Source organism: Salinibacterium amurskyense (genome assembly GCF_002797685.1).
Lineage (GTDB): Bacteria > Actinomycetota > Actinomycetes > Actinomycetales > Microbacteriaceae > Rhodoglobus > Rhodoglobus amurskyensis.
In genome coordinates, this window is the sequence record NZ_PGFH01000001.1 from 1,491,476 (window position 1) to 1,549,146 (window position 57,671).

The following is a 57,671-nucleotide window of genomic DNA, read 5'->3' on the forward strand; positions in this document are numbered from 1 at the left end:
CTGCTCGTCGTTCTCGCTGCGGGGGAGACGCTTTCTCCACTCTCGTAGATCGGTCTATCCCTCATATTTGTTTCGATAACTGCGCTAACAACGGCTAGTCATACCCGCAAAACATTGGTATCGCCTTAGGATTTGTGCATGGCATTCCACGACGACGTTGACGACGCGAACGATGCGAACGACGAAACGTCTTCAAAGCATGAGTTCGAACTACCTTTCCCGCACGCTGCGGCCGCGAAAAAACCCGGCTCAGATTCGGCTGAATCCCTGAGCGATGACGGTCGTATCGACCTCAGCGAAGCGTCGGCCGACGGCATTATCGATCTCGATGCCGCCCTTAACGGCGAAGCACCCGAACCTGTTTCAGCACGGGATGATTCTCTCGCGCCTCCCGTGGATTCTGCGATCCCCGCACCCTTCGACTTGAACGAAGAATTTCAGCGCTCCGATATTGCGGATGCCCTCAATCAAGGAATGCCGCCCTGGGCCATGGCCCCGGCGCCCGATCCGACTCAAGCCGTTCCGCAGCTTGACGCCCCCGAGTCCGCTTCAATTTCGGATGCTCCGGTGAGCGCCGAAGAGCCGACCCCCTCTGTCTCGGACCCTGCGACTGCCTCCGCAGATGACGACGATGACGACCCGTACCAAATCCCTGCTGACTACACGACGCCCGATTTCTTCGCGTCACGAATTTCTCGTCGGCGGACTCCGGCCGAAGCAGAGGCAGAGAATGCTGCCGCTGCGGCTGCCGAACTTGCGGCGCTGGAGGAAGAAGCGAACGCGACTGTCAGTGGCGCCGATGGGGTAGTTGCAACCGGTGACGCTTTCGATGTGAGCGCGGACTCTGCAGACGAAAAAGAGTTCAGCTTCGAATCCCTTTTCGCTACTGAGGAACCCGCCGCCGCGCCGAAGCCCCCAGCATCCGCTGACGACTTTGACGACACGATGTGGGCTGACGTTTCGCCTGCGATCGCTGAAGGCGAGCCCGCTGCCGAGGCGGCCGAATCAGACGCGCCAGCGAACCACATCTGGAAGCTTGGGCCGCTTGAGCCCGAGGTCGCCGGAACGTCGGTGCCCGCTAGTTCTTCCGTGCCAACCGATGGCACTGAGCTTCCGACGGACACCGCCGCCGCTCTTCCCATTGAAGAGGTAGTTGAAGGCGCCCCGATGTGGAACCTCGACGGCAAGGACGCTCCCGCGACGGCCGCAGAGGTTCCGAGCCTTGGCCTCGACGGGTTCCTGTCGCTCGATAACGACCAACCCGTTGCGGATGCGGCTGCTGGCGCTGAGCAGTCGGCCACAGACGCGATTGACGCCTCTGACGCCACTCATGTTTCATCGGATGCCGCTGCGGAAGCTGAAAACGTCGCTGCCGAGCTCCCGCCGGTCGAAAGCGTTTCGGCCTTCGACCTTGACGCTGCGTTCGAGGAAGCCGCTTCAGCCGTACCCACGGGTGTCTCGAGCGCCGATGTTGAGGGAAACGTTGCGGACAGCGTCGAGGAGCCAGACGTCAACGATGTTGACGAGCCAGGTGCCAACGCCGTCGAAGAGTTGCGTGTCGACAGTGTTGACGAGGTCACAGACGACGCCTCGATCGATCCCGTGGTCAAGTTCTTCGCCGCTCCCGCCCCTGCGCCCGCGACCCCTGCGCCTTCAGGCGAAATGCACGACGATGCCAGCTCTGCGGCGGAGTCCGGTCTATCTGCGGTTGCAGAACCCGAAGCAACTGATGCGGATACCGCTGATGGTGCTGAGGCGCCAACGGCTGCTGACGAGGATGCCGCTCGTGATGCCGAGGCTGCACCGCCCCTGGCACCATGGTCTTTGAGCGCTGAGAATGCAATCGACCTAGATGACGAAATCGCGCCCGAAGTGAATGCGCACGACGAGTCGACCCAGCTCGACCAGTCTGAGCCGCAGGCTGTTGAGCCGGTTGCGGACGAATCAACTGACGCTGACGCAGACGACTTTAGCGCTTTCCTTTCGCTTCCACAGGAAGAGGAAATCGCGGCAACGACGGACGTCGAAGAGCCATCCGCTGCGGTGGCTGATGCCGCGCCATTTACTGTTGCGCCCGCCCAGCCCGCCGTCGAGAGTGACACGGGTGATGCCGCATCCGAGTTCGACTCTGCACTGCCACCTTTCCCGGTGCCGAATGTCACCGCTGCATCCGTGGACGAGCCGGCTCAGGTGCCGTCTGAGAGTGAAACCGACGTCGTTGCTGACCCCACAGCCAACACCGACTCTCACTCCGACTCCGACTTCGAATCGCCATTCGCCCCGCGGCAGTCATTCGTCGCCCCGTCGGCTGATGAGCCAGCTCCTCGCGTAGAGGATCTCTTCGGTGCAGCAGAGGATGTCGCACCGGTTGACGAGTCGTCGCCGGCCGCACCCTTCATCTCCAGCTTTGCTCCGCAGGCGCCGATTGTGCCCGCGAGTCCGCTAACCGAAGCCACTACAGAGGCACCCGCCGCCGATGACTCGTCCACTCCGGATGATGCTTCGTCCGCTCCGGATAGTGCCTCGCCCGTCGCCGGCGCGCCCGTCGAAGAAGCTGCGGCTTCGACAGCGGACGAGCCCGCCGAGGCTTCGGTTGAATCCGATGCGAGTGCTACTGGCGACGGTGATGACGCGCCGACGCCACCGACCCGCCGCTCGATGGCGGATGAAGAGTTGCTGACCTGGGCGGACAACCCTGCGAATCAATCGACGGGAACGCTCAGCGTCATCGAGGTCCTTGAAGCTCAATTGCGCTTGCGTGAAGAAGAAGCGCGCGAATATCGCGAGTGGGAGACCACGTTCCGTTCGCGTGGCGGCCCCGTAGCTGATCAGGTTATTGATCAAGTCCGATCGGAGTTCGCCGACGTCGTTGACGACGAAACGTCCACTCCCACCGATGCTGCGACGGATGCCCCCGAAGCCGAAGCAGCGCCAGCAGCCTTCGCTCCCGCCCCCGAAGCCATCGGAACCCCTGAGGCTGCACAAGCACCTGAGGTTGCCGAAGCGCCTGAGGTTGCCGAAGCGCCTGATGTTGCCGAAGCGCCTGATGTTGCCGAAGCGCCTGATGTTGCAGAAGCACCTGGCGTTGCAGCAGCCCCGGAGGTTACGGAGGCGCCCGCCGCTGCTCCGGCTGCCCAATTGCCGGCCTGGGACGTGCCGCCGCCCAGTGAATCGTGGTCGCCTCCCGCTGACTTCGAGGACGAGATCCCGTTCGCAGCGCATGCGGACCCGACCGGCTCCATCACGCTTCCCGTGGTCGGCGAAATCTCGGATGACAGCGCAGCGACTGCCGACACCGATGGTTTCGCATCCGCCTCTTCTCCGACGCCTGCTGCCGACGACACGGCCGTTACTGAGAGCGAACCAGCTCCTGATACTGCGGCGGAAGCGACGAGTCACGTTGCTGAGGATGCCGCCGCCGAGCCGGAAGCCGAAGTGCAGACCGAGGAGCAGCAGCCCGTAGCTGCGCCGCTGTTCGACCCCGCATCCGGTCTCCTGAGCTTCAGCAACGCAGCTCCTGAGCCTGCGGTCACGCCTGACACAACCGAGGCGCCTGACGCAACCGATGCACCTGACGTACCGCAGGAGCCCGCAGCCCCTGCCGCTGAGGATCTCTTCGCAGCGCCCGCACCATCAGCGCCAGCTGCGCCTTCCGCTGCTGACGCTCCGGCCGCTTTTGCCGGACAGGCCGCACCGGAGTTCCCCGCCGACGAAGATGGCGATTACGACGAACTGCCCTTCGCCCCACCGGCACTCGTTGAGCCCGATACTGCTCCGAGCATTCCGCGAGCGAATCTCGATGAGCATGTCTCCTTCGGCGATTTCGGCTTCGCGCCACCACCGGCTGATGCTCCGCCTGTCGAGATGCCCGAAGCTGTAGCTGAAGAAGACGCTTCCGAAGAGCCGTTTGCGTTCGGCCTGAGCGCTGACACGCACGCTTCCGACACTTCAACGCCCACTGTCGATGACGCAGTTTCTGTCGACTCAGCGATCGCGTCGGCCGAAGCACAGGGTGCAGCCGCCCCAATTGCGCCATCTGAAACGCCTGAGGACGAAGCTAAATCTGAAGCTGAAGTCGAGCCGACTTCTGATGTCACGACTGCTGCAGCCCCGGCGTTCAACTTCGCTTCGACGGAAAACCCGCACTACGTTGCGTCCGACCCGATCGATTTCGATGATCTTCTGAAGACTGACGACATCGACGATACCGACGTCGACACCGATGAGCCTGAGGTTGACCCTCTCGTGGCATTGCTGGCGAACGCCGCCCCGCCGATGCAGGGTGACCCGCTCTCCGAGGTGCAGACTGGTTCGATCGCGGTCAACCAGGCCGATTTCGAAGCAGAATCTGACGACGCTGTGGATGACAGCGATCGCCTTACTTATTCCACGGATCTTTCCGCAGGCGTTGGCGACGTTCCTTCCGCGACCACTGCTACGACGGACGATGAGATTCCGTTCGCCGCGCGTGCCGCAGGCGCCGCCGCGATCGGGGGAGCCGCTACAGCAGCATCGTCACTCGCATCGCAGCCGGCACCGATCGATGCCGCAGTGCCGCTTCCGGCGCCCGCTGCCGTTCCCGTCGTTCCCGAGGCATCGGCCGCACCGTCGGTACCTCAGCCGGTAGCGCACTCCACCGCGGTAGTTGCCCAGCAGCCCCTCGGTCTCGAGGAAGTTGCACCGACCGCTCAGAAGGTCTTCAGCCTTGAAGAAAGCGGCCTTGAGCCCACCCCTGTTGACCGTCGAATCGGCCATGCGGCTCGTTTGTTCTGGCTGTGGTTCGCGGCTAACTCGTCGATCGTAAGCCTCGGTCTCGGTGCCGCAGTCTTCGCTGTCGGAATGAGCTTGCGCCAGTCGATCGTCGCGATCTTGGCTGGTGTCGCTCTGTCGTTCATCCCTCTGGGGCTCACGACTCTCGCGGGCAAGCGCAGCGGTCAGCCGACGATGGTCGTCTCGCGAGCATCCTTCGGTGTTCTCGGTAACATCGCACCGTCGGTCGTCGCCCTTATCGCTCGCCTCTTCTGGGGAGCGGTACTGCTGTGGGTCTTGGCATCGTCGGTGGCAATCGTGCTGGTCGGTTCCGACCTCAACGGTGGTCTCGGTGATCGTCAACTGCTGTTGATCGCTCTGGCCCTGTCGTTCCTGATTGCGCTAGTGATTGCCTTCGCCGGCTACCCTCTGTTTGCGCGCATCCAGCTCATCCTGAGCATCATTTCGGGTGTTCTCGTCGTCGGTCTTATTGGCTTCACGGCGCAGTACATCGACATCTCTCAGGCCCTCACCACACCGGATGGCTCGTGGTTGCTCACGATCACCGGCGCTGTGCTCGTCTTCAGCTTCCTCGGTCTGGTCTGGGCCTACAGCGGTGCAGATATCGCTCGCTACCAGCGTCCGTCGTCGAGCGGCGGGGCATCCATGCTCTCGGCTACCTTCGGTGCGGCGCTGCCCGCCTTCGCGTTGATCGCTTACGGTGCGCTTCTCGCCGCATCCGACCCGGCCATCGCCCGTGGATTCTTGGCATCGCCTCTCGATACCTTGATGCTCCTGCTGCCGAGTTGGTACCCGATCCCGCTGTTGCTCGCTGCCACGTTGAGCCTGCTCTCCGGCATCACCCTGAGCCTCTACTCCGGCGGTTTCGCCCTCCAAGCAATTGGTGTGCGCGTTCCCCGTCAGTGGTCGATTGTGATCGTTGCCGTATTGCTCGGTGCTCTCTCGATCCTCTTCGCGTTCGGCGTCAACGGTGGCATCAACGAACTGTTCCGGGATGTCGCGACAACTCTCGCGGTGCCCACTGCAGCCTGGGCCGGTATCTTTGCTTCGGAAACGATGATCCGCACCCGCAAGCTGGACAGTGCAGCGTTGCTATCCCGTGGTGGTGTCTACGGCGACGTGCGCTGGGTCAACCTCAGTGCCTTCGTCGTGATCTCCGCAATCGGCTTCGCTCTCACCAGCGCAACAATCAGCTGGCTTTCATGGCAGGGCTACGGCTTCACCGCTCTCGGTGTAGACCTCACCTCGGAACTCGCCGGAACCGACCTGGGTGTACTCGTTGCTCTCGGCCTCGGACTCCTGACGCCGCTCGTCGCGGGCATCCCCGCCATCCGTCGTCAAGAGGCTGAGCAAGCTGAGCGCGCTCCGCGTCCCGCCTAGACTGAAAGCGTGTCTACTACTGTCGCTCACGTAATCGCCGCGGCTGAACAGCTCTGGCCCGTTTCTGGTGCCGAAGCGTGGGATGCCGTGGGCCTCGTCTCTGGCGACCTCGATGCTCCGGTGTCGACGATTTCGCTCGCTGTTGATGCCGTTCTCGACACCGTCGACGAGGCGATCGCCGACGGCGCCGACATGCTCATCACGCATCACCCTCTCTTGCTGCGAGGCGTAACGTCGGTCGCCAGCGACCGCTACAAGGGCGCGGTGCTCACCAAGCTGATCCGAGCCGAGTGCGCGTTGCTCGCTGCCCACACCAATGCGGATGTCGTAGAAACCGGAACATCGGGTCGCTTCGCTACAAAGCTGGGCTTGTCGTCGATCGCACCCATCGTTGAAGGCGAAACTCCGGATCGTGGCATCGGCCGCACGGGGCAACTGCCGGAGGCGATGACGCTCGGTCGCCTCGCTCGCCTCATCGGTGAGATTCTGCCGCCGACGGCCACGGGCATCCGTGTCGCGGGTGATTTTGATCAACTGGTTCAGTCGGTGGCATTGTGCGGGGGAGCGGGTGACGCATACTTGAACGACCCGGCCGTATTGGCGTCGGATGTATACATCACGAGTGACCTTCGGCATCATCCGGCCTCTGAGGCTCGGGAGAACGCTCGGCTGCAGAATGGTCCGGCACTGATCGATGTGTCGCACTGGGCGAGCGAGTGGTTGTGGCTCGACGCCGCAGCCGACGAATTGCGTGCGCTGCTGCCAGACGTAACGATTACGGTGAGCGAACTGCGCACTGACCCTTGGGATTTTGCGGTTGTGCAGTAAGCGCACCGTTAGACAGAAAGAAGCATGACTATGGCGTTGACCGCTAGCCCAGCTGACCAAGCTTTACTCCTCGACCTGCAGGCCTTCGACACGAAGATTGCCCAGTTGGAGCACCGCGCTAAGAAGCTTCCCGAGCACGAGCAGTTGTCGGAGCTCAAGAAGCACCGCGACAAGCTTCAGCTGACGATTCTCGAAGAGCGTGGCATCAAGGAAGACATCGAGCTCGAAATGAGCCGCATCGAGTCTGACGTCAAGGTTGTCGAAGCGCGCATTGCTCGTGACACGTCACGCCTCGATGCTAGTTCGTCGCCCAAAGACGTTGCTGCCCTTGAGCAGGAGCTCACCGCTTTGCGCACGCGACTCAGCAACCTTGAAGACATTGAGCTCGCCGTTATGGAGAAGCTTGAAGCGCAGCAGAAGGTCGTAGACAACCTCCTGGAGCAGGGCGGAAACCTTACCTCTCAGTTCGCCGAACTCGAAGCCAGCCGCGACGAGGCTCTCTCCGTGATCGAAGCTGAGCTGGGAACGACTCGCACCGGTCGCACCGCGTTGCAGGCCACCATTCCGGAAGACCTTCTCGCTCTCTACGAACGTCAGCGCGAGCGTTACGGCGTTGGCGCTTCGTTGTTGCGCGGCGGAGTATCGCTGGCATCCGGAGTCAAATTGCTCGAGAACGAGATGCAGGAGATTCGTGCCGCTGCTCCCGACGCCGTGATTATGTGTGCCAGCAGCGAGGGCATCCTTGTCCGAACGAACGAGTCGGGACTCTAAGCGCTCTCCGAACGCTAAGCTAGACCGTTGAATGGGTCGGCAAGACGGTCGCGTTATCCGTTATGGATACCGAGGAACGTCCGGGCTCCGCAGAGCAGGATGGTGGGTAACACCCACCCGGGGTAACCCGCGAGAACAGTGCAACAGAAAGTAGACCGCCACAGACTTCGGTCTGGGGTAAGGGTGAAACGGTGGTGTAAGAGACCACCAGCGGCCGGGGTGACTCGGTCGGCTAGGTAAACCTCGTCCGGAGCAAGATCAGACAGAAGACGCTAAGGCTGCTCGCCAAGTCTTCGGGTAGATCGCTAGAGGTGTGCGGCAACGTACATCGTAGATAGATGACCGTCCAGCACGAGATTTCGGTTTCGTGTGAACAGAACCCGGCGTACTAGCCGGCCCATTCCTTCATCGCAGTCCAGCCGCGCACTCACCCGCGTAGCGCCGGCTCTAGTGCAGCGCGCCCACCAGCGAGGCCCGCGTCTAAACGACGCCGCTTGTGCCGAGCAGGGTCCCGATCAGGAATGTGGTGATGAGCGCGAGTGCGCCGCCAATCACGATGCGAAGCGTTGGTCGCACCCAACTGTTGCCGCCGACGCGGGCCGAGAGCGCACCCGTGATCACGAGCGCCGTAAGCACCGCGATAAACGTCGCAAGAACTCGAATGGGTTCGGGAGCGATAAGAATTGCAGCCAGCGGTAGAACACCGCCGACGGTGAAGGCCAACGCGGATGCTCCGGCCGCTTGCCAGGCGCTCACGACGTCGTGCTCAGTGATGCCGAGTTCGGCTTCGAGATGTGCCGCCAACGCATCATGCTGCGTGAGCTCTTCAGCTACCTGCTGAGCGGTGGCAGCGCTAATGCCCTTGGCCTCGTAGATAGCGGCCAGTTCGGCCAGCTCTTCCTCGGGCATCTCCGCGAGCTCGCGGCGCTCCTTCTCAATGAGCGCACGCTGGCTATCGCTCTGGCTGCTTACGCTCACATACTCGCCGAGGGCCATCGAGATCGCCCCGCCGACGAGCCCCGCAACGCCGGCGGTGATGAGCGGTGCAATGGCGGATGTCGCACCCGCGACACCCACGACGATTGCCGCGACAGAAACGATGCCGTCATTCGCGCCCAAAACTCCGGCGCGCAACCAGTTCAGACGACCCGCGAGGTCTCCGGAGTGGGGCTCGTTCGAATGGAAGCTCATCGTTATTCCTTCACGGCTAACGCTGCGGCGCCCATGATCCCGGCGTTGTTCCGCAGTTTTGCCGGAATGATCGGAGCGTTCAACTTCAGCAGCGGCAAGAACTTCTCGTGACTCTTAGAAACACCGCCGCCCACCAGAATGAGGTCGGGGGAGAAGAGCAGTTCAAGGTGGGTGTAATAGCGCTGCAGTCGCTTTGCCCAAGATTTCCAGCTCAGACGGCGGCGTTCTTTCGCTGCGAACGAGGCGCCTTTTTCTGCGTCGCGGCCACCGATCAGCAGGTGCCCGAGTTCGGAGTTGGGAACGAGCGTTCCGTTGTAAATCAGTGCACTGCCGATTCCAGTGCCCAGCGTAGTGAGTAAGACGAGCCCCGAAACACCCTGGGCGGCGCCGTAACGCACTTCGGCAACGCCAGCGGCATCCGCATCGTTGACGAAGTGGATGTCGCGACCGAGGGCTTTCTCGAATAGCTTCTCGGCATCCAGCCCGATCCACTCTTTGGAGATGTTGGCGGCAGACATGGTCTTGCCGTTGCGAACGATCGCGGGAAAGCACACGCCAACGGGCATGCCTTCAGGGAGGCCGCCGAGCTTCTCGATCAGCTCGACAACGACGGCGATGATCTCTTTAGGCTTGCCCGACTTGGGTGTTGCGATCTTCATCCGCTCGCTCACGAGCTTGCCGGTATCGGTATCAACGATGGCACCTTTGATGCCGGTGCCGCCGATGTCGATTCCTAGTGCCTGAGTCATAGTGTCTACTTTCGCGTGCGTAGGGATGCGTCAGATCGTGTGCGAGCTATGTCGTTAGGGGAGTGTCAGAATTTCAGTGCCCCGTTCAGTCACAACCATTGTGTGTTCGAACTGGGCAGTCAAGCTCTTGTCGCGGGTGGTGACCGTCCAGTCATCAGCCCACAGATCCCACTCGTGGGTGCCGAGCGTCAACATAGGTTCGATCGTGAAGACCATGCCGACCTCGATCACATCGTTGAACTGCGGCGCGGAGTCATAGTGCGGAATGATGAGGCCGGAGTGGAAAGCTGAGCCAACCCCGTGCCCCGTGAAGTCTCGAACCACGCCATAGCCAAAACGCTTCGCGTACGACTCAATCGCGCGGCCGATCACGTTGACCTGGCGACCGGGTGCCACGGCCTTGATGCCGCGGTTGAGAGCTTCCTGAGTGCGCTCTACAAGGTTGCGGGCATCCTCTGACACCTCTCCGACAAAGAATGTCTTGTTGAGGTCGCCGTGCATGCTGTCTTTGTAGGCGGTGATATCGATGTTGATGATGTCTCCATCCTCAAGCACGGTGTCATCGGGGATGCCGTGACAGATCACTTCATTGATACTCGTGCAGCATGACTTAGGGAACCCGCGGTACCCCAGCGTCGACGGGTAGGCGTCGCGCTCGAGCATGTACTCGTGAGCGATGACATCGAGCTCTGCCGTCGTGATGCCGGGGCGAATAGCGGCACCCACCGCTTCGACTGCACCGGCGGCAATCTTTCCCGCGGCGCGGATGCGGTCAACTTCTTCGGCGCTGTAGACGTCTGACCCGGTGAAGGGGCGCGGCGCCGTCTTGCCAACGTACTCGGGCCGAGTTATCGACTTCGGCACAGCGAGTTGAGGTGGGATTACTCCCGGAACGAGGTGACCAGAATTATCCCGAGGCATTGGTCTAGTCTACCGGCGTAGGCTTACCGCGAGCGAAAGGACGAACCACATGGAGCAATGGTGGTACAACCACAAGACCGGTGAAGTCGAAGAGGGGCCGCAATCACTTGCGGTTGATCGCGACGGACCATTCGAAACGCGAGCAGAAGCCGAGCGAGCTCCGCAGATCATCGCCGAGCGTGCCCGCAAATGGGCAGCGGAGGAATCCGGCGCCTAGAGCTCGCCTCAGCGGGCTCCGGCGCCGGCCCCTCGACAGGCCACACGTCGTGGCGCCTAGATGACTCCTTGCGCGAGCATGGCGTCAGCGACGCGCTTGAAACCGGCAGCGTTCGCGCCGACAACGTAGTCTCCGGGATGACCGTAGAATTCCGCAGCCTCCCACGCAGAAGCGTGAACGCCGCGCATGATCTCGTGAAGCTTGTCTTCGCTTGACGTGAAGTCCCAGCGTTGGCGCGCCGCGTTCTGGCTCATCTCGAGCGCTGACGTGGCGACTCCGCCTGCATTGGCGGCCTTGCCTGGTGCAAACAGCACGTCTGCCGCCTGGAAAGTCTCAACCGCATCCGGAGTGCAGGGCATGTTCGCGCCTTCTGCGACGAGCGTGAGGCCGTTATTCAGCAGGGTACGGGCATCGCTCAGGGTGAGCTCGTTTTGGGTAGCGCAGGGGAAAGCTAACTCTCCCGGTACATCCCACACGGAACCTCCGGCGACATATCGCGCCGATGGGCGCCGCTCCGCGTACTCCGAAATGCGAGCGCGTTCGACCTCTTTCAACTGCTTGAGCAGTTCTAGATCGAGCCCGTTCTCGTCGACGATGTACCCGCTGGAGTCCGACGCGGTGATGGGTTTCGCGCCGAGCTGCTGAAGCTTTTCGATCGCGTAAATCGCAACGTTTCCCGAGCCCGAGACAATCGCGCGCTTTCCTTCGACGCTGTCTTGGCGCGTCGCCAGCATCTCTTGTGCAAAGAAAACCGTGCCGTACCCGGTGGCTTCAGTGCGAACTTCGGCGCCGCCCCATTGAACGCCCTTGCCCGTGAACATCCCTGATTCGTGGCGGTTCGTGAGCCGGCGATATTGGCCAAAGAGGAATCCGATCTCTCGAGCGCCCACTCCCATGTCGCCAGCGGGAACGTCGGTGTGTTCGCCGAGATGGCGATAGAGCTCGCTCATGAAGCTCTGGCAGAAGCGCATGACTTCGGCATCCGATTTTCCGTGAGGATCAAAATCTGAGCCACCCTTTGCTCCGCCGATGCCTTGCCCGGTCAGTGCGTTCTTGAAGATCTGCTCGAAACCGAGAAACTTGACGATGCCTAAGTTGACACTGGGATGAAAGCGCAGCCCGCCCTTGTACGGGCCGAGCGCCGAGTTGAACTGCACCCGAAAACCTCGGTTGACGCGAACGTTGCCCGCGTCGTCGTGCCAGGGCACCCGGAACATGATCTGGCGCTCAGGCTCAATCAGTCGTTCGACAATGCCAGCCTCGACGAATTCGGGGTGGTTGCTCAGTACCGGCGAGATGGATTCAAGCACTTCGTGAAGCGCTTGGTGGAACACCGGTTCATGAGCATTGCGGTGAGTGGCTTCGTCGTAGATAGCGCGGAGGGCAGGGGAAAGTGCAGAAGTCATTCATCGCTTTCGCAAGCAGTGGTGGATCTAAGAAAAGGGTTGTGCCCTAGTAAGAGTGGTCCTCGGTCGGATAAGAGCCTGAGGCCACATCGGCGCGGTATTCGTCTACCGCGCCCGCGAGCGTCGCACGCAAGTCGGCGTACTGTTTGACAAATTTGGGGATGCGTCCCTTAGTGAGGCCAGCCCAGTCCGTCCAGACCAGGAGCTGCCCATCAACGTGGGGGCCGGCGCCGACACCGATCGTCGGAATCGTGAGCGCTTCGGTGATCTTAGCTGCGGCATCTGCGGGAACCATTTCGAGCACGACCGCAAACGCGCCAGCCTCTTGAACGGCGAGGGCGTCGGCGAGAAGCTGCTCGAAGCCGTCTCCACGTCCCTGAATAACATGGCCACCGAGGCCGTGCTCGCTCTGCGGGGTGAAGCCGATGTGAGCCATCAGCGGGATACCGGCATCCACGATGCGTCGGATCTGCTCGGCGCTGCGCACGCCACCTTCGAGTTTCACGGCGTGGGCGCCGGTTTCTTTCATGAACCGGAACGCCGTGTGGAGCGCTTCGTCCGGACCTGTTTCGTACGAGCCGAACGGCAAATCCGCCACAACAAATGCGCGCGTCACGGCGCCAGCAACAGCGCGCGTGAGGGGGATGAGGTCGTCGATGCTCACCGGAAGGGTGGTGTCGTAGCCATAGACGTTGTTGCCAGCAGAGTCGCCCACCAGCAGGAAATCGATTCCCGACTCGTCGAAGATTCCGGCGGTCAACTGGTCGTAACTGGTGAGACCAACAATCTTGATGCCGTTCTCTTTCGCCGTCTGAAAGTGGCGAGTGCGAACTCGTTTGAGCTTGGCTTGGGCCTCAGCGGCGGCAGAGTCAGTCATAGCCGCCAGTCTATCGACACCGGCGCAGGGTTCAATTGGGCTAACGCGGCGGCGAGTGCGCTGCATAGATGCCTCAGAGCAAGTAGCCTTAGATCGGCAGAATCGATGTCGCAATTTCGCGGCAGGGCACGGATCGAGGGACTCAATGTCAATGGATAAGCAGCGCGACTTCGTTCTTCGCACTATTGAAGAACGCGGCATCAAATTCGTACGCCTCTGGTTTACGGATGTCGTGGGCACGCTCAAGAGCGTCGCTGTTGCTCCGGCAGAGATCGAGGGCGCCTTCGCAGAGGGCCTCGGCTTCGACGGTTCGGCCATTGAGGGCTTCACTCGGGCGTACGAGGCAGACATGCTCGCGCATCCCGACCCCACCACTTTCCAGATTCTCCCGTGGCGTGGAGAGATTGATCCCACTGCACGTATGTTCTGCGACATCACGACGCCCGACGGCCAGCCCGCAGCATCCGACCCTCGTAACGTGCTCAAGCGCACTCTCGAGAAGGCGGCCGAGCGCGGCTTCACGTTCTACACCCACCCTGAGATTGAGTTCTACCTGCTCAAGTCGAGCAAGCTCAAGAAGGGTCGCCCCGAGCCCGTTGACTCGGCAGGGTTCTTCGATAACGTTCCCGGGGGAACAGCTCACGACTTCCGTCGCCGTTCGGTGCGGATGCTCGAAGACCTCGGTATCTCGGTGGAGTTCAGCCACCACGAGTCGGGCCCCGGCCAGAACGAGATCGACCTTCGCTACGCCGACGCCCTCACGACCGCCGACAACATCATGACGTTCCGCACCGTGATCAAAGAGGTCGCTATCGAGCAGGGTGTCTACGCGACGTTCATGCCGAAGCCGATGTCGGGTCAGCCTGGTTCGGGAATGCACACCCACATGTCACTCTTTGAGGGCGACCAGAACGCGTTCTATGACGCGAGCGGTCACTACCAGCTGTCGAAGGTCGGTCGTCAGTTCATGGCCGGCGTTCTCAAGCACGCTCCGGAAATCACCGCCGTTACGAACCAGTTTGTGAACTCGTACAAGCGACTCTGGGGCGGCGACGAAGCGCCGAGCTTCGTTACGTGGGGCCACAACAACCGTTCCGCTCTCGTGCGCGTGCCGTTGTACAAGCCTGGCAAGGGGCAGAGCGCTCGTATCGAGTACCGCGCTCTCGACTCGGCTGCCAACCCGTACCTTGCTTACTCGTTGCTGCTTGCTGCCGGGCTCAAGGGCATCGAAGAGGGCTACGAACTTCCCCTCGAGGCTGAGGATGCCGTCGGCGATCTCTCGGAGCACGAGCGCCGCGCGCTGGGTTACGAGCAGTTGCCGTCGAACCTCAACCACGCGCTGAGCATCATGGAGAACTCCGAGCTCGTTGCCGAAACGCTGGGGGAGCAAGTTTTCAACTTCGTTCTTCTCAACAAGCGTCGCGAGTGGAAGGAATACCGCGCTCAGGTAACGCCCTACGAGCTCGAGAGCAGCCTAGAGATCCTCTAGACGCCGCGGTCACGTTATGTCGACGCCTACCTACACTCTGACCGAACTCGCCAAACTGGGCTTTCTCGAGCTCAGTGAGGCACGAGAGCGCCTTGTGGCGCTCGATCGGCCAGAAGTGCCGGCCGCGTTGTTCTCTCGTGCAGCGGACCCTGACCAAGCGCTTCGGCTGCTTCTTGAGCTCTCAGAATCGGCACCTCAGCAGTTGGTGCCGCTGCTCCAGAACGATGAAGCCGCTGTGCGCCTTGTTCAGGTGCTTGGAGCGTCCTCCGGGCTCGGTGACTTTCTCGTTCGTCATCCCTCTGAACTGGATGCGATGTGCACGCCGATCGCAGCTCCATCCTCGCCGGAGGAATACGTCGAGTCGCTCACTGAGGTCACACGTGAACTTGACGAGGAGGATGCCTGGGTCGCGCTGCGCGTTCGGTACCGTCGTGAGCTGGCCAAGATCACGGCGTGGGATCTTGCTCAAGACGATCCGCTTGCGGCCGTCGACCGCGTCGCGATGGCCCTCGCCGACCTTGCGGGAGCAGCCCTCGAAGCTTCTCTCTCGGTGGCCCGTCGTTCCGTTAACTTTCCCGAAGCGGATGTTGCTGCCACCCGCATCGCCATCATTGGCATGGGTAAAGCCGGCGCGCGTGAACTGAATTACGTGTCGGATGTCGACGTAATTTTCGTCACGGAGCCCGACGGCATCAGCGCCGACCGTGCTGTCACGATCGCAACGCCACTCGCAGTGCAGACAATTCGCGGCATCCAAGACCTCACGATCGAACCTGCTCTGTGGGAGGTCGACACCAACCTTCGCCCCGAGGGCAAAGACGGTGCTCTCGTTCGCACGCTCGAGTCTCATCTGGCGTATTACGATCGCTGGGCAGAGAGCTGGGAGTTTCAGGCCCTGCTCAAGGCGCGCCCCCTCGCCGGCGACCGCGAGCTCGGTGGCCGCTATATCGACGGCGTCTCGCCGCTTGTCTGGTCCAGCGCCTCTCGTGAGAACTTCGTCGCGTCAGTGCAGCGGATGCGAGAACGCGTCACCGAGAACATCCCTCCCCAAGAGCGCGATGTGCAGCTCAAACTTGGCCCCGGCGGTCTGCGTGATATCGAGTTCACGGTGCAGCTACTGCAGCTTGTGCACGGGCAGAACGATGAGACCGTTCGCCAAACCTCGAGCCTTCAGGCTCTCATTGCTCTGGCCGAGAGCGGCTACATCGGGCGCACCGAAGCGGGCGAGTTCGCGCGCGACTATCGGTTCTTGCGACTCTTAGAGCACCGCATCCAGTTGTCCCGCCTGCGTCGAACGCACCTCATGCCGCGCGACCCGGATGACCTCCGGGTGCTCGCACGCGCCACCGGGATCGCCAAGAACGCCGCTGACCTCACCGAACAGTGGCAGCGCACCAAGATCGCCGTGCGCCGCCTGCACGAGCGTCTCTTCTATCGCCCCTTGCTCTCCGCGGTGGCAGCACTGCCCGAAGAAGGCTTGGCGCTGTCGAGCGAGCAAGCGGCTGCGCGTCTCGCGGCCATCGGCTTTCTCGACCCCAAGGGTGCGCTCGCGCATATTGCAGCGCTCACCGGGGGTGTCTCTCGACGCGCGACGATTCAACGCGCGTTGCTGCCCGTTATGCTGCAGTGGTTCTCCGAAGGCGCTGACCCCGACTATGGGCTGCTCGCGTTCCGTCGTCTCAGCGAAGCGCTGGGGGAGGCCTACTGGTTCTTGAGAATGCTGCGAGACTCCTCCGGGGCCGCTGAGCGACTGACGCACGTGCTCTCGGCATCCAAATATGTGGGTGGATTGTTCGAGCGTATTCCGGAGGCGGCTGCGTGGCTCGAGCATGAGAAAGAGCTTCGCCCCCGACCACTCGCGGTCCTTCGTGATGAGGCACGCGCGATCGTCTCCCGCCACAAGGGACATGAGGATGCAGCGGCGGTGGCCTTGCGCACCGCACGTCGTCGTGAAGTGCTTCGACTCGCTATCGGCTCCATCGTTGGAGTGATCTCGATTCAGGAGCTCGGCCGTGGGTTGAGCGACATCACGACCACCATTCTCGAGGGAACCCTCGCGGTCTTGCGTCCTGAACCCGACGGAATCGAGTTTGGCATCATCGCAATGGGGCGCTACGGGGGAGCCGAATCCGGCTTCGGCTCCGATACTGACGTGATGTATGTCTATCGGGCGACGGACGCGTCCGCCGAAGACGCCGCGAAGCGCGCTACTGCTCTCGCAAAGGGCCTCACTCGAATAACCGAAGACGTCAAACTTCCTCTCGACCTCGACCTTGATCTTCGTCCCGAAGGAAAGAACGGCGCCATTGTGCGGTCTCTCGAGTCGTACGAGGCCTACTACGAACGCTGGTCACTCACCTGGGAAGCGCAGGCCCTGTTGCGTGCGCGCGGTGTTGCTGGCGATGAAGCGTTGCTCAACGATTTCACCGAGCTTGCCAATCGCGTGCGCTACCCGAAAGCGATTTCGCCGCAGGATGTTCGCGAGGTCAAGCGCATTAAGGCTCGCGTCGAGTCAGAGCGGCTTCCACAGGCTGCAGACCCGTCACGTCATCTCAAGCTCGGCCGAGGATCGCTGAGTGACGTCGAATGGTTCGTGCAGCTTCTTCAGCTTCAATACGGTGCCGCCGTGGAGGGTCTACGCACAACGTCGACGTTGGACGCTCTGGATGCCGCTGTCGCGGAGAAACTGGTCACGGCATCCGATGCGGAGCGGCTGCGTGAAGCATGGATCCTGGCCTCTCGGGCTCGGTCTGCCATCACGCTGTGGACGTCTAAAACGTCGGATGTTCTCCCCAACGATCGCCTTCAACTCGAGGGAATTTCGCGCATGTTGGAGTATCCGCCGGGCTCCGCCAGCGAACTAGAAGAGGACTATCTTCGCGCCACACGTCGTGCGCGCCGAGTGTTCGAACGGCGTTTCTACGGCGTCGCAAACGTTCCTCGTTCCTAAAAAGCTGCTCGGGTCTGCGCCGCGTAGTTCATGCCGTCTGGCGTGTGCCTTGAGGGGCTCCTTTTGTTTCGGCGGTGTAAAACCTGAAACCAATTGGGGCACGTTCAGGAGCCGCTTTAGCGCCCTCCATTCTTGTACCCCATTGTGGGGAGGGGTGGCGGCGAATTCGCGCCTAGGATTCGAAGCCGGCGCCACCGTAGACGATCAGTTCTACCCGCCCACGCCGAGTTCTCCTCGCCTGAAAAGCGCCCCGGACGGGCACTTTTTTGAATCCGACTCTGCCTCGGTGACCCAGCGTAGAAGCGGGTAACGAGCCTTCGCTCAACTTCGCAGAGGGACGAGTAAGAGTCGACCGAAAACGTCAGCCGAAAGGCCCACATCGCGACCGCGCGGCGTCTGCGACCGAGACCACTTTGCGTCGCAACCAGCCGAAACAGGAGCCTTGCGGTCGGCAAAACTAGCGGGCAATAATCAAGCAACTCAGCGCTGAGAAGCATCCTCAGCGTCGCGGATGATCACCTTTCACAATGACAAAGTCGGGGGCATTCGTGTTTATTTTCATTCTGCAGCTTCGCCACATGATCGAGGGTCACCCCGAGATCTATATGTTCGCTATCTACTCATCGCTTATCTGGGCGCTCTGGCTGCTCAAAGTCATTTTGTCGTCACGGTATCGACCGTTTACGGGCACTTTTACGGGCACGACAAGTGTCGTCGTGCCAGTGCTGGACGAGCCAGAGGACCTCTTTCGTGATGTTCTCGCTCGCATGGTCGAACAGCGGCCCTCCGAGATCATCGTTGTCATTAACGGTGCGCCGAACCCCACACTCGAGCGGATCAGCGAAGAGTTTGCACCGTTGGTGCGATGGGTGCACACCCCCATCCCGGGCAAGCGCAATGCCGTAATGATCGGCACGGAGCTGTCAACCGGTGACATCACGGTGCTCGTCGATTCCGACACGGTGTGGACAGACAACACGCTGTCAGAGCTCGTTCGTCCGTTCGCCGACACCAAAGTGGGCGGGGTCACGACGAGGCAGCGCATCCTGGAGCCAGAACGAAGCTGGATTACCCGCTGGGCGGACTGGCTGGAGAACTCGCGGGCGCTGTACTCAATGCCGGCTCAGAGCGTACTTGGCCAAGTGGGGTGCTTGCCCGGACGCACGATCGCGTTCCGCCGGTCGATCATGATGCGCGTGATGGACCGCTTCATGAATGAGCGCTTCATGGGCGTGTTTCTGGAGGTCAGTGATGATCGAACCCTCACTAACCTCGCGCTTCAGGAAGGTCATCGCACCGTGTACCAGCACACCTCGTTGGTCTACACCGATGCTCCGCTTGAGGTGAAGAAGCTGTACAAGCAGCAATTGCGGTGGGCACGGGGCAGTCAATACAACACGCTTCGGATGCTCCCATGGATGCTGGGCCACGCTCCCGTGCTCGCCATCTTCTTCATCATGGACATTATTTTGCCTTTCCTACTGGCGGGAGTAATAGCAGGCTGGATTTACCGCGCCATGAGCGGGCAGGGGTACAACTTCTACGAAGGCTTCCTCTCAGAATATGGAGTGCAGAGCGGGGTGCTTCTGGTGCTCGGCCTCATGGTCGTCTCCTCGGTCGTGAGCATGGCGATTCGGCAAGTGCGCCATCTCTCTGAGAAGCCCATGGACTTCTTCCGACTTCCGGCCTTCATCATCGTTTCGACGGCGTTTCTGATGCCCATCCGGCTCATTGGTTTCTTCAAGATGGGCCACGCCAGCGGCTGGGGCACTAGGGCAGGGGCGTATGCGGGTGGCAACTCCAATGATCTTCTCGTCGAACAGCTCGATGCTGACCGCGAGGCTATCGCTGATCTCGATTTCCAGCCAGCGAGCCCTGACGGGGCGGTGGCTGTACTTGAAGCGCCGCCACGACGCGCAACCCGCGTGGCAGCGAAGGCAGCTCCTGCGCGTCGGCTCAACCCCAAGGCCGCGTGGCCTTACGTCATCGGCATTTCGATCTTCGCAGTAGAGGCGGTATCCATTGTTTTCTTCTCGTAACTCCGCAATCGGTAGTAGCGCCGCAGCCTGGTGGGCAGTCAGTAGCGCGAGAACACGCTGGACGGGCGTCGGAAGCGCCGCACTAGTTCTCACGCTCGGCGCGACTAGTGCCTTCGTCTGGATCTCACCAACTAGTCCCGTCAATCAAACCCTCAGCAACGCCGCGAAGAGCGTGCTCGAAGCAGAGACGTTGGCGGCTGAACGAGCCGCATGGGAAGAAGAGCGAGACGACCTACTTTCTGAGATCGATGGGCTCGAAGAATCCATTGACGTCGCGAAGGAGAATCTGACGGAGACCAACGCCCAGTCTGCGGCGCTGCAGCAGGAACTGTGGTCGGTCGAGGGCACGCTCAAGGCCTTGCAAGCGAGTAGGTCGGCAAACTCCACTGCGCCAGTACCGTCAACCCCCAGCAAACCGCAGACTCCGTCGATCACGGCCGGCATAACGGCGCCGTCCAAAGCCGAGATTGTGAATCCTGCCTCGTCCTATCTGGGGCTATATACGGAGCAAGCGCCGTTCAACTGGGCAACGTATGACTCGGTCTCAGTGAAGTTGGGCAGCACCCCCAACACGGTGGGCTATTTCGGCGGCTGGGATGAAGACTTTAGGGCAAATGCGGTCACGCGATCGTGGTCACGAGACACGCTTCCCATTCTGACCTGGGAGTCACGTCCGATCGGTGCGGCAAACGATCAAGTCATCGAGCCTGATTACACCTTGCCGGCGATCATCGGTGACCCCGAGGCGGGCGTTGCTGGTGCGTTTGATGACTACCTTCACCAGTACGCACGTGACATCGTCGCTACAGGGCTACCCCTCGGCATTCGCCTGAATCACGAGATGAACGGTGTCTGGTACCCGTGGTCTGAGACGGATGGGCAAGGTAACTCCATCAACTCGAATCGCGTCGGGGACTTCGTCACCATGTGGCAGCACGTGCACGACATCTTCGCCGAAGAAGGCGCCAATGACCTTGTGATTTGGATCTGGGCGCCAAATATCATCAACAATCTCCCCGCGACTCACCAACCGTCGGAGTTCCTCGATGGGCTCTATCCCGGTGATGACTATGTGGATTGGGTCGGGCTCTCCGGTTACCTCCGGCCGGCCTACAAGCCCGAGAACGATTTCACTTTCAGCTACACGTTCGACGCGAGTCTCGCTGAGCTGCGACGCCTCACGAAGAAGCCAATCTTTCTCGCCGAAATCGGTGCGTCGGAAACGGGAGGCCACAAAGCCGCGTGGGTGACAAGCCTCTTTGAGTCCTTGGCGAAGCCCGAGAACGACGACATCGTCGGTATTTCATGGTTCAACATGGCGATCACGACCTACGTCGAAGGGGAGCGCGCCACTAACGATTGGCGAATCGAATCTCGTCCGGATTCGCTCGCGGCCTTTATTGAAGGTCTGGCGAGACCCGATAGCGACTTCACCCTAACGACACGCTGAACCGATGAATAAGGAGAACGATATGAACAGCACAGCAGCATCCGCAGCAGGGCAGATCATCGGTCAGTGGGGCGGCGCTGAGCGTCCTCGCTTGAGCGTCGTCGGCACCGGCTATCTCGGAGCAACCCATGCCGCAGCGATGGCCGAAATGGGCTTCGACGTCATTGGCGTCGACACCGATCCCGCCAAGGTGAAGCAACTCAGCGAGGGAAAAGTTCCCTTCTTCGAGCCGGGATTACCTGAGCTCATCCGCACGCACGTCGCGAGCGGGAGGCTTCGCTTCACGACCGACCTGGCAGAGGCCACAGCGAACTCCGACATCCACTTCATCTGCGTCGGTACCCCGCAGCAGCGGGGGAGTAACGCGGCGAACCTCGATTATGTTGAAGAGGCGACGCGACAGGTGGCGCGCTATCTCACGCACGACGGGCTCATCGTCGGCAAGTCGACGGTGCCGGTGGGTACGGGGGCACGTCTGCGCTCCATCATTGCGGATGCGGCCCCTCTGGATGTCGCGGTCGAGCTGGTATGGAACCCCGAGTTTCTCCGTGAGGGCAAGGCTGTCGAGGACACGCTGCGCCCGGATCGCATCGTGCTGGGCGGAGTCTCTCCCCGCTCGGAAGCGGCGCTTCGCCAGGTGTACGCGATCCCTATCGAATCGGGCACACCCGTAATTGTGTGTGACCTTCCGACAGCAGAACTCGTCAAGGTGAGTGCGAACGCATTCTTAGCCACCAAGATCTCCTTCATCAACGCGATCGCGGAGGTGTGCGACTCTGCCGGCGCCGACGTGGCGGTCCTGGCGGATGCACTCGGTCACGATGTGCGCATCGGCCGGCAGTTCCTTAACGCGGGCCTCGGATTCGGCGGGGGCTGCCTGCCGAAGGACATTCGCGCTCTCATTCACCGCTCGAGTGAGCTCGGCGCGACGAAGGCTGCGGCGCTGCTTCAACAGGTCGATGAGATCAACATGTCGCAGCGGCTCCAGGTAATCGGTCTGGCCATCGACGCCTGCGGTGGCTCAGTGCTCAACCGGCGCATTGGAATTCTTGGCGCTGCTTTCAAGCCGCTTACCGACGACGTGAGAGATTCGCCAGCGCTCAACGTGGCGGCAGCGCTGCACCTGCGCGGGGCTCAAGTGGTGGTCTATGACCCGGAAGCTACTGAAACGGCGCAGCGGATGTTCCCCACGCTCACCTATGTGGATTCGGTCGACGAGGCGGCAACGGGTTCCGATGCGTTGCTTGTGCTCACGGAGTGGGACGAGTTCACGGCGAGCGATCCAGTTGCTCTGGGTGCTCTCGTTGGCCGCCGGGTCATGATCGATGCCCGAAACTGCTTGCCCGCGGCCACGTGGCGTGCTGCTGGCTGGTCATTCAGCGGACTCGGGGCGGCATCCTCGAAGGCTCCTGCTATCGACGGCAGCGGTGTCGACCTCACGCGTCGCGCTCCGCAGCTGGCAACAGCCGGCTAGTCCGCTTTCGTTAACGAAGTGGGGCCGCATCCCGAAGGATGCGGCCCCACTCTCTGCTGTGTGAGCGCTTAGACGCCGAAGTACAGTTCGTACTCGTACGGGTGCGGGCGCTGTGCGAACGGAAGCAGTTCGTTCGTACGCTTGTAGTCGATCCACGTCTCGATGAGGTCCTTGGTGAAGACGTTGCCTTCCATGAGGAACTCGTGGTCAGCTTCAAGGGCTACAAGTGCCTCTTCGAGCGAAGCGGGAACCTGAGGGATCAGGCGGGCTTCCTCGGGAGGCAATTCGTAGAGGTCCTTGTCAACGGGCTCGTGCGGCTCAATCTTGTTCTTGATGCCGTCGAGGCCAGCCATGAGCTGCGCAGCGAATGCGAGGTAAGGGTTACCCGAAGCGTCAGGCGCGCGGAACTCGATGCGCTTGGCCTTGGGGTTGGTTCCCGTGATCGGAATACGGATGGACGCCGAACGGTTTCCGGCCGAGTACACGAGGTTTACGGGAGCTTCGAATCCGGGGATCAGGCGACGGTACGAGTTGACCGTGGGGTTCGTGAACGCGAGCACAGCAGGTGCGTGCTTGAGGAGTCCACCGATGTACCAGCGAGCGGTGTCGCTGAGTCCGCCGTAGCCCTTCTCGTCGTAGAACAACGGGGTGCCGTCGTTCCACAGCGACTGGTGGGTGTGCATACCCGAACCGTTGTCGCCGAAGAGCGGCTTCGGCATGAACGTTGCGGTCTTGCCCCACTCGTTCGCCGTGTTCTTGACGATGTACTTGAACTTGAGGATGTCGTCACCGGCGTGAACGAGGGTGTCGAACTTGTAGTTGATCTCACCCTGGCCTGCGGTGCCGACCTCGTGGTGGCTGCGCTCGACCTCGAGTCCGACATCGATGAGCTTCACGACGATGTCGTCGCGGAGGTCAGCGTGCTGGTCAACGGGGGAGACGGGGAAGTAGCCACCCTTGAAGGGGGTCTTGTTGGCGAGGTTTCCGCCTTCTTCGGTGCGGCCGCTGTTCCAGGCACCTTCGCTGGAATCAACTTCGTAGAAGCTCTTGTTGGCCTTCACTTCGTAACGCACGTCGTCAAAGATGTAGAACTCTGCTTCGGAGGCGAAGAATGCGGTGTCCGCAATTCCCGTTGAAGCAAGGTACTTTTCTGCCTTCTTGGCAACCTGGCGCGGGTCTCGAGCGTAGATCTCGCCGTTGCGGGGGTTGTAGATGTCGAAGATGATGATGAGGGTGCGCTCGACGCGGAAGGGGTCGACGTACGCGGTAGTGACGTCGGGGATCAGCTGGAGATCCGACTCGTGGATTGACTGGAAGCCACGAATCGATGAACCATCGAAGAGCTGGCCGACAGCGAAGAAGTCTTCGTCGACTGAAGCTGCGGGAATGTTGAAGTGCTGCTGGATACCGGGCAAGTCGGTAAACCGGATGTCGACGAACTTGACGTCTGTGTCCTTGATGAAAGCAAGAACCTCAGACGAATTGGTAAACTTCGGATGAGACATTGAGTGGAACTCCAAGGGGTTCATTTGGTGATCGGCTGTCGTTACAACCACCTCTTAGGGTACAGAACCCGAGTTTCGACGTCACGTCAGAAATGTTTCCGGCATGTTACGCGCCCACGGTTCGTTAGGCTGGTGAAGTGAACCAGCAAGCAACAACCCCCGACGAGTGGCCAGGTAAAAGAATCGGGCTTCCCGCGGAAGGCCCGAGATCAATAGGTCGCTTCGGCCGCCGGTTAGTAGCCCTCGCTATTGATTGGGGCTTTGCGGTTGTCGTCTCAATCGCCTTCTTCGACTACGACGCTTTTGCTACGCTCGGCATCTTCGTGGCGGCCCAAGTCGTGTTGCTGATTACGGCCAATGGAAGCTTCGGTCATCTGATTACCGGAATGCGAGTAGTGCCGGTGACCGGCGGCATGCTGGGTGTCTGGCGTCCTCTCGTTCGCACGATTCTGATGGCACTGGTCATTCCTGCAGTGATTTGGGATGTCGACCAGCGCGGCATGCACGATCGTCTCGCTGGCACGCTCTTGGTGCGTCGCTAGTCGCTCTACCGGCACGGAAGTCACGGCGGTTAACGCACGAAACCGACACGCCCTGGGGCATGTCGGCTTCAGTGACGAAAACCTTAGGCGCGCTGCGAACGCTGAGCGCGAGCCTTCATCGGGTCAATTCCCTTGGGAATCGGAAGGCTGTTCTTATCGAGTGATGTCAGCCGGTTGGTGATGGCGAGAATCTCTGGCTTGCGCAGTACGTTCTTGAGTCGACCGAGTGCCGGAGCTAGCTTGTGTAGTGCTACCGAGTCGGCGTCGGGGCCGACGTAGATGAAGTGCACGGGGACGTTGGGTAGGAAGCGGTTCATCTTGCGACGTTCATCTTCGAGCATCTTCTGGGTGCGGCTGCGGGGGCCCTCGCCGATCAGCGCAATGCCGCCCTTGCCGACCGCGCGGTAGACAGCATCCTGAGTCTTGGGGCTGATCGCTACGGGCATTTCGCTTGCGGTCCACCCGCGGCGAAGAGAGCTCTTCAAGACAGCGCCTACAGCGCCCGGCTGACCTGCGATTTGAGAGTAAGCAGCGCGTTCGGCGCGACGGCCCAGGACGATGAGGAAGGCGAGGAGACCTGCCATCACGCCGGCCACGATGTAGAGCACGAAGCCGAGAACATTCTCTGACGATAGAAGGAAAGCCAAGGCGAGACCGATAAGAATCGGCAGCAGGAAGGCCAACAGGAAGAACCAAATCGCGAGGTTGTCGTACCGTCGCGTCATCTGGAAAACCTGGTACATCTGCTTGATGCGACCGGGTTCTTTTTGAGCCTTGGGGGTCTTTTCGCTGCGTGCCATGGTTCTAGGATAAGGCCTCCAGCGGTTCTATGAATTCGTAGAGCGCATAGATTTTGTTTCGCCCGCGGTAAGCCGAGGATCGAGTGCTCTAGTCCTCCAGTTTTCCGGCACCCTCACCGTGATCCCCATGTTCGTGCGCGAACTACATCGCGACTCACCAACACGCGAAGCTGAGCCGGTGAACGAGAACACTATTGCGGGCTATCGCACGATTCGGTCGCTGAGAGAGAACGCTGAGTCTCAGACGATCTTGGTCCGTGCGAGCGCCCACGCGGGCGCAGAAGCGCTTGTCGAGTTGAAGACCGTTAAGCGCTTTGAGGCTGGCGCCGCGGTGTCGCGCATACTCTCGGAGATTGAGTGCGGCGTCCGAGCGCAGGGGGAGTCCGTCTGTCTGGTTGAAGACATCGCGGCGGCTCCCGATGGTTCGCCAGTGATCGTGTCGTCGTGGCAGAGCGGAGGAACGCTTCGTCGCCTCTTGCGGGAGCGGGAGGCATTGCGGCCAGGCGAGGCGATCACGATTCTGGCCCCACTGAGCGCTGCTCTGGGTCGGGTTCATCGGGCTGGTGTCGTGCTGGGCGTGATCACGCCAGATAGCATCCATTTCGATGCGGCAGGACGACCGTTCTTCGCCGAGTGGGAACATGCGCAGTCGAGGGAGACCTCTCCCACGCCAAAGGACTTGCAATGGGACTCCGCATTCCAAGCGGACCGCCTGCACTTCGCCACCCTCGCTTGTGGAGTACTCGCGGCGGTTAGAGCGGACCGAGAAATTGAGCGACGTGCCGCAGCGCTAACGGAGTGGCTGAGCGACATCGAACAGAGTTCCTCGTCCGTGTGGGAGCTTGATTGGGAACGTAAGCTTTTTGAGCTGGGGGCGCCCGAACCCGTGCGGCTCGATCTGGAGCGCGAATCCTCGCCTGCTCACCCTGAGCCGGTCCTATTCGACCGCAGCGCACTTGTGACGCCGCTGCCCGACGGTGCGAAGTCTGAGTGGGGCGCTGTATTCGCGCTGCCGCCCGGTATTCAGCGCAGCGTTGGCGAGACGGCTCACCGTATCCGCGGATTCTTCGACGGCGTGGTCGGCGCGGCGCGAAGATGGTGCGCACCGGTGCGAAAGCGAACGTGGGTCATCGCCGCAGCGGGAGCTCTCGCGCTCGGGCTGGCTGCGGCTCTACTGCTCACCGATGATGCGGATGCGGGCGCGGATGCCAGCGCAGAAGCCTCCAACGCACTCTCCGCCTCCGATAGCGGAAGCGATACCCCAGATGTCTCGGCTGCCGGCGCGGAACCGAGCAGCGATGGAGAGTCTGCCGCTGCCCCGGAGATCGGGGCGACGAGTGGTGCCGGGGGACTAGCCGAGGATCCGCTCGAGGCGCTCCCCACTCTCCTGGCGACTCGCGCAGATTGTCTTCGGGATCTCTCAGTGAAGTGTCTCGGCGCGGTGTCGCGTAGTGAATCGCCAGCATTCGCCGCGGACTCCGCCGTGATCAGTGAGGTGCTCGCGGGGGCAGAACTCTCCTCTGACGCGCTTTTCGACGCGGCTCGTGCCGTCGAGGTGCAGCGTTTGGGCGACAGCGTGCTCTTCGAGTTTGAATCGCCGCGGGACGAAAGCAAACCGGCCTCGCTCCTTCTGGTGAAGGGCGAGGCCGGTTGGCGAATCAGGAGCTATACGCTCCCTCGATGATGCGGGGTGACTTAGATTCCGAGCTTGTCGGCGAAGTCGCCACCCTCGAGGCGCTTCTTCATGTCGACGAGGAAGCCTGCGGCATCCGCGCCGTCAACGATGCGGTGGTCGTAGCTCAGTGCGAGGTAGACCATCGAACGGATCGCGATGGAGTCACCATTGGCGTCGCTGATTACGACGGGCTTCTTGGTGACAATTCCGGTTCCGAGAATTGCCGACTGGGGCAAGAACACCACGGGAGTGTCGAACAGTGCACCGCGTGAGCCGGTGTTGGTCAGCGTGAACGTTCCGCCCGAGAGCTCATCAGGAGTGAGCTTGTTATCGCGGGTGCGAGCTGCAAGATCAGCGATCTCGCCAGCAAGGCCTGCGATGTCAAGCGAGGCAGCGTCGCGGATGACTGGCGTGAGCAATCCACGTTCAGTGTCAACAGCAATGCTGATGTTTTCCTGCGCCGGGTAGACGATCGAGTTGTCCTCGATTGTTGCGTTGATGATCGGGTGCGCGGTGAGCGCCTCCGCTGCAGCCAAAGCAAAGAACGGCAGGAACGAAAGCTTCGTGCCGGTCTTGGCGAGGAAGTCATCTTTTACCTTGTTGCGGAAGTTCGCAACAGCGGTGACATCAACTTCGACGACTGACGTGAGCTGTGCCGATGACTGCATCGAGAGCACTGCGCGCTCGGCAATGACCTTGCGCAGACGCGACATCGGAACAGTGGTTCCGCGCAATGGCGAAACTTCGAGCGGTGCCGATGCGGCAGCGGGTGCTGCAGCTTCCGGTGCCGAACTCGTGGCCTGCTCGCTTGCAGCAAGAACATCCTGCTTGCGGATGCGGCCGCCGACGCCCGTTCCAGTGATCGTGCTCAGGTCGACACCGCGCTCGTTCGCGAGCTTGCGCACGAGAGGAGTGAGGTATCCAGCCTGCGAGTCGTCGCTGTCGTCCGAGTCAGTTGCTGCAGGTGCAGTTTCTTCAGCGGGAGCGGCGGGTGCTTCTGCCTCGGGGGCAGCGGCGGGCGCTTCCTCGGCGGCAGGAGTGGCGTCTTCGGCAGGAGCCTCAGGGGCTACCGCAGGAGCCTGCTCAGTCGCGGCAGGAGCAGCGGACTCGGCAGCGGGTGCCGCCTCAGCTGCGGGTGCCTCGGCTGCAGGAGCTTCGGCTGCTGGAGCCTCAGCTGCAGGCGCAGCCTGCTCCGCCGGCGCTTCAGTAGCAGGTGCCGCTTCTTCAGCCGGTGCTGCTTCAGCAGCGGGTGCTGCTTCTTCAGCGGGAGCTTCTTCTGCGGGAGCGTCTCCGCCGCCCGAACCGTCGCCGATCTTTACGAGCGCGGTGCCCACTTCAACTGTTTCGTCTTCGGCAACCAAGATCTCTTCGATGACACCGGCGACGGGAGAAGGAATCTCCGTGTCGACCTTGTCAGTCGAGACCTCGAGCAGGGGCTCGTCAACCTCTACACGCTCGCCGACTTGCTTCAGCCAGCGGGTCACCGTGCCCTCGGTGACACTCTCTCCGAGTGCCGGAAGGTTAACGGATTCGCTCATCAGTACTGCTCCTTTGTGATGCTTGTCATCAATAGCTTAGTTCCGTGGTTGAGGCGGAGCCTAGACCGCGTGAAGCGGCTTGCCTGCCAGAGCGAGAAATGCCTCGCCGAGGGCTTCATTTTGGGTGGGGTGTGCGTGAAGCAGCGGCGTGATGTCTTCGGGGTGTGCTTCCCAGTTGACGATGAGCTGTGCTTCACCGATCAGTTCGCCAACGCGAGCTCCGATCATGTGAACTCCGATAACGGGGCCGTCGACAACGCGAACAACCTTGATCGAACCAGCGGTGCCGATGATGGCGCTTTTGCCGTTGCCGCCCAGGTTGTAGTCGTACGCCTTCACGTTTTCAGCGCCGTGCGCCTCGATAGCCTTAGCTTCCGTTAGGCCGATCGATGCAACCTCGGGGTCGCTGTACGTGACCTTAGGGATATTGAGGTCGTTGATCACGATCGGCTTGAGGCCGGCGATCTCTTCGACAACAAAGATTCCCTGCTGGAAGCCGCGGTGCGCGAGCTGGAGTCCGGGAACGATGTCTCCCACGGCGTAGACGCCGGGAACGTTGGTTGCGAGTCGCTCGTTCGTGAGAACGAAGCCACGATCCATCTCGATGCCGACCTCTTCGAAGCCGAGGCCTGCAGTAGACGGGCCACGGCCGACAGCGACGAGCAGAAGCTCTGCTTCAACGGTCTCGCCGTTTTCGAGGGTTACGACGACACCGTCATCGTTCTGCTCAACGCTCTTGAAACGAACGCCGGTGTGGAAGTTGATGCCACGGCGTCGGAACGCGCGCTCGAACTGCTTGCTGACCGACTCGTCTTCGTTCGGGACGAGGTTGGGGAGACCCTCGATAATCGTGACGTCGGCACCCCAGCTCTTCCATACGCTGGAGAACTCCACGCCGATGACGCCGCCACCGAGGACGGCGACCTTCTTGGGAACGAAGTCGAGCTCGAGCGCCTGCTCCGAGGTGATCACGCGGCCACCGATTTCGAGACCGGGGAGGCTTCGCGAGTACGAGCCCGTCGCCAGGATCACGTTCTTGCCCACGACTGTGTCTTCGCCAACCTGAACAGTGTTCGGGGCAACAAGCTTGCCTTCGCCCTCGATCACGGTGATGCCGCGCATCTTTATGAGGCCCTGAAGGCCCTTGTACTTGCTTGCGACGATGTCTTGGCGGTACTTGGTGACGCCGGCGATGTCGATTCCGTCAAGGGTGGTGGTGACGCCATACTTGGCGGCCTCACGGGTGACATCAGCTACTTCTGCTGAGTGCAGGAGCGCCTTCGTGGGGATGCAACCAACGTGCAGGCAGGTGCCTCCGAGCTTGTTCTTCTCGATCAAGCCAACAGTCATACCGAGTTCGGCGGCGCGCAACGCTGCTGCGTAGCCACCACTTCCTCCACCAAGAACGACAAGGTCAAAATTGTGCTCAGCCAATACAGCAGCTCCTCTGTAAGGAATTTGTTCGCCGGAACGCATCGTCTGTAATCAGTGCGACCGGATGGTGCGGAAAGAATCCGCGTTTAAAAAACCTTACTACGGACGGGAAAATTCCTCGGCCAGTTCAATGAGTGTTCGAACACCGATTCCGGTTGCTCCCTTGCCGACGTAACCCCAGCCGCCACCGCGGTTGTCTGATGGACCGGCGATGTCGATGTGCGCCCACGGGATGGTCTCGGTGCTGTCAGCACGCTTTCCCACGAAGTCTTTAAGGAAGGCGGCGGCGATGAGCATGCCACCGGCAGTGTTGCCCGGCTTGATGTTCGCGATATCGGCGATGTCGGAAGCGAGCAGGGGACGCAGCTCGGGGCTGATCGGCATTGGCCAGAAAGGTTCGCCTACGCGATCTGCGACAGCGACGACTTGGTTTACCAGGGCCTTGTCGCCCATGGCTCCGGCGTAGCGGTTACCGAGGGCAACGACCGCAGCACCGGTGAGCGTGGCGATATCGACGATGGCATCCGGGTTCTCTTCGCTAGCAGCCACGAGCCCGTCGGCCATGACCAGTCGCCCTTCGGCGTCAGTGTTCAGCACTTCGACGGTCTTTCCACCGCGAATGGTCAACACGTCATTGGGGCGAATGGCACTTCCCGACGGCATGTTCTCGGCCAGGCAGAGCCACGCTGTGAGGCGCACGTTGGTGCCGAGTTTCGCGCAGGCCTCTACAACGGCCATCACGGTTGCAGCGCCACTCATGTCGAACTTCATGCCGATCATCGAAAGCCCCGGCTTGAGCGAGAGCCCGCCTGAATCGAAAGTGATTCCCTTGCCGACGAGCGCAAGGTGCTTGGCGGCGTCAGACGGGGTGTAGCTGATCTTGACGAGGCGCGGTCCTCGAGTCGACCCCTGGCCAACTCCCAGGATGCCGCCGAAGCCGCCTTCCTCAAGTTCCTTCTCGGCAAAAACTTCTACTTCGACATTGTCGAGTGCCGCGAGCTCGCTGGCGCGATCTGCGAAGGTAGCGGGGTAAAGCTCGCGAGGAGCTTCATTGACAAGGTCGCGTGTCACATGCGTCGCGTGGGCGATGATGCTGGCGCGCTCGATGAGAGCGGCATCCGACACCGGGCTGAGAACAGTGATGCTGCTCGCCTGGCTCTTCGCGGCCTCCGGGGGAGTGGAACGGTATGCATCGTAGGAATAGGCGCCGATGGCTGCTCCTTCGAGTACGGCGAGTGTGTCTTCAGCCGACTCCGCACCGAGAGCTAGGGCGATGTGCGCGGCGCCGCGCAACTGACGTGCGGCGGAACCGGCCGCATAACGCAGGCTCTCAGCAGAGGGGGAGGTGTCACCGAGTCCGATAAAAGCGACTGCGGGTGCAGCGATGCCGGTAGCCGGAATGCGGTAGAGCTCATCAGCAGCCCCAGTGGCGCCAATGACACTGAGCGACTGCTCAAACGATGAAAGCTCTGGCGACGCGTCGACGAGCTTGGGTCCAGAGTCTGTCTTCACCACCCCGATAACGAGAACATCGGATTCCAGTTCAGAGGCGGACGAGGTGGACAAGTGCAACGTAGCAACGGTCATATCCTCATGATAGCCAGCATCCGTCTGCATGTTCGCTAGGAGCATGACGTTGTGGAGGCGTTTGAAGAGGATGCTGTCGTGCCCGCGATTAGAGTGGAAGCATGCGAGATCCAGCCGGCTTATATGACATCGCGACCGATGTTGCTGGTGTGCCGCGCGGCTTGCCCCTTGTAGCCGGTCTGACTGGCTTCGCGGATGCCGGTGGTGCTGTCAGCCAGTTCAGTCAGTACCTGCTCGATACTCTCGAGCGCACGGTCGTTGCCTCGTTCGATAACGATGCACTCCTTGACTACCGCGCGCGGCGCCCGACTATTTACTTCGATCAAGATCACTTGAGTGACTACCGGCCGGCAAAGCTCGAGTTGTACTTGGCCAAGGACGAGTTGGGACAACCCTTCCTGCTGCTGACCGGATATGAGCCCGACTTTCAGTGGGAGCGCTTCTCCGCAGCGGTGTTGCGATTGATTTCGAAGCTTGATGTGAAATCCACGACGTGGGTTCATGCCATCCCCATGCCCGTTCCTCACACGCGGAGCATCGGCGTCACCGTGAGCGGAAACCGCTCGGAACTCATCGACTCGATGTCGGTGTGGAAGCCTCACACCCAAGTGCCCGCTAATGCGATGCACTTGATTGAATTCCGATTGCAGGAGCTCGGGCATCCGACCGCCGGGTTCGTGCTGTTGATTCCGCACTACCTGGCAGACACGGAATGGCCGACTGCGGCTGTCACTGCACTCGAGAGCGTGAGCGCTGCGACTGGTCTCATCTTCCCCACAGACCGCCTCCGGGAGGAAGGTCGAGAATTCGTGGCCAAGATCGATGGCCAAGTGGAAAGCAATCAAGAGTTGGCGAGGCTCGTCGGAACTCTCGAAGAGCGCCACGACAACTACATGGAGGAGAACCCCATGCGTTCGCCTCTTACGGATGAAGACGGCGAACTGCCGTCGGCAGACGAGATTGCTGCCGAGTTGCAGAAGTTTCTTGCTATTCGTCGCGCCGGCGATGACGACAGCGCTTCGCAGCCTCCGTTGTAGATAGCGGGCCCGCAGCGTAGTGCAGATGACAGGTTCTCACTACCGCCATCGCGTGCAGGCTTCGTCGCCTGTGAGCATTGGTGCAGAGCATCAGAAAAGCGTGGCATAATAGGAGTAAGACCCGGTCTTGATTCTGGTTCTGTTTTGCCGTGCGGTGGAGCAGTCAGAGACTTGACATGGGTCTTAGTACTGCCCGAAAACCTCGGAAAGGTGTTCACATGGCGACCCGAACTAAGACTGCGGAGACTGCATCCGCACCAAAGAAGGCCCCCGCAAAGGCGGCCACGAAGACTGGAACGCGCACTAAAGCTGCCGACGCAGTTGAAGAAGTAGCGACTGACACTGAAGGCGCCGAGAGCACGACGAAGAAGGCTGCGACCAAGAAGGCAACGACAACGAAGTCGACTGCCGCTGCGTCTGCCGCCAAGAAGCCCGCTGCGAAAAAGCCGGCCGCGAAGAAGCCTGCAACGCGTGGCAAGAAGGCTGCTGCCGAAGCTGACGACATTGTCGAGGCTGACGGCGAAGAAGCGAAGCCCGAAGACGATCAAGAAGAGAAGTCGAAGGGTAAAGATGAGGCGCTGCCCACCGGTGCCCTCGTTCTCTCATTGGTTGACGACGAAGACGACGTTCCCGTGTACTCGGCCGCAATTACCGGTGCCACGGCAGACCCCGTCAAGGACTACCTGAAGCAAATCGGTAAGGTTGCGCTGCTCAACGCTGCTCAAGAAGTCGAGCTGGCCATGCGTATCGAAGCTGGACTCTTTGCAGAAGACAAGCTTTCTCAGATGGCACCCGGCGAAGTTCGTTCGACCCTCGGTCGTGAACTTCAGTGGGTAGCCAAGGACGGCCAGCGCGCGAAGAGTCACTTGCTCGGCACCAACCTTCGACTGGTGGTATCGCTTGCAAAGCGCTACACCGGTCGCGGAATGCAGTTCTTGGACCTCATTCAGGAGGGAAACCTGGGTCTCATCCGTGCGGTCGAGAAGTTCGACTACACCAAGGGCTTTAAGTTCTCGACCTACGCCACGTGGTGGATTCGCCAAGCGATCACCCGCGCAATGGCCGACCAGGCTCGCACAATTCGTATCCCCGTGCACATGGTTGAAGTCATCAACAAGCTCGCACGCGTTCAGCGCCAGATGCTTCAAGACTTGGGCCGCGAGCCCACTCCAGAAGAGCTCTCGCGCGAACTGGATATGACGCCCGAGAAGGTTGTTGAAGTTCAGAAGTATGGTCGCGAGCCTATTTCGCTCCACACGCCGCTCGGTGAAGACGGTGACAGTGAGTTCGGTGACCTCATTGAGGACACCGAGGCTGTTGTACCTGCCGATGCCGTTGGATTCACCATGCTGCAGAAGCAGCTGGAAAGCCTCCTCGATTCCCTCTCCGAGCGCGAAGCCGGCGTCATCCGCATGCGCTTCGGCCTGGGCGATGGAATGCCGAAAACTCTCGATCAGATCGGTGACACGTTCGGCGTAACGCGTGAACGCATCCGTCAGATCGAGTCAAAGACGATGGCCAAACTGCGCCACCCGTCACGCTCGCAGTCACTGCGCGACTACCTCGAATAGGCCAACAATGGGTGCTGAAGCGAACGCTGGTAAGAGTCTCACCGTCGAGGTCGATGGTGCCGTTTACGAACGGCTTCCCATTAAGACTCGACTGGTGGTTCGTGAAGACGACATCGTTCAGGTCGTCTCGGAGTACGCGGCGGATGTCGTGCGCGATGGAGACTTGCTCTTCGTCACGGAAAAGATTGTCGGAATCACACAGGGGCGGGCTTACCCGATCTCTGAGGTGGAGCCGCGCAAACTTGCGACTTTCCTGTCGAAGTACGTGACTAAGACATCTCACGGCATTGGCCTCGGCATGCCTGAGACCATGGAGATGGCGTTGCGCGAGTGCGGTACTCCGCGCATCCTGTTCGCGGCAGCCGTCGCCGCTGTCACGAAGCTCGTGGGCCGTCGCGGCGACTTCTACCGGATTGCAGGGCCCAAGGCTCGAGCGATCGATGGGCCCACGAAAAACACGATCCCGCCGTATGACTCGCACGTCGTACTCGGCCCGGCTCGTCCTGATGGTGTTGCCGCAGACATCGCTGCTGCGCTCGGTCGAAAGATCGACGTGCTCGTTGTTGATATCAACGACTTCGGTGGCAACATCCTAGGGTCGACCGCTACTAAAGCAACGAATGAACTCGTGCTGAAGGTGTTGAAGGATAACCCTCTCGGTCAGGATCACCAGAGCACTCCGCTCGGCGTCATCCGTCGCGCCTAGGCCGTCGCGCTTAGGGATTATTCCGAAGTACGGAAGATCGGCGAGGGCTCCGCGTGAGCCTCTAGAAGTCGATTACCTCGCGGAACTTGGGAAGCAGCCCTGTTTTGATGCCTGTCAGACTCGGCTTCATCTGGAACACGCCAGTGTTGTAATTGCCTTCGATAATCGCTGGCCCGGTGGGGGAGATAGCGACATCCCAGCCCACGTAAGGAATTTCCGGAATCACTCGGCCAACGGTGTCGAGCGTCGCAAGAACTTCGTCGTAGAGCGGCACCTGGAAACCGACGATCGGGGTGCCGGTCTGGGGGTGTTCCGTGAAGGTGTTGGCGTACTTGTCGAACGCCCCGTAGGGAGCGATGCCGGTCTTCTCGTCGAGAACCGTGTACATGCCGCCGCGACCGTAATTGTCGACATCGGCTCCGTTTCCCATACGCAAGACAGCCTCCATGATGTGAACTTCGGTGCCATCAAAGAAGGTGATCATGCGCAAAGAGTTGACGCTAGTGGGGCACAGCGCCGACATGCCCTCGTGCTGCTCAATAAAGGCTTCAACGAGGAATTGCCGTTTGTCCATGAGCTCGCGATAGAGCGCATGAGCATCCTTGAGGTCATCGCCGCTGTGCTTCTCGATCCCCGCGCCGCTCATGCTGTCGACGACTTTAACCATGATTGGATCGTGGTTCTTGACGAATTCGACGAACTCGATTTCGGAAGCGGTTCTGAGGTCGAGCCACGCACGCCCGAGCCACTTGTCGAAGGTCCTGTTGAAAGTGGGCTTGTCGTAAAACCGTTCGCGAAAATCGCGCTGGTTGTACTTGACGACGATGGAATTCGCGTTGCCGCTAGTGATCCAGGTGCGGCGCTCGGCGCGACTCAGCACGTTGAATTCGAACTCTTCGTAGTCGAGGTAGCCGGCCTGGTAGACGAGTGAGCACCACACCATGTCGATCAGGATGAAGAACACGGGCGTGCGGCTTCGCGAGCTGATGGCCCGGGCCACAGCGAGCATGTTCTTTACGTCGAGCGAGACAAGACGCGACACGTAGTGTCGGATGCGCTTCACAGTTCTCCTACGAAGGTCACACCGACACACGTGCCGGCAAGCGAGCTAACTATCTGATGATGCTAAACGAAAGCTTAGGCAGTCAGACGGCTGGACTCGTCGTGCCACTTGAGCGCGGTGGGAAACAGCTTGTCTTTGAACTTAGCGCCGTGGTGGGCGCAAAAGAGGAGGTCGCCACTGGCGAGGGTCGCGCGGATGTACGCCTGCGCGCCACAACTGTCACAGCGATCGATCGCCGTGAGGGTGTAGTCCATCTCATCGACTGGGGTGTCTTCTGTTGCAATGTTCGACATGGCCTACTCCTTCTTCTTGCTTGCGGTTGTTATTCCGTACGCCTATACAAGCATGAGCGCCTGAAGATTCTTCCTACATTGCGGGCATTTCGCTCAGCGCGTACCGCATCCTGAAGGTCGGCCTCGGCCACAGCGTGATGGGTGTCGGTGAGCGGCAATGTCGTGCGGAGAACGTAGTCTTGAATGTGGCCTTCCGTTCTCAAACCCTAGGAGATTACTATGGCGAGCTCTGACTATTCAGCCCGTCACCTATCCGTGCTCGAGGGGCTTGAAGCCGTTCGCAAACGTCCCGGTATGTACATCGGGTCCACCGACTCTCGGGGACTCATGCATTGTCTCTGGGAGATCATCGACAACTCGGTTGACGAGGCTCTCGATGGTCACGGTTCTGAGATCAGCGTCATCCTTCACGCCGATGAGAGTGTCGAAGTGCGTGACAAGGCCCGCGGTATTCCCGTGGATGTCGAACCCAAGACTGGCCTGACCGGCGTCGAGGTTGTTTTCACCAAGCTGCACGCGGGCGGCAAGTTTGGCTCGGGATCCTACGCAGCGTCGGGCGGACTCCACGGTGTTGGCGCTTCGGTCGTTAACGCGTTGTCGGAGCGCCTTGATGTTGAGGTCGACCGCAACGGCAAGACCTACGCCATGTCGTTCCATCGCGGCGAGCCAGGTACTTTTGCCGATTCGGGCGAACCGACGCCGGATGCTCCCTTCACCCCGTTTGTCTCGGGCAGTGAGCTTCGCGTTATCGGCAAGGTACCTAAGGGGCGTACTGGTACGCGTGTGCGCTACTGGGCCGATCGTCAGATCTTCACGAAGGGCGCGACTTTCCAGTCAGATGGGCTGATCGACCGCCTTCGTCAAACAGCATTCCTCGTGCCTAATCTCACCTTGAACGTCTCGGATGAGAGAGGCGAAGAACCCCGTCATGAGTCGTTCTCGTTCGAGGGCGGAATTTCGGAGTTTGTTGAGCACCTCGCAGTTGATCCGCCCATCACCGATATTTGGCGACTGACCGGTTCGGGCGGCTTCACCGAGAGCGTGCCTGTTTTGCAAGACAACGGGCACATGGTGTCGACCGAAGTATCGCGAGACTGTGTTGTCGATGTCGCGCTTCGTTGGGGCACCGGCTATGACACGGTGGTCAAGAGCTTCGTCAACATCATCGCGACGCCGAAGGGCGGAACGCACCTCGCCGGATTTGAGCAGAGCTTGCTCAAGTTCCTGCGGGCAGAGACAGAGAAGAACTCGCGCCGGCTGAAGCTCGGCAACGACAAGCTCGACAAAGACGATGTACTTGCCGGACTCACCGTCGTGCTGACGGTCCGACTTCCGGAACCGCAGTTCGAGGGTCAGACCAAAGAAATTCTGGGAACGCCGGCTGTGCGCGCGATCGTAGCCAAAGTCGTCGCGGCCGCCCTTTCTGAACGCTTCACCTCCACCAAGCGCGATGACAAGTCGCAGGCGGCTCTCGTTCTCGACAAGGTCGTTGCCGAGATGAAGTCGCGTATTTCCGCGCGAGCTCACAAGGAAACCCAGCGTCGCAAGAATGCTCTCGAGAGTTCCAGCCTTCCGGCCAAGCTCGTCGATTGCCGTTCCAATGACGTTGCAAACAGTGAACTGTTCATCGTCGAGGGTGATTCAGCACTCGGCACGGCAAAGCTCGGACGCGATAGCGAGTACCAAGCGTTGCTCCCGATCCGCGGCAAGATCCTCAACGTTCAAAAGGCATCGATTAGCGACATGCTGTCGAATACTGAGTGCGCGTCGATCATCCAAGTCATCGGTGCGGGCTCAGGGCGCAGCTTCGATCTGTCTACTGCTCGTTATGGCAAGGTCATCATCATGGCGGATGCCGATGTCGACGGCGCCCACATCCGTACGCTGCTACTGACGCTGTTCTTCCGATACATGCCTGACATGATTCGCGATGGGAGGGTCTACGCTGCCGTGCCACCGCTGCACCGCGTCGTCGTGATTAACCCGGGTTCCAAGCCAAACGAAACGATCTACACGTACTCGGAGAAGGAACTCAACGGAGTTCTCGCGGGGCTGAAGAAGTCGGGCAAGCGCTACCAAGACCCGATTCAGCGCTACAAGGGTCTGGGCGAGATGGATGCCGACCAACTGGCGACTACCACTATGGATCGCAACAACCGTGTTCTTCGTCGCGTCAACATCGCGGATGCCGAGAACGCTGGCACGGTCTTCGAGCTTCTTATGGGCAACGAGGTAGCTCCTCGTAAGGAGTTCATCATCCAGGGGCAAGGTCTCGATCGCGACCGTATCGACGTCTAGCTCGGGGTTCGCAGTGGGCGTTCATCGTCCGTTGGCGGCGTGTCGAGCAATCGATCTTTAACGACCGCGGGCCGTTACCTGAATAAATCAGGTAACGGCCCTCGGTCGTTTCGTGCGTGGTGTCGCGCGGTTGGTAGCGGTTACGGCGTGAAGCCGATCGATCCGATCACGCTGTCGAGAGGTACGCCCGAACCGTCGCGCTTCGTGCGCTCGGTAGGCAGCTGCCGTACAGCTCCATCGGGTCCGACCGCTGTAGCGGGAACTCGGCCGACCCACGCGAGCGTGAGGACGTCCTCGCCCTTGAGCAGCGAGTGAGCGCGAACACCGCCGGTGCCGCGACCCTTAGCCGGGAACTGTGAGAACTCACTGAGCTTCACGCGGCCGGGGTCGGTGCCCGGAATAGTGACGCTCGAGCCCGACACCGTTACCGCGACGTTTTCGGCGTCGGCATCCACGGCGTCGAAGAAGATAACCTCGGCTCCGGCGCTTACCCGGATGCCTGCCATTCCTCCTGCGCTGAGACCCTGCGGGCGCACCGCCGAGGCAGCGAAGTGCAGCAGTTGAGTGTCGGAGGTCACGAACGTGAGTTCTGCATCGTCCGCGCTATGAGCCGCACCAACGAGCTCATCGCCAGCTTTGAGGGAGATGATCTCGAATTCGGGCTTCGACGGCCACACGCCGGGCGTGACGCGTTTGACAGTGCCCTGGCGCGTACCGAGGGCGATTGGCTCGTCGCTATCAAGAGAAACGATCGCGAGAACACGCTCTTTCTTCTCCAGCGTGAGGTATTCGCTGATTTTTGCGCCAGCTCCAAGTTGAACTGAGCTGGTCGGCACGCTCGGCAGATCCACGGCTGTGAAACGGATGAGGCGGCCGCGATTTGTGATCGCGCCGATTTCAGTTCGCGTCGTCGTGGTGACACGCGAGCGAATCGCGTCGTGCTTCGACCGGCGTGACGCCGCCAAAACCGTGTCGCCTTCGCTGATGCCGACTCGGATGATCCGGCCCGTCGTGGAGAGCAAGACGATGCAGGGTTCATCGGCGATCTCGAGCACGGCCTGATTCTTACGCGCTGCAGCTCGTGACGTCGTCGCAATTGAGGCGGGCGCCTCGGTGAGCAGCGTGCGTCGCGGGGTCCCGAACTTGTCCGCAACGGCGTCGAGTTCTTCTGAGACGAGGGCCCGGATGAGTTTGTCATCCGAGAGCAGCGCCTGAAGACGAGCGATTTCTGCGCGCAGTTTCTCGGCCTCGGCCTCCAGCTCGATACGGCTGAACTTCGTGAGACGACGCAGGCGCAGCTCAAGAATGTACTCGGCCTGCAATTCGCTGAGATCGAAAACCTCGCGCAGGCGCGTGCGAGCCTGGTCGCTGTCGTCGCTCTGGCGAATGACCTGGATCACTTCGTCGATGTCGACGATCGCGATGAGCAAGCCTTCAACGAGGTGAAGACGCTCAAGGTGCCGCGCAAGGCGGTACTTACTGCGCCGAGTGACAACCTGCAGGCGGTGCTTGAGGAAGACCTCGAGCAGAGCCTTGAGTCCAAGAGTTTGCGGCCGACCATCAACGAGCGTGACCGCGTTGATGCTGAAGTTATCTTCCAACGGGGTCAGGCGGTAAAGCTGCTCGAGTACGGCATCCGGGCTGAAGCCGGTCTTGATGCCGATGACGAGACGCAGACCGTGGTTGCGGTCGGTGAGGTCGGTGACATCGGAGATGCCAACGATCTTCTTGTTGTTGACGCCATCTTTGATCTTCTCGATGACGCGCTCGGGCCCGACCAAGTAGGGAAGTTCGGTGACGACGAGGCCCATTTTGCGGGCAGTGATCGATTCGACGGCGACCTTTGCGCGGGTCTTGAAGGCTCCGCGGCCGTTCGCGTACGCATCCTTCACTCCGTTGAGGCCGATAATCGTTCCTCCGGTGGGGAGGTCGGGTCCAGGAACGAACTGCATGAGTTCTTCGAGCGAGGCATCGGGGTTCGTCAGAAGGTACTGCGCCGCACCGACGACCTCGATGAGGTTGTGGGGAGCCATGTTGGTGGCCATACCCACGGCGATGCCGCTCGCACCGTTGACCAACAGGTTCGGGAACGCCGCCGGCAAAACCTCGGGCTGCGTGGTCGAGTTGTCGTAGTTGGGCACGAAGTCGACGACGTCTTCGTCGAGGTCATCCGTCATCGCGATAGCAGATGCCTGCAAGCGAGCTTCCGTGTACCGGGGGGCAGCGGGGCCGTCATCCAATGAACCGAAGTTGCCGTGGCCATCGATCAGCGGCACTCGCAGGATGAAGCTTTGCGTCAGTCGCACCATGGCGTCGTAGATGGAGGCGTCACCGTGGGGGTGGAGCTTTCCCATGACATCGCCGACGACGCGCGAGGACTTGACATGGCCCTTTTCGGGGCGCAGCCCCATCTCGCTCATCTGGTAAAGAATTCGGCGTTGAACCGGCTTGAGGCCGTCGCGTGCGTCGGGAAGCGCGCGGGAATAGATCACGGAGTACGCGTACTCCAAGAACGAGCCCTGCATCTCGGTCGTGACATCGATGTCTTCGATGCGTTCGCCGGCAGGGGAATCTGGGGTGGGTTTTGTGGGAGTAGCCATAGGATTGCCCTAATGTTACCGGCGCTCAACCCAGACTCAGCGAACCTTACCGATGTGTTGTCAAGTTCATTTCAGGCAATCTCAGGCGAGGGGAACCGCTTAAACCTGCCTCCCGTGCGGCACGCTGTTGTGCTGCTCGTCGATGGAATGGGTGCTCACAACCTGAAAGCGCGATTGGGGCATGCCCGCACGCTTGCCGGCGCGTTCTCCAAAGCCGCCGTGATTCAGTCCGGGTTCCCGACAACGACGGCGTCAGCCATTGCCGGTCTCACGACGGGGCAGCGATCGGGCCGGCACGGCTTGGTGGGATACAGCGCTTTTGATCCGGTGAACAATCGAGTCTTCCAGCAGCTTTCGGGGTGGGATTCTCTCACCGACCCCGCCACGTGGCAGAGGGTTCCGACGATCTTCGAGCGCGCGACGGAGCGTGGCAACACCGTCGTCACCGTAGGAGCCGCACGCTACCGGGATTCGGGGTTCACGAAGGCTGTCTTACGCGGCGCGCGTTACGTTGTCGCCGGTTCGCTGGCTGAGCGGATTCGCGCCGCGGTAGAAGTTGGTCACACGAGCGATCGACCCTCACTTACGTACGTTTATGCGCCCGAACTCGATATGGCCGGTCATGCGAACGGGTGGCAATCGCCACAATGGACCCACGCACTTGAATCTCTCGACTCGGCGCTTGCATCTGCTGTACCAGAGCTCTCTGCTGATCAGGGCCTACTTGTCACCGCTGACCACGGGATGATCGATGTCCCTCGTGAGTCGCATGTGCTGTTTGATTCCGCACCAGAGTTGCTCGAGGGCATCGCCCACATTGCTGGTGAGCCTCGCTGCCTCCAGCTCCATTTCGAAGCGAGTCTCGATGCGGATGCCCGCGCCACAGTTCTCGAACGCTGGCGCGACTCCGAAGGCGGTCGAGCCTGGGTCGTCAGCAGAGATGAAGCCATTGCGGCGGGCTGGTTCGGCGACGTTGATCCGGAAGTGATCGCTCGAATCGGCGACATCATCGTCGCCGCCCGTAAGGGGATCGCTTATTACGATTCGCGCGCAGCTAACGACAAGGCGCGCAACATGATCGGCCAGCACGGATCGTGGTCGGATGAAGAGCTCCGAGTGCCGCTGTTGAGGTTCGGAGCATTCGCGCTCTAGGTACGCCGTGTGTCGGTGCGGCTTTGCCCGCACAACTCGGTCGCGTCGGGCCGGGTTGCGTCGGAGCAGGCTAGGCCGGGTCGTCGTCCGGCTTTGTGCCAAAGACGATGTCGTCCCAGCTAGGCATCGCAACGCGGCGGCGTCGTGACTTTGCCGTCGGCTGAGGTGCCGTTGCTTGGGGAGGCGCGGGAGCATCGTGACGCTCTTCCGCCGCCGGCGGGTCAAGCAGGCGCATCGAAGGTTCGGTGCTGGTTGTCGGCACAGGCTCTTCTTCTTCGGCATCGAAATTGGCGGGCTCCCGTTCGCCACGGCGGCGGCGGAGAGCATCGAGCAAATCTGCGGTTTGGTTGCCGACGCCTGCGTCGGCACTGCGATCGCGCATAACGGGCAGTTCCGCTGGCCGGATAGGAGCGGGCTCATCGCCCAGGTCGTCAATGTCGAACGCTCCGCTATCGAAGCGTGCAGCATCCGGAGCGCCTTCGGTGGGCGTTACGGCACGGAGACGGGGGATGAGTGCCCCGCTCACTTCGCCCTGCTGCGACAGCGTCTTCGCCTCGTTGTTGAGCGGGGAAAGCGACTGACGCTTGGGGTCGTACTGCCAGCGTGCATCGTGATCGATGGTGTTTGCGCTGAACGAAAGCTTGACGATCCACCCCGACTCGGGGTCTTTCCAGCTAGCCCAGCGCTCGTCAGCCGCGTTCATGTCGGCTAAGCGTTCACGGATAGCGGATCCGAAGGTTCGTGTGGAAGTGAGGGAGTCAGTTTCGCCCGCCACATGGACGGGAACAGCGAGGGCCGACTTGACGACAAACTCGCGCTCGGCGACAACCGGTCCTTCGAAGCGCTCGATGTACTCGAGGTCGGCGCCGGTGAGGTTCGCAACATCCTGGGCCGACATACCGGCACGGATGTGGGCCTGAATCTCGCGGGGAGCCAGCTTGGGGCCCGTTCCCGAGAGGGCGCGGCTTTGACGCAGTCGAGACTGCAACACGCTGTCAACAGCGAGACGATACCGGGTGCCGTCGTTACTCGACACGATCAGTGCACCGTCTTGTACTTCGATTACCCGAAGGTCTTCCATAGCGAACTTCTCCAGCCCTCACGATTCCCCTTTAGGGTCGCACGCATTGGGTGGAATTCATGGGAATAACACGCCCCCATGAACAGTTATCACAGGCGCTGCACAGTGATGCAGAATCCGCGGTTTGCAATTCGTCTCGCTTTCATGGAGACTGTGCCCGCCGATTCCGGTGATTCAACGTAAAAAAGAAGTGGATGGGCATGGCCACCGACTACGACGCACCTCGTAAGACCGACGACGACTCCGAGTCGATCGAGGCTCTTAAAGAGCGTGTTCCTGACAAAATGTCGGGCTCGGTTGACGTCGACGACTCAGACAACCCGGCAAACTTTGAGCTTGCCGGCGCAGACCTTTCTGACCTCGACCTCGATGTGGTTGTTCTGCCTCCTCAGGCTGACGAATTCACTTGCGTGAGCTGCTTCCTGGTGAAGCACCGCTCGCAGGTAGACCACACCACGAAGCTCGGCGCTATCTGCCTGGAGTGCGCAGCTTAACCTCTGCGATCGCTTCAGCAACCAATTCGGGAGTGCGGCTCGACAACAACCAATACGGTGTCGGGTCGCTCTCATCGAGTAGTTCAAGGCGCACGACAGGCGACACCCAGCCTCGAATCATCAACCAGGCCCGCGCATCCAGTCGCTGCCCGCGTTCGAGCGTCGCCTCGGTGCCGTCAAACGTTGTGACCTCTCCGATGATTTCAATCGGAAGGCGAGCACTTCCGGCGCGCAATTCTTTGTCATCAATCGTGATGAGCGGCGCCGACCACAGCAAGAAGCCGACTATCGCGAGATAGAGCACTGCGGCGGTGATGTAGCCGACGGTGATGTTGATCGGCAAGAAGACCAAAATGCTGGCCGGAATGATGAGTGCGGTGCTGAGGTACAGCCACGCGGTGGGCCACAAGCGTTCACGGTAGTAAGTCACTCATCCATTACACACTGATTTTGCTGTGTGCGTTTCGGCGAGTTGGGTCTTCTGCACTAGCCTCGACTCGTGATTGACAACGTAGAGGTGCTTATCTCATCCGGCCAGACGCCGACCTACGCGCATCCTGGAGACGCCGGTGCCGACCTGTATTCGGCGGCAAGTTACTCGCTCGCACCGGGAGCGCGGGAAACCGTTGCTACAGGAGTCTCTATCGCCCTTCCCGATGGGTATGTTGCCTTTGTCGTGCCCCGGAGTGGCCTCGCGTCGCGCCACGGCATCACCATCGTCAACAGCCCGGGAACAGTGGATGCTGGCTACCGGGGTGAAATTCGGGTTACGTTGCTCAATACTGATGCTTCATCCACTTTCGAGATCGAGCCGGGCGATAGAATCGCGCAATTGATCGTTATGCCAGTTTCCCGAGCTCGATTCATCCCCGTATCGACTCTTCCTGGCAGCCATCGCGGTGAGGCGGGCTTCGGCTCGACCGGATTCCGTGCAGAGTCAACACAACAAGGAGCCACGTCGTGAGCGACACTACTGAGACCGAGCAGCCGCAGGATCACCCCAAATCGGCACCGGAGAATCGCGCCACCGATGGTCCTCTCGATGAGAGTGAAGCAAACGCTGTTCGCCCTTACGTCGATCTGGGTGGCGTCAAAATTCTTCCCCGCCAAGAGCTGCACCTTCGCCTTGAGGTGGAGGAAGCGAGCAAGCGCGTCGTCGCCGTGGGGCTTGACTACGCCGGATCAACGCTCCAAATTCAGCCTTTTGCTGCGCCCCGCTCGAGTGGTCTTTGGCATGAGATTCGCCAGCAGATTATCGATCAGGTGCACACGCAGGGCGGGACGACGAAGGTCTCTGAGGGACCGTTCGGCCCCGAGGTTTTCGCTGAAATTCCCGTTGCTGGTAAGCCGGGGGAGAAGCGCATCGCCCGTTTCGTCGGTGTTGACGGGCCACGCTGGTTCCTTCGCGGCGTGATTGCCGGTGAGGCATTGAACAGTGCGGACGCCGCCACCAAGATCGAAGATCTTTTCCGCTCGATTGTGGTGATTCGCGGTAACACCCCGATGCCACCGCGCGACCTCATCCCGCTGCACATGCCGGCGACGGGTGATAAAGAAGCCAAGGCGTGAGTTCGGCTGACGAGCACGAGGGGGAGTCCGGTGCCGAAGGTGCCGGGGTTGAGCCCAGTGTTCGTGAAGCGCTAGCAGCCGCGGCTCGCCGGTCCGCCGTCGGTCAGGTGGCGCCAGGCGAGGCACCAACAACTGGCGCATTGCTTGCCGCGATGGGCGGCATCCGTGGCCTAGTGGAGTCGATTCTGCCCGGCCTCGCCTTTCTGGTCATTTTCACAATCACTCAGGAGCTCGTCGCTTCCGTCGTGGCACCAGTGATTGTTGCGGTGGGCTTCGTTCTCGCACGCCTCATCTCGCGTACCCCGGTATCTTCCGCCCTTGTCGGTGTCTTAGGTGTCGCGCTTTCGGCTGGCCTCGCGCTCATCACCGGACGAGCGGAAGACAATTTCGTGCTCGGTTTCATCATCAACGCTGTTTTTCTTGCCGCCATCATCGTCAGCGTGATTGCTCGACGGCCGCTCGTCGGGCTAATCGCAACGTTCCTCGTGCCGAGCGCGTCGGACTGGTTGGAAGACAAGGCCAAGTTTCGGGTCGCTTTGATCGCCACCGTGCTCTGGGCGGCTCTCTTCGCGGTTCGCCTCGGAGTCGAGTTGCCGCTGTACTTCGCGGAAGCGACGCAGGCCTTGGCTACGGCGAAGCTGCTCCTCGGAGTTCCGCTGTACGCGGGAGTGCTCTGGGTAACGTGGCTCTTGATGCGTACGGCCTACGGACGAAGCGCATCCGAGTAGTTCGAAGTTGTCGCCGTGGCGACCAGTTCGCCGAAACGCCATGGTGTATATTTATCTCGACGTCAAGATACTTTTGGCGCAAGTCGCAGCGCAGTTTCTGCGATTCAGTCTTAGGCTTGCCTTGCTGGATGCAGCGCACGCTCCGCGCAAGGATTGAAGAACCGTAGCAAGGGAGATGACAGTGTCGACAGTCAATAGTTTTGGGTCGAAAGACACCCTCACAGTCGGTTCAGCCGACTATGAAGTGTTCCGCATCGACAAGGTAGCGGGATACGAAAAGCTACCGTTTAGCCTCAAGGTTTTACTCGAAAACCTCCTGCGCACCGAAGACGGAAAGAACGTCACGAAGTCGCAGATCGAGTCTCTCGGATCGTGGGTGCCCAGTGCAGACCCCGACACCGAAATCCAGTTCACCCCCGCCCGCGTTGTGATGCAGGACTTCACCGGTGTTCCGTGCATCGTTGACCTCGCGACCATGCGCGAGGCCGTCGCTGAACTCGGTGGAGACCCCACCAAGATCAACCCGCTAGCACCTGCAGAACTCGTAATCGACCACTCGGTCATTGCGGACCTTTTCGGCTCCGAGAACGCTCTCGAACGCAACGTCGAGCTTGAGTACCAGCGCAATGGTGAGCGTTACCAGTTCCTTCGTTGGGGCCAGACGGCATTCGATGACTTCAAGGTTGTGCCTCCGGGAACGGGAATCGTTCACCAGGTGAACATTGAGCACCTTGCCCGTGTCACGTACACGCGTGAAGTTGACGGCAAGACTCGCGCCTTCCCCGACACGCTTGTCGGCACGGACTCGCACACCACGATGGTAAACGGCCTCGGTGTTCTTGGCTGGGGCGTTGGCGGTATTGAAGCCGAGGCAGCAATGCTCGGCCAGCCCGTATCGATGCTCATCCCCAAGGTCGTTGGCTTCAAGCTCAACGGCGAGATTCCTGCTGGAGTCACCGCCACCGACGTTGTGCTGACGATCACGCAAATGCTGCGCCAGCATGGCGTTGTCGGCAAGTTCGTTGAGTTCTACGGCGAGGGCGTTGGCGCAGTGCCGCTCGCTAACCGCGCAACAATCGGAAACATGAGCCCCGAATTCGGTTCGACGGCAGCAATGTTCCCCGTTGACGATGTCACGCTCGATTACTTGCGTCTCACGGGTCGCAGCGAAGAGCAGGTCCAGCTTGTTGAGGCGTACGCGAAGCTTCAGTCGCTCTGGCACGACCCGAGCGTTGAGCCCAACTACAGCGAGTACCTCGAGCTCGACCTCGCCACGGTTGTTCCGTCAATCGCTGGCCCGAAGCGTCCTCAGGACCGCATTGAGCTCACCAGCGCGAAGAGCCAGTTCGAGATCGATCTCAACAACTACGCATCCATGGACCATTCCAAGGTTGACGCTGCTGTTGAAGGAACCTTCCCGGCATCCGACCCGGTTGGTCTCACCCCGCAGGATGAAGATTCCGCTCACGAGCGTTCCCACACGCACTCCAGTCATGCTCCGTCGACTGCATCGCAGCCGACCTCGGTGAGTGTTGATGGCGGAGACCCCTTCACTCTCGACCACGGTGCCGTTGCTATTGCAGCGATTACCTCGTGCACCAACACGTCGAACCCGTCGGTGATGCTCGCAGCAGGCTTGCTGGCTCGCAATGCAGCGGCGAAGGGCCTCAAGTCGAAGCCGTGGGTCAAGACCACCCTGGCTCCCGGTTCCAAGGTAGTCACTGACTACTACGCGAAGTCGGGTCTCGACGAGTCGCTTGAAGCTCTCGGTTTCTACACCGTTGGCTACGGCTGCACGACGTGTATCGGCAACTCGGGTCCTCTGGAAGATGAAATTTCCGCTGCCATCAACGAGAACGATCTCGCGGTCACTGCGGTTCTTTCGGGAAACCGAAACTTCGAGGGTCGCATCAACCCCGACGTAAAGATGAACTACCTCGCGAGCCCTCCGCTCGTTATTGCCTACGCTCTCGCGGGTTCGATGAACTTCGACTTCGACACCGATGCTCTTGGTCAAGACCAGGACGGCAACGATGTCTTCTTGAAGGACATCTGGCCCGACGCTGCTGAGGTTCAGGCAACAATCGACTCGTCGATTGACCGCGACATGTTCACTCACGAGTACGCGGGTGTCTTCGACGGTGACGAGCGCTGGCAGAACCTGCCGACGCCGACCGGTTCCACCTTCGAGTGGGATGACGAGTCGACCTACGTGCGCAAGCCCCCATACTTCGAGGGCATGACCATGGAGATCACTCCGGTCAGCTCGATTTCCGGTGCTCGCGTTCTGGCCAAGCTGGGCGACTCGGTTACGACCGACCACATCAGCCCTGCCGGGTCGATCAAGGGCGACAGCCCCGCTGGTATCTACCTCGCAGAGCACGGCATCGACCGTAAGGACTTCAACTCTTACGGATCGCGCCGTGGAAACCACGAAGTAATGATCCGTGGAACCTTCGCCAACATCCGCCTCAAGAACCAGCTTCTCGATGGCGTTGAGGGTGGTTACACTCGCGACTTCACCACGCCGGATGCCGCACAGTCGTTCATCTACGACGCGGCTCAGAACTACGCAGCGCAGGAAACTCCGCTCGTGGTTCTCGGCGGCAAGGAGTACGGTTCCGGTTCATCGCGTGACTGGGCTGCAAAGGGCACGAGCTTGCTCGGCGTGAAGGCTGTCATCTGCGAGAGCTTCGAGCGCATTCACCGCTCCAACCTCATCGGAATGGGTGTTCTTCCGCTCCAGTTCCCCGAGGGACAGAGCTGGGAGACGCTGGGACTCGACGGTACCGAGAGCATCAGCATCACCGGTGTCGAGGAGCTCAACGACGACCGCATTCCCAGCACGCTGCACGTCGTAGCGGAGCCAACCGCGCACTCGCCCGAGGGCAAGGCAACGATCGAGTTCGACGCGAAGCTTCGCATCGACACTCCCGGTGAGGCTGACTACTACCGCAACGGTGGAATCCTTCAGTACGTTCTGCGTTCGCTGGTCTAACTAGCGCGTGCGCAAAGGGCGCGCGGGAGGAGCATTTATGCTCTCCCCGCGCGCTTTTTGCGTTGCTGGAGAAGACTGAGGGTCGGCTCAGAACCTCATGCACATTTGTTCACATGGCAATTGAAGGAGCCTAGACTGAACGTATGAACATACTCGAGGGAATCAATGGTCCCCGAGATCTAGACGGTCTCTCTACACAGCAACTTACTCAGCTATCGCAAGAGATCCGCGAGTTCTTGATCGAAAACGTGTCGCGAACGGGCGGGCATCTCGGCCCCAACCTCGGCGTTGTCGAGCTCACTACGGCTATTCATCGTGTCTTTGACTCACCGCGAGATGCTGTGGTGTTCGACACCGGGCACCAGAGCTACGTTCACAAGATTTTGACGGGCCGCAAAGACTTCACAAAACTACGTTCGCAGGGTGGCCTTGCGGGTTACCCGCAACGTTCAGAATCTGAGCACGACATCGTAGAGAGTTCCCACGCCTCGAGTTCACTGTCGTGGGCAGACGGAATTTCCCGCGCCTTCGAAATGACGGGCCAGGGCGACCGTCACGTGGTCGCAGTTGTCGGCGACGGGGCCCTCACGGGCGGGATGACGTGGGAAGCGCTCAACAACATCAGCGACGACAACAGTCGCAATTTGGTCATTGTCGTCAACGACAATGGGCGGTCGTATGCTCCTACCATCGGAGGAATGGCGCACTTTCTCAATAGCGTGCGCACGCGACGGTCCTACCGCTCGCTGCATGGATCGAGCGAGAAATTCTTCGGCACCTTTGGAGGACCGGGAAGAGCGCTGTATCGCGGCATCCGCGGCGGCGCACACGGGTTCCTTTCGCGCTTTAGCAACAACGAAGCTCTCTACTCCAATCTGGACATCAAGTACTTGGGCCCCGTTCACGGCCACGACATCGGCGCGCTCGTCGAGACGCTCGAGCAGGCTAAGTCGTACGGCGCTCCGGTTATCGTTCACGCGATTACCGAGAAGGGCCGCGGCTACGAACCGGCCTTGGCCGACGTCGCGGACCAGTTCCACGCTGTCGGTCAGATTGATCCCGCGACAGGGGAGCCGATCGAAACGGGCGGCGCTGCATCGTGGACATCGGTCTTCTCCGAAGAAATCGTGAAGCTGGCGGATGCCAACCCGCGTCTCGTCGGAATCACTGCTGCCATGCTGCGTCCCACGGGCCTTCATCGCTTCGCTGAAAAGTATCCGGCACGGGTTCACGACGTCGGCATCGCCGAACAACACGCGGTTACGTCAGCAGCGGGACTCGCGTTTGGCGGACTTCACCCCGTTGTGGCGCTTTACGCCACATTCGTCAATCGCGCATTCGACCAGGTGCTGATGGATGTCGCGCTTCACCGCGCGGGCGTCACCTTCGTGCTTGATCGGGCGGGGGTCACCGGCCCCGACGGCGCAAGCCATCACGGCATGTGGGATCTCGCACTACTGCAGGTCGTCCCGAATATCCGTATTGCGGCCCCCAGAGACGCTGCACGCCTGCGTGAGGAGCTCGGCGAGGCCGTTACGGTCGACGATGCACCAACCGTCATTCGCTTCGCTAAAGGCACCGTAGGGACCGAGTACGATGCGCTTCGTCGCACCGATGACGGTGTGGATGTGCTTCGCGAAGACGAGCAGCGCGATGTCCTCATCGTTACGGTGGGATCGATGGCCAAGACTGGACTGCAGGTTGCAGAGCTTCTCGCAGCCCAAGGAATCGGTGCGACCGTAATCGACCCTCGCTGGGTGGTTCCGGTTCCCCGGAGTGTCATCGATTTCGCCGCAGATCACCGCATCGTAATCACGATCGAAGACGGTGTGCGCGTGGGCGGTATCGGAACGCGCATTCGCCAGGACATGCGTGCCCATGGCGTCGACACCGCGGTGAACGAGCTGGGATTGCCAGACACGTTCCTCGATCACGGCAGCCGTGACTACATCCTTAATCAGGTGGGCTTGACCCCCCAGCACATTGCTCGCGATGTTGTCGCCCAGGTGCTCGGCAGCAAGATCCCGATTGCTCGGCCGCTTCTTGAGAGCGACTCCGATGAGTATCGGCTTCCCGCCGAACGCAGCTAGCCGCGGCGCCGCGCGGGTTACGCCGCGTGGAAACTTAACGACTCGAGGCCCTGTTCAGATTCTTTCTGAACAGGGCCTCGGCCGTTATATCGGTAGGGGTGCGCGCCTACTGAACGCCGCGGATGCGCGGGTCGTGGAAGGTGCTGCCAAATGCTCGCTCCGACGCTCCTGCGCGGTCGAGGTAGGGCGTGACTCCACCCATCTGGAACGGGTAACCCGCGCCGAGAATGAGGCAGAGGTCGATGTCTTCTGCCGCAGCGACAACGCCGTCTTCCAGCATCCGATGAATTTCGTCGGCGAGACCATCTTCGATGCGGATCTGAAGCTCTTCCGCTGTCATGGGCGAGTTGCCGCCCTTGACGATCTCGACAGCCTTCTTAGAGACGCCCTTTGATTTGCCCTTGCTGTCACGGTCGAAGATGTAGCCAAGTTCCGCGAGCTTGTGAAGGTTTTTGCTCTCAAAGAAGCGTTCGGGGAACGCCGCATGATGCGTGTCCAGAACGTGGGCGCCGACCTTGAGCCCGACGAGTTCGAGCAACTCGAACGGTGTCATCGGAAGACCGAACGGACGGGTGGACTCTTCAACGACCTCGAAAGGAGTTCCGGTGTCCACTGCGTGCATCGCTTCGCCGAGAACCTTCGCGAGGATGCGGTTCACTACGAAGCCAGGAGTGTCTGTCGTGATGACGGCATTCTTGCGTAGGTTCTTCGCAGTCACCATTGCGGTGGAGAGGGTTTCGTCGTTGGTATGAGGTGTCTTGACGACCTCGATCAACGGCATGACGGCCACCGGGTTGAAGAAGTGGAAACCCACCACGCGTTCCGGGTGCTTCAGTTTGGCACCGATCTGCTCGACAGAAAGTGACGAGGTATTCGTGGCCAAAATAGCCTCTTCGGAGATGTACTGTTCGACCTCCGCGAAGACCGACTGCTTTGCACCGAGTTCTTCGTAGATCGCTTCGATGACCCAATCGCAGTCAGCGAAGTCAGCCTTGTTCGTGGTTCCCGTCACGAGCGCCTTGAGGCGGTTCGTGTCGTCAGAAGAGAGGCGGCCCTTCTCGTGGAGTTTGTCGATCTCCGCATGAATCGCGGCGACTCCGGCGTCGGTTGCGGCCTGATCAAGATCAGTGATGACAACCGGCACCTGCAGGCGGCGAACGAAGAGAAGTGCGAACTGGCGAGCCATGAGGCCGGCACCGATAACACCGACCTTCGTTACCTTGCGGGCGAGTTCCTTATCGGGAGCTCCCGCGGGGCGCTTTGCGCGCTTCTGCATGAGGTTGAAGGCGTAGATGCTGGCCTGGAACTGGTCACCGGAGATCATGTCGGCGAGAGCATTGTCCTCTGCCTCGAAACCAGTCTTCTTGTCAGTGTTCTTGGCGGCCTTGAGAAGTGCAAGCGCAGCGTAGGGCGACTTGGCGACGCGACCAATGCGGTTTGCGAGCATCTTCTCGGCGATACCGATAGCCACATCCCACTTCACCGTGCGTTCGATCTTGCCCGGCTCATTCTTGCGCTTGACCTTCGTGGTGCCAGCGATGACACCATCTGCCCAGCGAATGGAGTCTTCGAGGAAGTTGGCGGGGCCAAACATGGCGTCGGCGATGCCCAGCTCGAACGCTTCGGGGCCCTTGAGCATCCGGTTGTTCTTGAGCGGGTTCTCGATGACGACCTTGAGAGCATTCTCGATGCCGATGAGGTTGGGGAGCAACCACGCTCCACCCCAGCCTGGAATGAGGCCGAGGAAGACTTCGGGCAGCGCAAGCGCGGGAACCGAGCTGTCGATCGTACGGTAGTCGGCGTTGAGGGGAACCTCGACGCCACCGCCCAAAGCGAGACCGTTAATGAACACGAAGGAGGGAACACCCAAGTCGCTGAGTTTGCCGAGCGCCCAGTGACCAAGTTCGGCCATTTGCTTACCGGTTTCGCGGTCAGGGATTTCGCTGACCTTTGAAAGATCGGCGCCCGCAGCGAAGATGAAGGGCTTTCCGGTGACAGCGAGGCCGTGAATCTCGCCAGCGGTGGCGCGTTCCTTTTGCTCATCGAGAACCTTGGCGAACTCGAGAAGAGTGGCAGGGCCAAGCGTATTCGGACGGGTGTGGTCCTTGCCGTTGTCGAGCGTGATGAGGGCAAGTGTGCGGCCCGCTGAGAGCGGAACGTCGCGCACGTAGGAGTGAGTGACTACTTCGTCTTTGGCCAGATCAGCAAGACGTGCAAATTGCTGGGTCATTGTTACTTTGCTCCCTTGTAGTTGGGGTTCTCCCAGATAACGGATCCACCTTGACCGAGGCCGACACACATGGCGGTCAGGCCGTAACGCACCTCGGGGTGCTGTTCGAACTGTGCGGCGAGCTGGATCATGAGACGGACACCGGATGACGCGAGCGGGTGTCCCATTGCGATGGCTCCACCCCACTGGTTGACGCGGGGGTCCTCGTCATCGATGCCGTAATGGTCGAGCAATGAGAGCACCTGAACAGCGAATGCTTCATTCAGTTCGAAGAGGCCGATGTCGTCGATCGTGAGGCCAGCCTTACGCAGCGCCTTCTCGGTGGAGGGGATCGGACCAATACCCATGATTTCGGGTTCCACGCCGGCGTAGGCGAAGCTCACCATGCGCATCTTGGGCTTGAGGCCGAGTTCACGAGCCATTTCGCCGCTAGCGATGATGCTGGCGGTCGCTCCGTCGTTGAGCCCCGAGGCGTTTCCGGCCGTGATGCGGCCGTGCGGGCGGAACGGCGTCTTGAGACCGGCAAGGCCCTCAAGAGTCGTTTCCGGGCGAAGCCCCTCATCGCGAGTAGCTAAGCCCCAGCCGGACTCACTCTTCGTCGCGACAGAGATCAGGTCGGGCTGGATGTTGTTGGCTTCGTACGCGGCCGTGGCGCGCTGTTGGCTGCGCAGCGCGAATGCATCGGCGCGGGCCTTCGTGAGGTGCGGAAAGCGGTCGTGAAGCTTCTCGGCGGTGTTGCCCATGTTGAGGGCTTCAGGGTCAACCAACTTTTCTGCGAGGAAGCGAGGGTTCGGGTCTACGCCAGAACCCATGGGGTGATGTCCCATGTGCTCGACGCCGCCAGCGATCGCCAAGTCATAAGCGCCGAAGGCGATTCCGCCGGCCACGTTGGTGACGGCGGTCATCGCGCCAGCACACATGCGGTCGATGGCATATCCGGGAACTGATTGGGGGAGTCCGGCGAGAAGAGCCGCACTGCGGCCAATCGTCAAGCCTTGATCTCCAGTTTGAGTGGTTGCCGCGATGGCAACTTCATCGAAGCGTTCCTTCGGAATCTGGGGGTTACGCTCCAGAAGTCCGATCATCGCCTTGACGACGAGGTCATCAGCTCTGGTATTCCAGAACATGCCCTTCTCGCCGGCACGTCCAAATGGAGTACGGACTCCATCTACGAATACAATCTCGGTTTTCTCGGCCACAATGCCTCCACTAAATCCTTGGATGTAGCACTGATCATAAGTGGCCGAGTTTAAGGTTAGGAATCCTTTGATTGTTCCTACGACTCGGTATCGACGGAGTCCTCAGGCGTTTGGTTGGCTTCCACAAAGGCTTGCGCAATTGACTGTGCAGATACGTCAAGTTGCCATTGACGTGCTCCGAGGGCGATGAGGGCTTCAGAAATGCTCTCCGTGGAGATTTCTGCGGGCGGGTTCCACGCAACTCGGCGCAGGTAGTCGGGCGTCAATAAGTTCTCAATAGGAATTGACATCTCTTCGGAGAACTCGGTCATGAGCGCGCGAGCAGCTTTTAAGCGACGATCCGCTTCGGGATTCTTGTCCGACCAGACTCGCGGGGGAGGCAGCGTGTCGCTAGCTACGCGCGAGGCAGGAATGTCGGTCGATGCAAGCCCCGCCTGGATGGCATCCCACCAGCGGTCAATCTGGGTGCGGCTTGCGCGCCCGCGGAACTCTTTCAAACTCGACAGCTGTCGCTTCGACTCGGGGAGGACCTTTGCGGCTGCGAGCAGCGCTGAGTCGGGCACGAGACGACCAGGGGCCGTGTCGACTTCTTGCGCGTACGCATCGCGAGCGAGCCAGAGCTCACGTGCCACGGCCAAGTTCTTACCGCCGCGAATCGAGTGAACTCCGCTCAACCGGCGCCATGGTTCGGCTCGTACATTGCTGAGATCGCGTCCTAAGACCGATTCGAACTCTTGGCGGGCGATCTCGCCCTTGCCGTCCTTATCGAGCAGCGCACCAAGCTCTTCGCGAAGATCAACGAGAAGCTCAACATCCAGCGCGGCGTAAACGAGCCACGACTGCGGAAGCGGGCGGGTTGACCAGTCTGCGGAGGAATGTTCCTTCGCAAGGTGAATGCCCAGTAAGTGCTCGACTACCGTTCCGAGACCGACACGGGGAAGACCCGCGATCCGCGCACCGAGCTCCGTGTCAAAGAGGCGGGTGGGATTCAGGCCGACCTCGCGCAAACAAGTGAGGTCTTGAGTGGCCGCGTGCAGGATCCACTCTTCCTCTGCAATGACGTCGTTCAGCTCGCTGAAGTCACCAATGGCGGGCGGATCGAAGAGAAAGGTACCGGCGCCACGTCGAAAGATCTGAATGAGATACGCACGCTGCGAGTAGCGGTAGCCGCTGGCCCGTTCGGCGTCGATACCGATGGGGCCGTGTCCGGCAGCAATGGCGTCGACGGCGGCAAGATATTCGTCCCGATCGTCGATGACATCAACGGGAACATGAGGGGCTTGGGTTGCGGCGTGCGACTCGCCCTCGGGGGCTGCACTCTCGGAGGCGCTACTCACGCCCAGCTCTACGGGCCGACAACATGGTGACTCCTTCAATCGTGGGCGGAAGTCCGGCAAGCATGCAGACTAACTCGCTCCAGCCTTCCACATGAGCAGCAATGTCGAGATCTTGAGGGCTCCAAGAGGCTCGAAGTTCAATTTGTGCGCCGTCGGGCTGCGACTCGAGTTCGCCGAATCCCGTAGAGAGGATGCGAGTAGCGGTGCCGGAAACTTGGTCGTACTTCGCGCCACGGCTATCCAGCGCGTCGACGAGCCAGGACCACGTGACTGAGCTCAAAAACTCATCGACTCCGATGTCAGGTTCGAGCGGCGCTTGGGCGAAGCAGATGATCCTGAACTCGCCCTCCCATGCGTCGGGCGACTCGGGGTCATACAACAGAACGAAGCGGCCGGTGCCGAGGTCAGAGTCTTCACCGTGACGGCTGGGCGTGACATCCGCAGCAAGGGCGAATGACCACGGCGCGATCTGTGTCGGCGCCGAAATCTCGGTAATCGCGAGCTCGGGGCGCAGAGTGGCGGCACGGAGTGACTCGACCGCGGACGCAAATATCGCGGGCGGCGTTGGTCCAGCTGGCGATTCAGGCACGTCAGAAGATTAGGCTTTAGCTGAACAATCGCTAGTAAGGCACGCCGCGCTCTGACGGCTACACGATGGAGGTTTTAGGATGCCGGTATCTTCTCAACTCCGCGTCGCTGCCAAGGTTGTTGGTGGAGTTGCGGTTGCGGCGGTGGCCGCAGCAGGCATCGCTCTGGCCAGTGGCGCTGCGCTATCGGTCTATTTTGCGCGCAGAATCGTGACCCCGCCAGGGATAGCCGACAGCACTTTGCGGGTACTCGCGGTGGGAGAGTCGACGATCGTGTTGTCATCGGCGGCGGAGAGCCGGGCTCCCGGTCGCTTCAGCCTGTGGTTCGCCGACAACTCCGGACTCGCGCGAATTGGTCCGGTGGTTTCGCAGGGTGCCCAATGGGTGGCGCGCGAATTGATTGAGGTAGAGAAGGGCGTGCCGCAGCCGGGCGATAACGCTCGTACTAGTGGGTGGTTCTACGTCACGCCGGCTGGACTCGGACTCGAGTACTCCGAGGTGATGGTTCCCACAGAGTTAGGGCCAGCACCCGCGTGGCTGGTTCCTGCGGCGCGTCCTGCGGCGACGTGGGCCATCCACATTCACGGCCGCGGCGTGCAACGCCCCGAAACGGTTCGAGCCTTGGGCGAGTTCCACGCTGCCGGCGTTACCTCCCTTGCCGTGTCGTACCGCAACGACACAGAAGCCCCCAGCTCGTCCGACGGTCGCTACGGCTTGGGTTCGACAGAATACCGAGACGTTGACGCAGCGATTTCTTACGCTCTCGCGGCAGGCGCCGAACGAATCATCCTCATGGGGTGGTCAATGGGTGGGGCAACCGCCCTTCAAACATTGGTCCGTTCGAGCAACCGCGACACGATCATTGGGCTTGTTCTCGATTCACCGGTAATCGCCTGGGGGCCGACGATGGAGTTGCACGGCGACCTCAACCGCATTCCTACCCCGGTTCAACGGGCAGCCCAGATCGTATTGAACAGCGACCAGGCTCCCTTTCTCGTCGGCATGGAGGGGCCACTCGATATCGCAGAGATGAACTTCGTCAACC

General features: G+C 60.7%; 42 protein-coding genes and 1 other RNA gene (1 of these 43 cut by a window edge). 24 read left to right on the forward strand and 19 right to left on the reverse strand.

The features are described 5' to 3' along the window. The first annotated feature begins 138 nt into the window (after positions 1-138). The 4 genes from CLV85_RS07145 to rnpB all read left to right on the forward strand — a co-directional run bounded on the left by CLV85_RS07145 (position 139) and on the right by rnpB (position 8,153). Positions 139-6,150, forward strand: coding sequence for a cytosine permease (locus tag CLV85_RS07145; protein ID WP_100388856.1), 6,012 nt, complete (start codon positions 139-141; stop codon positions 6,148-6,150). Positions 6,151-6,159: 9 nt separating this feature from the next. Continuing rightward, entirely contained in the window at positions 6,160-6,978 is an 819-nt protein-coding gene (locus CLV85_RS07150) for a Nif3-like dinuclear metal center hexameric protein (protein ID WP_100388857.1), read from the forward strand. A 30-nt stretch (positions 6,979-7,008) separates the two neighbouring features. Beyond that, positions 7,009-7,749, forward strand: coding sequence for a zinc ribbon domain-containing protein (locus CLV85_RS07155; protein WP_100388858.1), 741 nt, complete (start codon positions 7,009-7,011; stop codon positions 7,747-7,749). Positions 7,750-7,781: 32 nt separating this feature from the next. Beyond that, an RNA gene (gene rnpB, locus CLV85_RS07160) (RNase P RNA component class A) lies at positions 7,782-8,153 on the forward strand. 76 nt (positions 8,154-8,229) lie between these two features. Here rnpB and CLV85_RS07165 read toward each other — a convergent pair. From CLV85_RS07165 to map, 3 genes are read right to left on the reverse strand one after another with little or no spacing between them, the layout of a single operon-like run. Further along, positions 8,230-8,940 carry a VIT1/CCC1 transporter family protein gene (locus CLV85_RS07165; protein ID WP_100388859.1) on the reverse strand — a complete coding sequence of 237 codons (711 nt, stop codon included), beginning with the start codon at positions 8,938-8,940 and terminating at the stop codon, positions 8,230-8,232. Between the two features lie 2 nt (positions 8,941-8,942). After that, complete coding sequence (gene ppgK / locus CLV85_RS07170; protein ID WP_100388860.1) at positions 8,943-9,689, reverse strand: polyphosphate--glucose phosphotransferase; 747 nt, start codon at positions 9,687-9,689, stop codon at positions 8,943-8,945. A gap of 54 nt (positions 9,690-9,743) precedes the next feature. Continuing rightward, entirely contained in the window at positions 9,744-10,610 is an 867-nt protein-coding gene (gene map / locus CLV85_RS07175) for a type I methionyl aminopeptidase (protein WP_100388861.1), read from the reverse strand. 49 nt (positions 10,611-10,659) lie between these two features. On the opposite strand from map, the gene CLV85_RS07180 reads away from it, so the two are divergent. Further along, complete coding sequence (locus CLV85_RS07180) at positions 10,660-10,827, forward strand: methionine aminopeptidase (RefSeq protein WP_100388862.1); 168 nt, start codon at positions 10,660-10,662, stop codon at positions 10,825-10,827. Positions 10,828-10,883: 56 nt separating this feature from the next. Here CLV85_RS07180 and gdhA read toward each other — a convergent pair whose 3' ends face one another. Both gdhA and panB read right to left on the reverse strand, forming a co-directional pair. Continuing rightward, a complete protein-coding gene (gdhA, locus tag CLV85_RS07185; RefSeq protein ID WP_100388863.1) occupies positions 10,884-12,233 on the reverse strand; it encodes an NADP-specific glutamate dehydrogenase in 1,350 nt (449 codons plus the stop codon). Between the two features lie 46 nt (positions 12,234-12,279). Then, complete coding sequence (panB, locus tag CLV85_RS07190; RefSeq protein WP_100388864.1) at positions 12,280-13,110, reverse strand: 3-methyl-2-oxobutanoate hydroxymethyltransferase; 831 nt, start codon at positions 13,108-13,110, stop codon at positions 12,280-12,282. A gap of 151 nt (positions 13,111-13,261) precedes the next feature. Between panB and glnA (CLV85_RS07195) the strand changes: the two genes are divergently transcribed. The 5 genes from glnA (CLV85_RS07195) to CLV85_RS07215 all read left to right on the forward strand — a co-directional run bounded on the left by glnA (CLV85_RS07195) (position 13,262) and on the right by CLV85_RS07215 (position 22,512). After that, the gene (glnA, locus tag CLV85_RS07195; protein WP_100388865.1) at positions 13,262-14,599 is read left to right on the forward strand and encodes a type I glutamate--ammonia ligase; all 1,338 of its coding nucleotides are present in this window, start codon (positions 13,262-13,264) and stop codon (positions 14,597-14,599) included. 16 nt (positions 14,600-14,615) lie between these two features. Next, entirely contained in the window at positions 14,616-17,549 is a 2,934-nt protein-coding gene (locus CLV85_RS07200) for a bifunctional [glutamine synthetase] adenylyltransferase/[glutamine synthetase]-adenylyl-L-tyrosine phosphorylase (RefSeq protein WP_100388866.1), read from the forward strand. Between the two features lie 548 nt (positions 17,550-18,097). Then, positions 18,098-19,588 carry a glycosyltransferase family 2 protein gene (locus tag CLV85_RS07205; RefSeq protein ID WP_100389296.1) on the forward strand — a complete coding sequence of 497 codons (1,491 nt, stop codon included), beginning with the start codon at positions 18,098-18,100 and terminating at the stop codon, positions 19,586-19,588. Beyond that, positions 19,572-21,038, forward strand: coding sequence for a glycoside hydrolase family 26 protein (locus CLV85_RS07210; protein WP_229820248.1), 1,467 nt, complete (start codon positions 19,572-19,574; stop codon positions 21,036-21,038). The genes CLV85_RS07205 and CLV85_RS07210 overlap by 17 nt, the downstream gene beginning before the upstream one ends. A gap of 22 nt (positions 21,039-21,060) precedes the next feature. Beyond that, on the forward strand, positions 21,061-22,512 hold the full coding sequence (locus CLV85_RS07215; protein ID WP_100388867.1) for a UDP-glucose dehydrogenase family protein: 1,452 nt from the start codon (positions 21,061-21,063) through the stop codon (positions 22,510-22,512). A 68-nt stretch (positions 22,513-22,580) separates the two neighbouring features. Here the strand turns inward: CLV85_RS07215 and glnA (CLV85_RS07220) are convergent, their stop codons facing one another. Further along, positions 22,581-24,017: a type I glutamate--ammonia ligase gene (gene glnA, locus CLV85_RS07220; RefSeq protein ID WP_100388868.1), complete on the reverse strand. Its 1,437-nt coding sequence runs from the start codon at positions 24,015-24,017 to the stop codon at positions 22,581-22,583. A 137-nt stretch (positions 24,018-24,154) separates the two neighbouring features. Here glnA (CLV85_RS07220) and CLV85_RS07225 point away from each other — a divergent pair, with 137 nt between their 5' ends. Then, entirely contained in the window at positions 24,155-24,559 is a 405-nt protein-coding gene (locus CLV85_RS07225) for an RDD family protein (RefSeq protein WP_100388869.1), read from the forward strand. An 83-nt stretch (positions 24,560-24,642) separates the two neighbouring features. Here CLV85_RS07225 and CLV85_RS07230 read toward each other — a convergent pair whose 3' ends face one another. Then, positions 24,643-25,359: a DUF4191 domain-containing protein gene (locus CLV85_RS07230; RefSeq protein WP_100388870.1), complete on the reverse strand. Its 717-nt coding sequence runs from the start codon at positions 25,357-25,359 to the stop codon at positions 24,643-24,645. Positions 25,360-25,537: 178 nt separating this feature from the next. Between CLV85_RS07230 and CLV85_RS07235 the strand changes: the two genes are divergently transcribed. Then, complete coding sequence (locus CLV85_RS07235; RefSeq protein ID WP_147433356.1) at positions 25,538-27,043, forward strand: protein kinase family protein; 1,506 nt, start codon at positions 25,538-25,540, stop codon at positions 27,041-27,043. Positions 27,044-27,054: 11 nt separating this feature from the next. Here the strand turns inward: CLV85_RS07235 and sucB are convergent, their stop codons facing one another. From sucB to CLV85_RS07250, 3 genes are all read right to left on the reverse strand, one after another. Beyond that, on the reverse strand, positions 27,055-28,572 hold the full coding sequence (gene sucB / locus CLV85_RS07240) for a 2-oxoglutarate dehydrogenase, E2 component, dihydrolipoamide succinyltransferase (protein WP_100388872.1): 1,518 nt from the start codon (positions 28,570-28,572) through the stop codon (positions 27,055-27,057). Positions 28,573-28,632: 60 nt separating this feature from the next. Continuing rightward, entirely contained in the window at positions 28,633-30,006 is a 1,374-nt protein-coding gene (gene lpdA / locus CLV85_RS07245) for a dihydrolipoyl dehydrogenase (protein WP_100388873.1), read from the reverse strand. Between the two features lie 99 nt (positions 30,007-30,105). Beyond that, a complete protein-coding gene (locus CLV85_RS07250) occupies positions 30,106-31,593 on the reverse strand; it encodes a leucyl aminopeptidase (protein WP_229820246.1) in 1,488 nt (495 codons plus the stop codon). A 101-nt stretch (positions 31,594-31,694) separates the two neighbouring features. Here CLV85_RS07250 and CLV85_RS07255 point away from each other — a divergent pair, with 101 nt between their 5' ends. The 3 genes from CLV85_RS07255 (at position 31,695) to CLV85_RS07265 (ending at position 34,907) form a co-directional block, all read left to right on the forward strand. Then, entirely contained in the window at positions 31,695-32,630 is a 936-nt protein-coding gene (locus CLV85_RS07255; protein WP_100388875.1) for a proteasome assembly chaperone family protein, read from the forward strand. A 218-nt stretch (positions 32,631-32,848) separates the two neighbouring features. Then, on the forward strand, positions 32,849-34,201 hold the full coding sequence (locus tag CLV85_RS07260) for an RNA polymerase sigma factor (protein WP_100388876.1): 1,353 nt from the start codon (positions 32,849-32,851) through the stop codon (positions 34,199-34,201). Positions 34,202-34,208: 7 nt separating this feature from the next. After that, a complete protein-coding gene (locus CLV85_RS07265; RefSeq protein WP_100388877.1) occupies positions 34,209-34,907 on the forward strand; it encodes a coenzyme F420-0:L-glutamate ligase in 699 nt (232 codons plus the stop codon). 61 nt (positions 34,908-34,968) lie between these two features. Here CLV85_RS07265 and CLV85_RS07270 read toward each other — a convergent pair whose 3' ends face one another. Together CLV85_RS07270 and CLV85_RS07275 are read right to left on the reverse strand one after the other, a co-directional pair. Continuing rightward, a complete protein-coding gene (locus CLV85_RS07270) occupies positions 34,969-35,970 on the reverse strand; it encodes a sugar-transfer associated ATP-grasp domain-containing protein (protein WP_100388878.1) in 1,002 nt (333 codons plus the stop codon). A 74-nt stretch (positions 35,971-36,044) separates the two neighbouring features. Beyond that, a complete protein-coding gene (locus tag CLV85_RS07275; protein WP_100388879.1) occupies positions 36,045-36,263 on the reverse strand; it encodes a DUF7455 domain-containing protein in 219 nt (72 codons plus the stop codon). Between the two features lie 219 nt (positions 36,264-36,482). On the opposite strand from CLV85_RS07275, the gene CLV85_RS07280 reads away from it, so the two are divergent. Next, a complete protein-coding gene (locus CLV85_RS07280; protein WP_100388880.1) occupies positions 36,483-38,561 on the forward strand; it encodes a DNA gyrase/topoisomerase IV subunit B in 2,079 nt (692 codons plus the stop codon). Positions 38,562-38,701: 140 nt separating this feature from the next. Here the strand turns inward: CLV85_RS07280 and CLV85_RS07285 are convergent, their stop codons facing one another. After that, a complete protein-coding gene (locus CLV85_RS07285; protein ID WP_100388881.1) occupies positions 38,702-41,161 on the reverse strand; it encodes a DNA gyrase/topoisomerase IV subunit A in 2,460 nt (819 codons plus the stop codon). A gap of 114 nt (positions 41,162-41,275) precedes the next feature. Here CLV85_RS07285 and CLV85_RS07290 point away from each other — a divergent pair, with 114 nt between their 5' ends. After that, the gene (locus CLV85_RS07290; RefSeq protein ID WP_229820244.1) at positions 41,276-42,313 is read left to right on the forward strand and encodes an alkaline phosphatase family protein; all 1,038 of its coding nucleotides are present in this window, start codon (positions 41,276-41,278) and stop codon (positions 42,311-42,313) included. Between the two features lie 70 nt (positions 42,314-42,383). Here the strand turns inward: CLV85_RS07290 and sepH are convergent, their stop codons facing one another. Beyond that, positions 42,384-43,394 (reverse strand): septation protein SepH, encoded by a 1,011-nt coding sequence (gene sepH, locus CLV85_RS07295; protein WP_100388883.1) that lies wholly within the window; start codon positions 43,392-43,394, stop codon positions 42,384-42,386. Between the two features lie 200 nt (positions 43,395-43,594). Here sepH and CLV85_RS07300 point away from each other — a divergent pair, with 200 nt between their 5' ends. Then, positions 43,595-43,888, forward strand: a complete 294-nt coding sequence (locus tag CLV85_RS07300; RefSeq protein ID WP_100389298.1) for a DUF4193 domain-containing protein — start codon at positions 43,595-43,597, stop codon at positions 43,886-43,888. On the opposite strand, the gene CLV85_RS07305 is transcribed toward CLV85_RS07300, so the two are convergent. Then, the gene (locus CLV85_RS07305) at positions 43,863-44,318 is read right to left on the reverse strand and encodes a DUF3093 domain-containing protein (RefSeq protein ID WP_100388884.1); all 456 of its coding nucleotides are present in this window, start codon (positions 44,316-44,318) and stop codon (positions 43,863-43,865) included. The genes CLV85_RS07300 and CLV85_RS07305 overlap by 26 nt on opposite strands. 69 nt (positions 44,319-44,387) lie before the next feature. On the opposite strand from CLV85_RS07305, the gene dut reads away from it, so the two are divergent. The 5 genes from dut (at position 44,388) to dxs (ending at position 51,273) form a co-directional block, all read left to right on the forward strand. Further along, the gene (gene dut, locus CLV85_RS07310) at positions 44,388-44,852 is read left to right on the forward strand and encodes a dUTP diphosphatase (protein WP_100388885.1); all 465 of its coding nucleotides are present in this window, start codon (positions 44,388-44,390) and stop codon (positions 44,850-44,852) included. Beyond that, positions 44,849-45,457: a DUF3710 domain-containing protein gene (locus tag CLV85_RS07315; protein WP_100388886.1), complete on the forward strand. Its 609-nt coding sequence runs from the start codon at positions 44,849-44,851 to the stop codon at positions 45,455-45,457. The genes dut and CLV85_RS07315 overlap by 4 nt, the downstream gene beginning before the upstream one ends. Then, a complete protein-coding gene (locus CLV85_RS07320) occupies positions 45,454-46,185 on the forward strand; it encodes a DUF3159 domain-containing protein (RefSeq protein ID WP_100388887.1) in 732 nt (243 codons plus the stop codon). Before CLV85_RS07315 ends, CLV85_RS07320 begins: the two co-directional genes overlap by 4 nt. A 181-nt stretch (positions 46,186-46,366) precedes the next feature. Then, on the forward strand, positions 46,367-49,183 hold the full coding sequence (gene acnA / locus CLV85_RS07325; protein ID WP_100389299.1) for an aconitate hydratase AcnA: 2,817 nt from the start codon (positions 46,367-46,369) through the stop codon (positions 49,181-49,183). A gap of 143 nt (positions 49,184-49,326) precedes the next feature. Then, positions 49,327-51,273 (forward strand): 1-deoxy-D-xylulose-5-phosphate synthase, encoded by a 1,947-nt coding sequence (gene dxs, locus CLV85_RS07330; protein ID WP_100388888.1) that lies wholly within the window; start codon positions 49,327-49,329, stop codon positions 51,271-51,273. 106 nt (positions 51,274-51,379) lie between these two features. Here the strand turns inward: dxs and CLV85_RS07335 are convergent, their stop codons facing one another. The 4 genes from CLV85_RS07335 to CLV85_RS07350 all read right to left on the reverse strand — a co-directional run bounded on the left by CLV85_RS07335 (position 51,380) and on the right by CLV85_RS07350 (position 56,628). Continuing rightward, positions 51,380-53,503, reverse strand: coding sequence for a 3-hydroxyacyl-CoA dehydrogenase NAD-binding domain-containing protein (locus CLV85_RS07335; protein ID WP_100388889.1), 2,124 nt, complete (start codon positions 53,501-53,503; stop codon positions 51,380-51,382). Between the two features lie 2 nt (positions 53,504-53,505). Next, positions 53,506-54,702, reverse strand: a complete 1,197-nt coding sequence (locus tag CLV85_RS07340; RefSeq protein ID WP_100388890.1) for a thiolase family protein — start codon at positions 54,700-54,702, stop codon at positions 53,506-53,508. A gap of 77 nt (positions 54,703-54,779) precedes the next feature. Further along, a complete protein-coding gene (locus CLV85_RS07345) occupies positions 54,780-56,039 on the reverse strand; it encodes an HRDC domain-containing protein (protein ID WP_100388891.1) in 1,260 nt (419 codons plus the stop codon). Then, positions 56,032-56,628, reverse strand: a complete 597-nt coding sequence (locus CLV85_RS07350; RefSeq protein WP_100388892.1) for a DUF3000 domain-containing protein — start codon at positions 56,626-56,628, stop codon at positions 56,032-56,034. Before CLV85_RS07350 ends, CLV85_RS07345 begins: the two co-directional genes overlap by 8 nt. A 79-nt stretch (positions 56,629-56,707) precedes the next feature. Between CLV85_RS07350 and CLV85_RS07355 the strand changes: the two genes are divergently transcribed. Then, a protein-coding gene (locus CLV85_RS07355) for an alpha/beta hydrolase family protein (RefSeq protein ID WP_100388893.1) crosses the window boundary here: on the forward strand, positions 56,708-57,671 show its 5' portion. It continues 233 nt past the right edge of the window; 964 of the gene's 1,197 nt are visible here — the first part of the coding sequence; it begins with the start codon at positions 56,708-56,710; its stop codon lies off the right edge, out of view.

What these genes read in the sequence shown, in the direction of transcription:
- CLV85_RS07265 (WP_100388877.1), top strand. Translation starts at nt 34,209, where the DNA reads ATGGGTGCTGAAGCGAACGCTGGTAAGAGTCTCACCGTCGAGGTCGAT.
- CLV85_RS07280 (WP_100388880.1), top strand. Translation starts at nt 36,483, where the DNA reads ATGGCGAGCTCTGACTATTCAGCCCGTCACCTATCCGTGCTCGAGGGG.
- CLV85_RS07145 (WP_100388856.1), top strand. Translation starts at nt 139, where the DNA reads ATGGCATTCCACGACGACGTTGACGACGCGAACGATGCGAACGACGAA.
- CLV85_RS07200 (WP_100388866.1), top strand. Translation starts at nt 14,616, where the DNA reads ATGTCGACGCCTACCTACACTCTGACCGAACTCGCCAAACTGGGCTTT.
- CLV85_RS07335 (WP_100388889.1), bottom strand. Translation starts at nt 53,503, where the DNA reads ATGACCCAGCAATTTGCACGTCTTGCTGATCTGGCCAAAGACGAAGTA.
- CLV85_RS07275 (WP_100388879.1), bottom strand. Translation starts at nt 36,263, where the DNA reads ATGTCGAACATTGCAACAGAAGACACCCCAGTCGATGAGATGGACTAC.
- CLV85_RS07215 (WP_100388867.1), top strand. Translation starts at nt 21,061, where the DNA reads ATGAACAGCACAGCAGCATCCGCAGCAGGGCAGATCATCGGTCAGTGG.
- CLV85_RS07180 (WP_100388862.1), top strand. Translation starts at nt 10,660, where the DNA reads ATGGAGCAATGGTGGTACAACCACAAGACCGGTGAAGTCGAAGAGGGG.
- CLV85_RS07285 (WP_100388881.1), bottom strand. Translation starts at nt 41,161, where the DNA reads ATGGCTACTCCCACAAAACCCACCCCAGATTCCCCTGCCGGCGAACGC.
- dxs (WP_100388888.1), top strand. Translation starts at nt 49,327, where the DNA reads ATGAACATACTCGAGGGAATCAATGGTCCCCGAGATCTAGACGGTCTC.
- CLV85_RS07155 (WP_100388858.1), top strand. Translation starts at nt 7,009, where the DNA reads ATGGCGTTGACCGCTAGCCCAGCTGACCAAGCTTTACTCCTCGACCTG.
- glnA (WP_100388868.1), bottom strand. Translation starts at nt 24,017, where the DNA reads ATGTCTCATCCGAAGTTTACCAATTCGTCTGAGGTTCTTGCTTTCATC.
- CLV85_RS07165 (WP_100388859.1), bottom strand. Translation starts at nt 8,940, where the DNA reads ATGAGCTTCCATTCGAACGAGCCCCACTCCGGAGACCTCGCGGGTCGT.
- gdhA (WP_100388863.1), bottom strand. Translation starts at nt 12,233, where the DNA reads ATGACTTCTGCACTTTCCCCTGCCCTCCGCGCTATCTACGACGAAGCC.
- CLV85_RS07255 (WP_100388875.1), top strand. Translation starts at nt 31,695, where the DNA reads ATGCGAGATCCAGCCGGCTTATATGACATCGCGACCGATGTTGCTGGT.
- map (WP_100388861.1), bottom strand. Translation starts at nt 10,610, where the DNA reads ATGCCTCGGGATAATTCTGGTCACCTCGTTCCGGGAGTAATCCCACCT.
- CLV85_RS07300 (WP_100389298.1), top strand. Translation starts at nt 43,595, where the DNA reads ATGGCCACCGACTACGACGCACCTCGTAAGACCGACGACGACTCCGAG.
- sucB (WP_100388872.1), bottom strand. Translation starts at nt 28,572, where the DNA reads ATGAGCGAATCCGTTAACCTTCCGGCACTCGGAGAGAGTGTCACCGAG.
- CLV85_RS07250 (WP_229820246.1), bottom strand. Translation starts at nt 31,593, where the DNA reads ATGACCGTTGCTACGTTGCACTTGTCCACCTCGTCCGCCTCTGAACTG.
- CLV85_RS07260 (WP_100388876.1), top strand. Translation starts at nt 32,849, where the DNA reads ATGGCGACCCGAACTAAGACTGCGGAGACTGCATCCGCACCAAAGAAG.
- glnA (WP_100388865.1), top strand. Translation starts at nt 13,262, where the DNA reads ATGGATAAGCAGCGCGACTTCGTTCTTCGCACTATTGAAGAACGCGGC.
- panB (WP_100388864.1), bottom strand. Translation starts at nt 13,110, where the DNA reads ATGACTGACTCTGCCGCCGCTGAGGCCCAAGCCAAGCTCAAACGAGTT.
- ppgK (WP_100388860.1), bottom strand. Translation starts at nt 9,689, where the DNA reads ATGACTCAGGCACTAGGAATCGACATCGGCGGCACCGGCATCAAAGGT.
- CLV85_RS07230 (WP_100388870.1), bottom strand. Translation starts at nt 25,359, where the DNA reads ATGGCACGCAGCGAAAAGACCCCCAAGGCTCAAAAAGAACCCGGTCGC.
- sepH (WP_100388883.1), bottom strand. Translation starts at nt 43,394, where the DNA reads ATGGAAGACCTTCGGGTAATCGAAGTACAAGACGGTGCACTGATCGTG.